This is a genomic window from Pseudobacter sp. (assembly GCF_051955275.1).
In the GTDB taxonomy this organism is placed as follows: domain Bacteria; phylum Bacteroidota; class Bacteroidia; order Chitinophagales; family Chitinophagaceae; genus Pseudobacter.
In genome coordinates this window covers 1-54,608 of record NZ_JBQCGW010000156.1, presented here as the reverse complement: position 1 = coordinate 54,608, position 54,608 = coordinate 1, and the positions used below count along the sequence as shown (strand labels likewise).

The 54,608-nt window shown below is 46.8% G+C and carries 42 protein-coding genes; 30 read left to right on the top strand and 12 right to left on the bottom strand.

All coding sequences use genetic code 11. The annotated features are described in order from the left end of the window. Positions 1–10: 10 nt before the first annotated feature. Complete coding sequence (locus ACTHMC_RS13360) at positions 11–160, top strand: response regulator transcription factor (RefSeq protein ID WP_440413686.1); 150 nt, start codon at positions 11–13, stop codon at positions 158–160. A gap of 1 nt (position 161) precedes the next feature. Here ACTHMC_RS13360 and ACTHMC_RS13355 read toward each other — a convergent pair whose 3' ends face one another. From ACTHMC_RS13355 to ACTHMC_RS13345, 3 genes are all read right to left on the bottom strand, one after another. Further along, on the bottom strand, positions 162–1,427 hold the full coding sequence (locus ACTHMC_RS13355; RefSeq protein ID WP_440413684.1) for a chromate transporter: 1,266 nt from the start codon (positions 1,425–1,427) through the stop codon (positions 162–164). Positions 1,428–1,572: 145 nt separating this feature from the next. Next, the gene (gene nadD / locus ACTHMC_RS13350; RefSeq protein ID WP_440413682.1) at positions 1,573–2,148 is read right to left on the bottom strand and encodes a nicotinate (nicotinamide) nucleotide adenylyltransferase; all 576 of its coding nucleotides are present in this window, start codon (positions 2,146–2,148) and stop codon (positions 1,573–1,575) included. Positions 2,149–2,165: 17 nt separating this feature from the next. Further along, a complete protein-coding gene (locus ACTHMC_RS13345; RefSeq protein WP_127132643.1) occupies positions 2,166–2,393 on the bottom strand; it encodes a FeoA family protein in 228 nt (75 codons plus the stop codon). Between the two features lie 158 nt (positions 2,394–2,551). On the opposite strand from ACTHMC_RS13345, the gene ybeY reads away from it, so the two are divergent. Next, positions 2,552–2,992 carry an rRNA maturation RNase YbeY gene (gene ybeY, locus ACTHMC_RS13340; protein ID WP_440413680.1) on the top strand — a complete coding sequence of 147 codons (441 nt, stop codon included), beginning with the start codon at positions 2,552–2,554 and terminating at the stop codon, positions 2,990–2,992. Positions 2,993–2,998: 6 nt separating this feature from the next. On the opposite strand, the gene ACTHMC_RS13335 is transcribed toward ybeY, so the two are convergent. Then, positions 2,999–3,703: a hypothetical protein gene (locus ACTHMC_RS13335; protein WP_440413679.1), complete on the bottom strand. Its 705-nt coding sequence runs from the start codon at positions 3,701–3,703 to the stop codon at positions 2,999–3,001. 1,224 nt (positions 3,704–4,927) lie between these two features. On the opposite strand from ACTHMC_RS13335, the gene mnmG reads away from it, so the two are divergent. Continuing rightward, positions 4,928–6,790, top strand: a complete 1,863-nt coding sequence (gene mnmG, locus ACTHMC_RS13330) for a tRNA uridine-5-carboxymethylaminomethyl(34) synthesis enzyme MnmG (protein ID WP_440413678.1) — start codon at positions 4,928–4,930, stop codon at positions 6,788–6,790. A 1-nt stretch (position 6,791) separates the two neighbouring features. On the opposite strand, the gene ACTHMC_RS13325 is transcribed toward mnmG, so the two are convergent. Together ACTHMC_RS13325 and nadA are read right to left on the bottom strand one after the other, a co-directional pair. After that, entirely contained in the window at positions 6,792–7,268 is a 477-nt protein-coding gene (locus tag ACTHMC_RS13325) for a GAF domain-containing protein (RefSeq protein WP_440413676.1), read from the bottom strand. 265 nt (positions 7,269–7,533) lie between these two features. Beyond that, positions 7,534–8,544, bottom strand: coding sequence for a quinolinate synthase NadA (nadA, locus tag ACTHMC_RS13320; protein WP_440413675.1), 1,011 nt, complete (start codon positions 8,542–8,544; stop codon positions 7,534–7,536). Between the two features lie 577 nt (positions 8,545–9,121). Here nadA and ACTHMC_RS13315 point away from each other — a divergent pair. The 5 genes from ACTHMC_RS13315 to ACTHMC_RS13295 all read left to right on the top strand — a co-directional run bounded on the left by ACTHMC_RS13315 (position 9,122) and on the right by ACTHMC_RS13295 (position 16,060). After that, positions 9,122–11,263, top strand: a complete 2,142-nt coding sequence (locus tag ACTHMC_RS13315; RefSeq protein WP_440413674.1) for a peptidylprolyl isomerase — start codon at positions 9,122–9,124, stop codon at positions 11,261–11,263. A gap of 134 nt (positions 11,264–11,397) precedes the next feature. Beyond that, the gene (locus ACTHMC_RS13310; RefSeq protein WP_440413673.1) at positions 11,398–11,904 is read left to right on the top strand and encodes a DUF2480 family protein; all 507 of its coding nucleotides are present in this window, start codon (positions 11,398–11,400) and stop codon (positions 11,902–11,904) included. 83 nt (positions 11,905–11,987) lie between these two features. Then, positions 11,988–13,382, top strand: a complete 1,395-nt coding sequence (locus ACTHMC_RS13305) for a cytochrome ubiquinol oxidase subunit I (protein WP_440413671.1) — start codon at positions 11,988–11,990, stop codon at positions 13,380–13,382. Between the two features lie 5 nt (positions 13,383–13,387). Next, positions 13,388–14,422: a cytochrome d ubiquinol oxidase subunit II gene (gene cydB, locus ACTHMC_RS13300; protein WP_440413669.1), complete on the top strand. Its 1,035-nt coding sequence runs from the start codon at positions 13,388–13,390 to the stop codon at positions 14,420–14,422. Positions 14,423–14,470: 48 nt separating this feature from the next. After that, positions 14,471–16,060 carry a hypothetical protein gene (locus tag ACTHMC_RS13295; protein ID WP_440413667.1) on the top strand — a complete coding sequence of 530 codons (1,590 nt, stop codon included), beginning with the start codon at positions 14,471–14,473 and terminating at the stop codon, positions 16,058–16,060. A 3-nt stretch (positions 16,061–16,063) separates the two neighbouring features. Here ACTHMC_RS13295 and corA read toward each other — a convergent pair whose 3' ends face one another. The 3 genes from corA to ACTHMC_RS13280 form a co-directional block, all read right to left on the bottom strand. Then, on the bottom strand, positions 16,064–17,167 hold the full coding sequence (corA, locus tag ACTHMC_RS13290; protein WP_440413666.1) for a magnesium/cobalt transporter CorA: 1,104 nt from the start codon (positions 17,165–17,167) through the stop codon (positions 16,064–16,066). 6 nt (positions 17,168–17,173) lie between these two features. Next, positions 17,174–18,268: an iron-containing alcohol dehydrogenase family protein gene (locus tag ACTHMC_RS13285; RefSeq protein WP_440413665.1), complete on the bottom strand. Its 1,095-nt coding sequence runs from the start codon at positions 18,266–18,268 to the stop codon at positions 17,174–17,176. Between the two features lie 739 nt (positions 18,269–19,007). Further along, the gene (locus ACTHMC_RS13280; protein WP_440413663.1) at positions 19,008–19,922 is read right to left on the bottom strand and encodes an ROK family protein; all 915 of its coding nucleotides are present in this window, start codon (positions 19,920–19,922) and stop codon (positions 19,008–19,010) included. Positions 19,923–20,018: 96 nt separating this feature from the next. Here ACTHMC_RS13280 and ACTHMC_RS13275 point away from each other — a divergent pair, with 96 nt between their 5' ends. Continuing rightward, on the top strand, positions 20,019–21,476 hold the full coding sequence (locus ACTHMC_RS13275) for a rhomboid family intramembrane serine protease (protein WP_440413661.1): 1,458 nt from the start codon (positions 20,019–20,021) through the stop codon (positions 21,474–21,476). 36 nt (positions 21,477–21,512) lie between these two features. Here the strand turns inward: ACTHMC_RS13275 and kdsB are convergent, their stop codons facing one another. The 3 genes from kdsB to dnaN all read right to left on the bottom strand — a co-directional run bounded on the left by kdsB (position 21,513) and on the right by dnaN (position 24,373). After that, positions 21,513–22,232, bottom strand: coding sequence for a 3-deoxy-manno-octulosonate cytidylyltransferase (kdsB, locus tag ACTHMC_RS13270; protein ID WP_440413660.1), 720 nt, complete (start codon positions 22,230–22,232; stop codon positions 21,513–21,515). Positions 22,233–22,325: 93 nt separating this feature from the next. Next, on the bottom strand, positions 22,326–23,144 hold the full coding sequence (locus ACTHMC_RS13265; RefSeq protein ID WP_440413659.1) for a sterol desaturase family protein: 819 nt from the start codon (positions 23,142–23,144) through the stop codon (positions 22,326–22,328). A gap of 113 nt (positions 23,145–23,257) precedes the next feature. Then, positions 23,258–24,373, bottom strand: coding sequence for a DNA polymerase III subunit beta (dnaN, locus tag ACTHMC_RS13260; protein ID WP_440413658.1), 1,116 nt, complete (start codon positions 24,371–24,373; stop codon positions 23,258–23,260). A 234-nt stretch (positions 24,374–24,607) separates the two neighbouring features. Between dnaN and ACTHMC_RS13255 the strand changes: the two genes are divergently transcribed. The 21 genes from ACTHMC_RS13255 to ACTHMC_RS13155 all read left to right on the top strand — a co-directional run. After that, complete coding sequence (locus tag ACTHMC_RS13255) at positions 24,608–25,921, top strand: hypothetical protein (RefSeq protein ID WP_440413657.1); 1,314 nt, start codon at positions 24,608–24,610, stop codon at positions 25,919–25,921. Between the two features lie 21 nt (positions 25,922–25,942). After that, positions 25,943–27,046, top strand: coding sequence for a trypsin-like peptidase domain-containing protein (locus tag ACTHMC_RS13250; RefSeq protein WP_440413656.1), 1,104 nt, complete (start codon positions 25,943–25,945; stop codon positions 27,044–27,046). Further along, a complete protein-coding gene (locus ACTHMC_RS13245) occupies positions 27,019–27,549 on the top strand; it encodes a regulatory protein RecX (RefSeq protein WP_440413654.1) in 531 nt (176 codons plus the stop codon). The genes ACTHMC_RS13250 and ACTHMC_RS13245 overlap by 28 nt, the downstream gene beginning before the upstream one ends. Before the next feature lie 435 nt (positions 27,550–27,984). Continuing rightward, complete coding sequence (locus tag ACTHMC_RS13240) at positions 27,985–28,410, top strand: helix-turn-helix domain-containing protein (protein WP_440413653.1); 426 nt, start codon at positions 27,985–27,987, stop codon at positions 28,408–28,410. Between the two features lie 17 nt (positions 28,411–28,427). Further along, complete coding sequence (locus ACTHMC_RS13235) at positions 28,428–28,904, top strand: hypothetical protein (RefSeq protein WP_440413651.1); 477 nt, start codon at positions 28,428–28,430, stop codon at positions 28,902–28,904. A gap of 288 nt (positions 28,905–29,192) precedes the next feature. After that, positions 29,193–29,801, top strand: coding sequence for a DUF4255 domain-containing protein (locus tag ACTHMC_RS13230; RefSeq protein ID WP_440413650.1), 609 nt, complete (start codon positions 29,193–29,195; stop codon positions 29,799–29,801). After that, the gene (locus ACTHMC_RS13225; RefSeq protein WP_440413649.1) at positions 29,798–31,099 is read left to right on the top strand and encodes a hypothetical protein; all 1,302 of its coding nucleotides are present in this window, start codon (positions 29,798–29,800) and stop codon (positions 31,097–31,099) included. Before ACTHMC_RS13230 ends, ACTHMC_RS13225 begins: the two co-directional genes overlap by 4 nt. Before the next feature lie 55 nt (positions 31,100–31,154). After that, positions 31,155–32,555 (top strand): phage tail sheath family protein, encoded by a 1,401-nt coding sequence (locus ACTHMC_RS13220; protein ID WP_440413648.1) that lies wholly within the window; start codon positions 31,155–31,157, stop codon positions 32,553–32,555. 37 nt (positions 32,556–32,592) lie between these two features. After that, a complete protein-coding gene (locus ACTHMC_RS13215; RefSeq protein WP_440413647.1) occupies positions 32,593–33,675 on the top strand; it encodes a hypothetical protein in 1,083 nt (360 codons plus the stop codon). Between the two features lie 37 nt (positions 33,676–33,712). Further along, a complete protein-coding gene (locus tag ACTHMC_RS13210; protein WP_440413645.1) occupies positions 33,713–34,822 on the top strand; it encodes a hypothetical protein in 1,110 nt (369 codons plus the stop codon). A 46-nt stretch (positions 34,823–34,868) separates the two neighbouring features. Then, a complete protein-coding gene (locus ACTHMC_RS13205) occupies positions 34,869–35,336 on the top strand; it encodes a phage tail protein (RefSeq protein ID WP_440413644.1) in 468 nt (155 codons plus the stop codon). 9 nt (positions 35,337–35,345) lie between these two features. Further along, a complete protein-coding gene (locus tag ACTHMC_RS13200) occupies positions 35,346–35,822 on the top strand; it encodes a phage tail protein (protein WP_440413642.1) in 477 nt (158 codons plus the stop codon). Positions 35,823–35,828: 6 nt separating this feature from the next. After that, a complete protein-coding gene (locus ACTHMC_RS13195) occupies positions 35,829–36,002 on the top strand; it encodes a DUF5908 family protein (protein WP_440413640.1) in 174 nt (57 codons plus the stop codon). After that, positions 35,992–36,696: a CIS tube protein gene (locus tag ACTHMC_RS13190; RefSeq protein ID WP_440413638.1), complete on the top strand. Its 705-nt coding sequence runs from the start codon at positions 35,992–35,994 to the stop codon at positions 36,694–36,696. The genes ACTHMC_RS13195 and ACTHMC_RS13190 overlap by 11 nt, the downstream gene beginning before the upstream one ends. Beyond that, a complete protein-coding gene (gene vgrG, locus ACTHMC_RS13185) occupies positions 36,696–38,468 on the top strand; it encodes a type VI secretion system tip protein VgrG (protein ID WP_440413636.1) in 1,773 nt (590 codons plus the stop codon). Before ACTHMC_RS13190 ends, vgrG begins: the two co-directional genes overlap by 1 nt. 41 nt (positions 38,469–38,509) lie before the next feature. Continuing rightward, complete coding sequence (locus ACTHMC_RS13180; RefSeq protein WP_440413635.1) at positions 38,510–38,803, top strand: PAAR domain-containing protein; 294 nt, start codon at positions 38,510–38,512, stop codon at positions 38,801–38,803. A 16-nt stretch (positions 38,804–38,819) separates the two neighbouring features. Beyond that, positions 38,820–39,245 (top strand): GPW/gp25 family protein, encoded by a 426-nt coding sequence (locus tag ACTHMC_RS13175; protein WP_440413634.1) that lies wholly within the window; start codon positions 38,820–38,822, stop codon positions 39,243–39,245. 37 nt (positions 39,246–39,282) lie between these two features. Further along, the gene (locus tag ACTHMC_RS13170) at positions 39,283–44,028 is read left to right on the top strand and encodes a hypothetical protein (RefSeq protein WP_440413633.1); all 4,746 of its coding nucleotides are present in this window, start codon (positions 39,283–39,285) and stop codon (positions 44,026–44,028) included. A 1-nt stretch (position 44,029) separates the two neighbouring features. Then, the gene (locus tag ACTHMC_RS13165; RefSeq protein WP_440413631.1) at positions 44,030–50,824 is read left to right on the top strand and encodes a hypothetical protein; all 6,795 of its coding nucleotides are present in this window, start codon (positions 44,030–44,032) and stop codon (positions 50,822–50,824) included. A 12-nt stretch (positions 50,825–50,836) separates the two neighbouring features. Continuing rightward, entirely contained in the window at positions 50,837–52,276 is a 1,440-nt protein-coding gene (locus ACTHMC_RS13160) for a contractile injection system tape measure protein (protein ID WP_440413629.1), read from the top strand. A 20-nt stretch (positions 52,277–52,296) separates the two neighbouring features. Then, a partial coding sequence (locus ACTHMC_RS13155; RefSeq protein ID WP_440413627.1) for a hypothetical protein occupies positions 52,297–54,608 on the top strand: 2,312 nt, incomplete at its 3' end.

Sequence of the window (54,608 nt, the reverse complement as noted above, 5' to 3'; positions counted from 1 at the left end):
GCAGTTGCTTGTGAATGGATACAGTTACAAGATGATTGCTGCAGAGATTTTCATTTCTATCGATACGGTTCGCAGCCATATCAAGAAGATCTATGAGAAATTACATGTGAATTCCAAGAGTGAAGCGGTAGCAAAAGCTTTTAAAGACAGGATCGTATAGATCAGATCCCCGTCAGCCAGCCAACCAGTAGACATACCAATACAATTACCGGCGATGGTAATTTTGTGAAAGTTAAAATGGCCCAGGTTCCCAATATCACCCCGATATTGATCAGGCTGACCGATTTGAATTCTGTGATGGAAATATCTTTCATCATATAGGCAGTGGACGCCACCATTATCCCCACCACTACGGCATTGATCCCTTCTATAGAGCGGAATACCACAGCATATCTTTGCAGGTTATGCCATATAGGAAAAAAGAATAATACGAGTAGGGCGCTGGGCAGAAAGATAGCGATGGAACCGATCACACAACCGAGGATCTGCCAGCCGGTACCCCTGTCTTTCATAGCCATCCCACCCATAAAGCTCGAGATGGAAAATACGGGTCCGGGCATGGCGCGGACCACACCTGCGCCTGTATAAAAATCATCTCTTTCTATGCTGATCACATTTCCTTTTTTCTCCTGGTTCTTACGGATCACCATTTCAGATTTAGGCCTTTCCACAAACTGTTCGTACATCATGGGGATCAGTACCTGGCCGCCGCCAAATACGAGGCTGCCGAAACGATAGGTGTTTTCAAAAAGGTTGAGTGGCCGGCGATTGGGCCAGTCGTTCTTCCGCGCCATTTCAGAAAGTATACCTGCTGAGAGAAAAAGAAAGGCGAACAGCCAGATATTTCCCCAGCGGATTTTCTTGGGCGGTTCTCCTTTCTGAGGAATACGTTTATCGCTCAGATTGGTGACCATTCCTCCGGCAATAATGAGAATGGGGAAAACCCAGGGGGTTTTAAACATAAAAAATGTGATCACCGTACTAACGGCAAGGATCACTCGAGTTATGGTATTATGGATGGCCAGCTTAAAACTCTTGGTGGCAGCGAATGCCAGGAAGCCAACAGCCATGGGTTGAATGAAACGGAAGATGGAGGCGCTTTCAGATTTTTTATCGAAATATTCCAGCAAAAATGAGAAAGACCCCATCAGGAAGCAAGCCGGGAATATCCAGATGAAAAGTGTGAGGATACCGAGCGGGATGCCACCTCGTTTATAACCGATAAGTGTCAGCACCTGGGTGGAAGAAGCACCGGGAAGCAGTTGGCAGAATGAGTTATAGTCCAGCACTTCTTTTTCCGTAACATCATGCCGCTGGTGCACGAAGGTTTTCATCACCATTCCGAAATGTCCCTGGGGACCGCCGAATGCGGATATGCTATGCAGAAATACAGCTCTGAGAAAAGGAATATGTCTGAGCATTATCATGCAGGCCTTGTTTCAGTTTTAGTGCAACCTGTACAATTATAGATGTGATTCACAAGACTTTGACGGCGGTTTTCCCTGGTAATTGTACGAGGTATAAGTTAGTTCAAATTTTCTAATGTTCCTGTAATACAGTCCGGGGGATGGGTCAGTTCCGGTAGTAATTGTTTCTTTCGATCTCATCCATCACATCATCAGGAACCAGGAAGCGTATTGATTTTCCTTCCCGTACGTTTTTTCGTATGTGCGTTGCCGATATCTCCAGCATGGGTGCTTTCATGATAGTGATATTGCCGGTATCAAAGGTATTGACCACTTCGTGACCAGGTCTTTTGTATACGAATATGGGGTAATGACGGAGGATATGTTCAAAGTTCTTCCATCTTTCAAGGTTCTGGAAACTGTCGCTTCCCATGATAATGGCGAACTCGTGCGTGGGGTATTTTTCCTGGAGGTAGGCCAGTGTGGTTACTGTGTATGAGGGTTTGGGCAAACGGAATTCAATATCGGATGCCTTGAGTTTAGGTTCTGCTTTGATAGCGGTTTGAACCAGGAAGAGGCGGTGATATTCGTTAAGTAATCCGTTGGAAGGCTTGAGTGGGTTCTGTGGCGAAACAACAAACCATACCTGATCAAGATCTGTTTCCTGCACCATGTAACTGGCGATGATCAGGTGGCCGTGATGAATAGGATTGAATGAACCGAAATATAAACCGATTTTCATGGAAGTGAGAAATATGATTAAGAAAGCTCTTCCACAAAGATATTCTCTGCTTCGTTCAAACGAAGGCTGAGACTATAACCAGCAACACTGATAGAGATGGGGTCACCAAGCGGGGCGATCTGATCGATCCTGACAAGTTCACCGGGCACACATCCCATTTCCATTAATTTCAGGAAAAGATCATTATTCTCGAAAGAAAGAATCCTTGCCTTGCGTCCTGAATCCAATTCTGAAAGTCGTTTCATCTCTTAGTATTTAGTCATGAATCATAACCAGTGCGAGGGCTCTCATGTTCACTGTTTTATCTATTCTACTCCTCTTTTAATCTGGCGACTGAAATAGCAACTGAATCAACAACAAATGTAGCTTTGTATTCTTTAATAAACTTTACGAATTTCGAAAAATGATGATAAAACAGCCGGCCAGCGTGAGTTTCCACTTTGCAGAAAAAGTGAATCTGAGTAACAGGACAGACCTGAAAGCATTCATCATTACCTTGTTTAAGAAGGAGAAGAAAAAGCTGGGTGAGCTCAGTTTTGTATTCTGTTCCGATGCCTACCTGCTGGAGATCAACAAGCAGTATCTCAAGCATAATTACTACACGGATATCATCACATTTGATCTGTCGGTTGTACCTGGTTTGATCTCCGGGGAGATCTATATCAGTATTGACCGGGTTAAGGACAATGCCCAGAATTTCAATGCTTCATTCAAAGAGGAGTTACACCGGGTGATCTTTCACGGAGCCTTACATCTTTGTGGTTACAGGGATAAAACTGAGGCCGAAGAAATGCTGATGAGGAAGATGGAAGACAGGTACCTGAAACTATACTTCAGAAAATAGGTCATGCTACTTTCTCTTCTTTATTTTATCAAAAACAGCTCCTGCCCACTGCAATGCTGTGTTCTCATACAGTTTAGCGAATGCTGGTGGCTTAGCTGAATAAATGCTCAGTCCTGGTTCCTTCAGTTCGGTCTTCAATGTAAATTCTTCCCCTGTTCGATGATCATAGAGCTGGGTTAGTATCTTAAATCCATAAATACCATCCATCCTGAACATAGCTGCCGCAGCTATCCCGACAACAAGGTGAACCTTCTTTTCTTCCGCTATTTGCTTTAATGTGAACGATCCTTCAGGAGTTTTCATTTCTTCTATTTCCAGCTTTCGGTTTTGAAGTCCATTAGCCATCTGTAGTAATTGTTTCTGGCAATAGCGGGTCAGGTATCCACCGGCCCCTTTTCCATAGAGGAACTGGTATTCCATTTCCTTGCAGGGAAAGGCAGTTATATGATAGCGCGCAGAAGTACTATCAGGTTTAGGAGAGGCACCCAACTTATGGTTAATGGTTACAAAACAGACAAGATCAGCAAACATAGTATCCCTAACCGCCTCTAGTTCTTTATAGATGAAGACCGTATCCGGCACGATAAACAGCAATTTGAGTGCAGAACCATCAGTAAGTACGGGTAGTTTAGGACCAGGACCTTCAGCTTGTCGCCTGGCAAAAACAAATATTGAAATCTGAAGAAAGAAAATGATAAGAATAGTCCGCATAAACTGTGGGTTAGGTATCCGTGAAATGGTTCCACGTGGAACGAAATCTATCCGGTTGATTTGGGCTGGGTGATCAGGTTTTGTTAAAGTACCAAATTACACCCAATTGGAAGTCAGAATGGATGTCAGGCTGATCATTTGCTTAGGAAATAAGTCGAGCCAAAGAACCGGTAAATCTCATAGTTTGCATTAATACTTGAAAGCTATTCCACCTCTGTACTCCTATTTGAATGCATTATCCAGTTACCCATCCCTCTCACGGTTTAATACTATCAAGGTAGGCTTATTCAAATAATAACCTAAGTTTTGAATACAGTTCAGCTTCACAAAAAAGTCATTTGGCTGAAATAAAAATAAGTTCAACCTTACCCAGGAATAAGATAAGGATCAATAATCTATGAAACCTATGTATAACTCAATACTTATGGATTTAGCTTATAAACCTTATCAACAAAATAGGGTATTAGATTCTAGCCAAGTCATCCACAAACGAAACTCACCTAATCATACCCACTTCATTCGAATGCTGAAAAGCCCTCTATCAAACAATCATACAGGTAATTATCCACCCCGGTTATAGATCTCTAACCAAGGTCAATATCTGGAATCATAAATACAGAACATGCCGTCCTGCACCATCCAACTCTACTAATCTGTCATCCATCCGGCCACCTTAAACCCTTATCCCCTTCCTTCCGAGGCCTATTTTCAAACCAACGATCAGTCTTATTTCACCATCTTTTAAACATAAATAACCTATTCCTCCTGGCTTTAAACCTATACTTCTAATTCATCCATTTCTCGTAATTAAACCCAGCTTACATGGATCCAATCTTCTTAAAACAGTTACCCTCCCTTAATAAGCAATCCCTGACCAGAAATTATACTAAATGCACTCAACATTAACCAGTATACAATCATGCTTTCTGGCAACCCTATTCCACACTTAAGCCTTCAGCCTTATCAATACATCCCAAAACCGTAAGTTTAAAACAACAGTACTAACCTAAGATAAACACAAGCTGGAAAAATCACTTTAAATCAAATTCCTATGATCAACCAGAACTCATCCCCTGCCTCCCGCAACCGTTCAAAACACGACTCCTTCCTTCAGTTCCGTGTTCCATTTTCAATACCTTCCTACCGTTTGCAAACGCTGCACTAAAATGTTTCCACGTGGAACACTCTGCTTCCACTTCCGTTCCATTCATTTAATTTTGCAACATGATATTCCCTAACTATGATGTTATTGTGGTAGGCGCAGGACATGCAGGTTGCGAAGCCGCTGCTGCTGCTGCCAACCTTGGTTCTAAGGTTTTACTGATTACCATGAATATGCAGGTGATTGCCCAGATGAGTTGTAACCCGGCAATGGGGGGCATCGCAAAAGGACAAATCGTTCGTGAAGTGGATGCCCTGGGTGGGTATTCCGGTATTGTAACTGATATCAGTATGATCCAGTTCAGGATGCTGAACAGGTCTAAAGGCCCCGCCATGTGGAGTCCAAGAACGCAGAACGACAGGATGCTTTTTGCTGCAACCTGGAGAGAGAAACTGGAACAAACGAAGAACGTAGATTTCTACCAGGACATGGTTAAATCCATCATCATCAGGGATGGTAGAGCTGCAGGAGTGGTAACCGGACTGGGACATTCCATCAACTCCAAAGCGGTAGTTGTTACCAGTGGAACCTTCCTCAATGGCATCATTCATATCGGAGAGAAACAGTTCGGCGGTGGCAGGGTTGCAGAAAAAGCAGCAACAGGTATAACCGAGCAACTCGTTAAACTGGGATTTGAAAGTGACCGATTGAAGACCGGAACTCCCCCACGTGTGGATGGCAGATCGCTTGACTATTCCAAAATGGAGGAACAAAAAGGGGACGATGAGATTTCCGGTTTCTCTTACACAAACACTCCTAAACCAACCAGACAGATCAGTTGCTGGATCACCTATACCAACCAAAAAGTGCATGATCTTCTGAAGACAGGGTTCGACAGAAGTCCGATGTATACCGGAAGGATCGAAGGAACTGGTCCAAGATATTGCCCAAGTATAGAAGACAAGATCAATCGCTTTGCAGAGAGAGACAGGCACCAGTTGTTTGTTGAACCTGAAGGATGGAACACAGTGGAAATCTATGTAAATGGATTCTCAACTTCCCTCCCCGAAGAAGTACAATACGAAGCATTGAAACAGGTTCCGGGATTTGAGAATGTAAGGATCTTCAGACCTGGATATGCCATCGAGTATGATTACTTCCCACCTACTCAATTGACCCATGCACTAGAAACCAAAATCATCAGCAATCTCTTCTTTGCCGGTCAGATCAATGGAACCACCGGTTATGAAGAAGCAGCTTGCCAGGGTTTGATGGCAGGTATCAATGCTCACCAGAAAGTCAGAGAACTTGAACCGTTGATCCTGAAGAGAAGTGATGCGTATATCGGGGTGCTCATCGATGACCTTATCAGCAAGGGAACGGAAGAACCTTACCGGATGTTCACTTCAAGAGCGGAGTTCAGAACACTGCTTCGCCAGGATAATGCGGATCTCCGGTTAACAGAGCTCAGTTACAGAATGGGACTTGCCTCTCAGGAAAGAATGGACGCTGTGATCCAGAAAAAGAATGGAACCGAAAAGATCAAACAGCTGATGAAAGAAATCTCTGTTGATCCAAATGAAGCTGATGCATTCCTGGCCAAATACAATTCTGCGCCAATGCCTCAGAAACAGAAATCCATTCAACTGCTCTTACGTCCTAACATCGGTTTAAAAGAAATGATCGGGGCACTTCCCTCTCTTGCTCCGCTTAAAGAATTCAGTGCGGAAAGTATTGAACAGGCAGAGATCCAGATCAAGTACGATGTGTACATAGAAAAAGAAAAGGAGATCGTTAAAAAAATGGGTCAGCTGGAAGACCTGATGATCCCGGACAATTTCGATTACGATCGTGTAGCTGCTTTATCCAATGAAGCACTGCAAAAATTCAAGAAGATCAAACCAAGAACATTAGGACAGGCAAGCAGAATCAGCGGAGTGAATCCGAGTGATGTGCAGATCCTGATGGTTTATATGGGAAGATAAATCATGGCCAGCTGATCAGTGCAATGATCGCTTCGAGATATCGCTGATCAATCGCATCAAATTCATTAAGGGCTGTACTGTCAACATCCAGTACAGCCTTTACTATTTTATCGCGGATAACCGGAACAACGATTTCTGATTTTGATAAACTGCTGCAGGCAATATGACCCGGAAACTGCTCCACATCAGGAACGATCAGTGTTGCAGCCTCCTTCCATGAAGTTCCACAAACCCCTTTTCCATAACGGATACGTGTACACGCAACTGGACCCTGAAATGGTCCGAGCACCAGCTCCTCTTCACGAACAATATAAAACCCAACCCATAACCAGCCGAACTGTTCTTTCAATGCACCGGCAATATTGGCCAGATTGGCAATCAGATCCGCCTCTCCCTCCAGCAATCCCCTGATCTGCGGAAGCAATGCCTGATACTGTTCTTCCTTCGTTCCAACACTTATGTGTAAATCTTCAGCCATAATCCTGCAATTTAATATCTTCAATCTGAATAGTCTACATAAATTATAGACTTATCCACACTCCTTCTGCTTAAATTCTTAAAAACGATTCCAACCACTCAAATTTCACCGATCCTCCTCCCGGTAATCCGGATACCCACAAACAAGTTTTAAAGAAGCGCAAGCCGCTTTAAAATTCCAACCAGCCATATTCACATTCCACCTGATGATCGCAAAAATTCAAAAAATCAAACCAGCTTATCCACAAACTTCGAACAAAAACTGCTTACAATCCGTATCTGGCGCTTATTTCAAGCATCCTGTCGATCGGTTTTCTCGCAGCCTGGCGAAGTATCTCATCCATTTTGATCTCCGGGAGCTCGTATTTCATACAGAGATATAATTTCTCTAATGTGTTCAACTTCATGTGCGGGCAATCGTTGCAGGCGCAACCATTGTCTGGCGGAGCTGGAATGAAAGTCTTGTCAGGAGAGGATTTCTGCATCTGGTGCAGGATCCCTGTTTCCGTAACCACGATGTACTCCTTACCCGGATCATCCTGTGTGAACTTCAGCAGACCGGTTGTGGATCCGATGTAATCCGCAACGCGCAGCACATGTTCCTCACACTCGGGGTGTGCAATGATCTTCGCTTCCGGATGACGGACTTTCAGCTTCATGATCTTTTCCAGGCTGAAGATCTCGTGCACCATGCAGGCGCCGTCCCACAGCACCATGTCTCGGCCGGTCTTCTTCACCAGATATGAGCCCAGGTTCTTATCCGGTGCGAAAATGATCTTCTGGTCAGGAGGCAGACTTTCCACGATCTGTTTAGCGTTACTGGAAGTACAGATGATATCGCTCAGTGCTTTGATATCCGCCGTGCAGTTGATGTAAGAGATCACCAGGTGGTCAGGGTGTTGCTCTTTGAACTTTTTGAATGCTGCAGGCGGTGCACTGTCGGCCAGGGAGCAACCTGCCTTCAGATCGGGTAGCAGCACCTTCTTGGTAGGGTTGAGGATCTTGGCAGTTTCAGCCATGAAATGCACTCCGGCAAAAACAATGATATCGGCATCGGTCTTTTCCGCTTTCTGGGCAAGACCCAGGCTATCACCGATGTAGTCGGCCACATCCTGGATATCGGGCTCCTGGTAATAGTGGGCGAGAACGATCGCGTTTTTTTGTTTTTTCATTTTTTCGATCTCCTGGAAAAGATCGATCTGCGGATCCACTTCGAGATCCAGAAAACCTTTTGCTTCAACATTCTCTTTTGCAAAACCGATGTTGATATCTCCCATAGTATTCTATATTAATTAATTATTTTTATAAAAACCCTATTACTATTACGGCTGTGGATTAGTGGATAAATCTGCAGCGTTAAATTTTGGTAAAGTTACAACAACCCCTTTATCCACAGTTATCCACAATTCATTAACAGTCAATAAGCTCCGTCTGTTCTGCATTTTTGATGTTTTTCCACTACGGTGGATTAAAAACACCCCCGGATAAAAAGTTCGTTTCAAACCACCTGTTTTTCTGTTAGTTCGTGTGGAATAACTCGGGGTTTATGCTCATTGTCCGGAGCCGGCTGGCCGACTTCGAAACTTTTGATCCAACTATCCACGGTTGGCGATGTGCAAAACTGCGGGTTATCCACAGGAAATAGTGGTTATTCACCAACCCCTGGGGGAACTGTTTTCACGCGCAGTTTCACGGATTGGTGAATATTAAAAATTTTCGCCGGCTTCGCCGGAATACAGCTTATGTCAAACCCGCTTGTCGTGCCGCTTTTACCCATTTTTCCACAGTTTGTTCATAAATGTATTTCCCTTATTTTTGCCATCCGTTTCAAAAACCGTACGGACTTATATCACTATGTCAGTCATTCAAACTATCCGCGACAAAGCCGCGTGGATCATCATCGCTGCGATTGCCTTGGCCCTTATCGCCTTTATTGTACAGGATGCCTTCCAGGGAAGAGGGGGCGGCATGTTCGGCAGCTCAAACGACGTAATAGGAAAAGTGGATGGTAAGAAAATAGACGCGTACGAGTTTGACACAAGGTACAAAGCTGCAGAGACAAATTACCAGCAACAAAACTATCCTGTTGACGAGCGCCTCCGTACCCAGATCCGCGAAAGCCTCTGGAATGAGTATGTAGAAGACGCTATCCTCGGAAAAGAATTCGCAAAGCTCGGATTTGCGCCTATCGGAAAAGATGAGCGCGGAGATATTCTCTACGGAGACAATCCACCACAGATACTGCGTCAGCAATTCACCGATCCCAAGACCGGTCAGTTCAACGCCGCAGCTGCACACCAGGCCATCAGCCAACTTAAAAAGAACAGTGCACAATATAACAGCTTCTACCAGGAATTTGTTCCTGCGCTGGACAAAGCAAGACTGAAAGAGAAATTCGTTGGTCTTATCAGCAACAGTGCCTACACTCCAAAATGGCTGGTAGAAAAAATGAATGTTGAAAACAGCCAGGTTTCCAATATCTCTTATGTCAATATACCTTATTCAACTGTTGGCGACTCTGCCGTCAGGGTAACTGATGAAGACATCAGGCAATATGTGAACGAGAACAAACAGGCTTATCAGCAGGAAGAAGGAAGAGGTATCGAATACGTAATGTTCGATGCAGCACCAACAAAAGGCGACAGCGCTGTATCTTATGAAGGAGTTGCCAATCTGAAAAACGAGTTCTCCACAATTCCTGAAAAAGATGTGGAAGCTTTCCTTTTGCGCAATAACAGCGAAACTCCTTTCTTCAATGGTTATGTACTCGGATCACAAATGAAAGTGGCCAATGCAGATACCATTAAAACATTGTCTGAAGGACAGGTGTACGGACCCTACCTCGATGGTGGTAACTATACCCTGGCTAAAATGATCGGCCGCAGGTCACTCCCCGATTCTGCAAAAGCAAGACATATCCTCATCAAGATCGCAGACGCACAGCAAGGACAGGTTAGAACTGACAGCGCTGCCAAAAAACTGATCGACAGCATCGTGGGCGCTATCAATAACGGCGCAAACTTCGACAGCATGGTGGTTAAGTTCAGCGACGATATGGGTAGCAAAGACAAAGGCGGTGTGTATGACTGGTCTTCCGTTCAATTCGGAAACCTCGCCAGACCTTATGCCGAGACTATCTTCTACGGAAATGTGGGCGACAAAAAAACAGTGAAAGCAGAAACTCAGGAATATACCGGATACCATTATATAGAAGTGATGAGCCATAAAAATGTAGGCACTGCTTATAAAGTTGCCTATGTTAGCAAGCCCATCATCGCCAGCTCTGAAACAGTGAATGGTGCTTCCAATGCTGCTGCCCAGTTTGCGATGGACAGCCGCGATAAAAAATCTTTCGACGAGAACGCAAAGAAAAAGAACCTGAATAAATATCCTGCAATGGATATCAAGCCGCTGGAATCAGGTATCCCCGGCCTCGGTGACAACCGTGAGCTGATCACCTGGATGTTCAGAACTGCAAAACCTGGTCAGGTTGCAGAGCGTTATTATCAGATCGGCGACAAGTTCATTGTTCCTGTACTGGTAGCTGCTTATGAAAAAGGAAATATGTCTGTTGAAAGAGCAAGACCACTGGTTGAATACAAGATCCGTAACAAGAAAAAAGCTGACGAGATCATCAGGAAAGTTGGTTCCGCCAATACACTCGATGCCATCAGCAAAGCAACTGGTCAGACTGTATTGAAAGCAGACAGCATCATGTTCAACAGTCCTTTTGTTCCTAACGTAGGTCAGGAGCCAAAACTGATCGGTGCTTCATTCTGCAAGGCTTTCCAGACTGCAGTTTCCGGCCCTGTTGTTGGAGAGATCGGTGTATTCTACATCAAGGTTGATAATATAGGTGCTCAGCCTAATCCTAATTTTGATGTGAAGCAAATGCAGATGATGATGAACCAGCAACAAAGAAGGTCTGGTATGCGCATCATCGATGCACTGAAGCAGGCTGCTGATATCAAGGATTACAGGATCAACTTCTTCTAAGTCAGATAAACGGTTTTTTACAATACAGAGCGGCTCCCGAAAGGAGCCGCTTTTTTAGTGAATTGATGGTTTCAATACGCCTTTTCGCAACCATTTCATCCTTACCTTTGTTAATACAAGTGAAATTACCCGGCATGAGTGAAGAGATCATCAATAAAGTAGCGCAAAGCGGCCTTATCACATTGGACCTGGAGGATTATTTTCCGAAAGAGCCCATCGTGGTGTTTGACCTGAAGGAACACCTGTTTATGGGGATGATCCTGAAGGAAAAGGATTTCAGGGCAGCGCTGCTGGAAACAGACTGGACTGTTTACCAGGACAAACTGGTGGCTGTAACCTGTTCCGCAGATGCGATCATTCCCATGTGGGCGTATATGTTGGTGGCCACTTATCTCACGCCCGTTGCGGCCGGCGTAGCTTTTGGAGACGCCTCTTCTGCCACCCAGCAATTCCTGGTACAAAGGATAGCAGCAATACCAGCTGCCGAATTCGCCGATAAAAGAATAGTAGTGAAAGGTTGTGGAGACAAAACCATCGGGGAGGCGGCTTATCTCACCATCACCACGATACTCAGGCCTGTGGCCAAGAGCATCATGTATGGGGAGCCTTGTAGTACTGTTCCTATCTTTAAAAATAAATAGTTGTAAAAGCCGGTGCCTTCAGCATCGGCTTTTTTTTGCTGTCCTGGCATCAACTTTCGTACACGGATAAAACTACTTTCTATATGGATGTGGAAATTTTAGCGCGCGTACAATTTGCTTTCACTATTGCCTTTCATTACATCTATCCTCCCCTCAGCATCGGGCTGGGCCTGCTTTTGGTAATTTACGAAGGGCTCTATCTAAAAACCGGCAACAAGAAATATGAACAGATCGCAAGGTTCTGGATAAAGATCTTTGCGCTCATCTTCGGTCTGGGTGTAGCTACCGGTATCATCATGGAATTTGAGTTTGGTACTAACTGGGCCACCTACTCGAAATATGTGGGAGATATTTTCGGCAGCGCCCTGGCGGCGGAAGGTATCTTTGCGTTTGCGCTGGAATCCGGTTTTCTTGGCATCCTCATCTTCGGCTGGAACCGCGTGGGGCCGAAAGTGCATTTTTTCTCTGCGCTGATGGTATTCCTCGGATCCATGTTCTCCGCAGTGTGGATAGTAGTGGCAAACTCCTGGCAGCAAACGCCGGCGGGTTACCAGATCGTGGGTGAAGGCCTGCAGGCGCGTGCTGAGATAACAGACTTCTGGGCCATGGTGTTCAACCCCAGCAGTGTGGAACGGCTGGTGCACGTCTGGATCGGATGTTTTCTGGCAGGAGCCTTCCTGGTGCTCAGTGTAAATGCCTGGTATATCTTAAAGAAACGATACCTCGATATCGCCATCCCCTCTTTTAAGATCGCATTGGTAGTGGCTACCCTCTCAGGCCTTGCCCAACTGGTGGCTGGTCATGCAAGCGCCGATGGTGTGGCCCGCAACCAACCCGCCAAGCTGGCGGCTCTTGAAGGGCATTATGATAGTTCGGCCAAAGCGGATATGTTCCTACTAGGACATGTGAATAATAAAACACAGGAAGTGACCGGCATCCGCATTCCCGGCGGGCTCAGCTTTCTGCTTCATGGAAATTTCTCGGAACCGGTAAAAGGACTGAATGCCTTTCCGGAAGATGAACGGCCTGCACAGGTGAACGCCATTTTCCAGTTCTATCATATAATGGTGGCCTGTGGAGTAGCGATGATCGGTCTCACTTTATTTGCCTGTTATTTATGGTGGAGGAAAAAACTCTTTGACTACAGATGGCTGCTATGGGCCTTCGTATGGGCTGTACTGTTACCCCAGATTGCCAACCAGGCCGGCTGGTTTGCCGCGGAAATGGGCCGCCAGCCCTGGGTGGTGTATGGATTGCTGCGCACATCCGATGCTTTGTCGAAAGCAGTAACCGCCAACCAGGTGCTGTTTTCGCTGATCCTCTTTTTGGGCGTGTACTTCATATTGTTCCTGCTTTTCATCTACCTGCTCAATAAAAAGATCAAGCACGGCCCTGTGGATTACGGAACCAAAGAGCCGATAGATGAAGGCAGCAAACGCGACAACCCGATTATGGATCACGATACTAATCACAACTAATTAATATGGACACATTTCTCGGCATCGATTATAATATCTGGTGGTTCCTTGTTTTTGGTGGTGTTATCAGTGGATATGCCATCCTGGATGGTTTTGACCTGGGAGCAGGGGCCCTGCATTTGTTTTTGAAAAAAGAACAGAGCCGGCGGATCGCGCTCAATGCTATCGGGCCGGTCTGGGATGGAAACGAGGTGTGGCTGGTAATTGGCGGCGGCGCACTGTTTGCGGGATTTCCCGTGGCCTATGCTGCTATCTTTTCTGCATTCTATGTGCCTTTCATGGTATTCCTGGTAGGGATCATCTGGCGGGCCGTTGCCATTGAGTTCAGAAGTAAGGAACCGATGGGCTGGTGGCGGAAAACCTGGGATATCGTGTATTCTTTTGCCAGCATTGTGATAGCGTTGTCGCTCGGGCTGATGCTGGGTAACGTGGCATTTGGCATTCCACTTAATGCAGAAAAAGAATTTGATGGGAACTGGCTGGCCTTCTTCAATCCTTTTTCCATACTGGTGGCCATCACTACCCTGGCGCTGTTCATGATGCATGGCGCCATTTATCTTACCATGAAAACGGAGAACCGCTTATTTGCGAAACTGCATATCCTCGCCAATAATTTTATCATCTTCTTTGTGCTGAGCTTTGTGATCACAACACTCTATACCTTATTATACATTCCACACCTGAGTGATTTCTTCAGGGAGAACCCGGTAGGTTTTATCATACCAATATTGATGGTGCTGTGCATTGCCAATATTCCGAGGCAGATCAAAAAAGGGAAATACATATATGCATTTATCTTTTCTTCCGCTACTATTGCGCTGCTGCTGATCATGGTAGCGCTGGAGGTATTTCCATTCCTCTTGTATTCCACTTCGGATCCGGCCAATAGTATCACTATAGAAAATGGCGCATCATCGGCAAAAACAATGAAGATCCTTTTGATCATTGCTTTGATAGGAACCCCGCTGGTGGCTATTTACACGAGTTTCGTGTTTTACACGTTTAAAGGAAAGGTAAAGTTGGATGAAATGAGCTATTGACAAAATCACGTTTATTTTACTTCTTTGAATATAATAACCCCAGACCACATGAAATATATCATTGGATTGACTTTGCTGCTTTTCACCAGCATGGCGGAAGCAAGGCAAAGCACCAGATCCGGCCTTATCCCCTACCTGAGATTTTCCACGGAAGAAGAAAAGAAATATTTTGAAGAATTGGCCCGGGGCAAAGAGCCCGACTATTTATCCTTCTTATTACAGATCAAACCACCGGGAGTTGCTACAGTAAGCCGTAACGAAGCTGTTGCAAAGATCAATGGCTTCTTTGAAAGTAATCCTGTAAAGGAACTGAATTCTGAAAAGAAGATAAAATCACTCCTGCGTAGCGTGCGCGATAAGTTCATGGGGGAGTTTGAATATTCTGCAACATTCGGAGAACTACTTACAACCGGAAAATTCAATGCAGCCACACTTACGGCTTTGTTCACAATATTGTTTGAGCCCTTCAAAACAGAATATTATATCAATGAAGAGAAAGGTATTGTATATCCTGTTGTAAAATTGGGAGAGGAAGCCATCAGTCTTTCGAATCATAAGCCAGGTACAGTGGAAGTTAATATGCCTGAAGAACAGGTTGGATTTTTCCTTGACTACCTGGTGGAGAACCAGGTGATCACAAAGGATCAGTTCAGCAATGGCAACTGGCAGGAGCTATTCAGTGAATATTATTATGTAAAAGAATCATTCGGCAAAATAGAACTTGCCGGTTTCCTCTATTATCAGACAGGAGTTTCGTTGCTGATAGAACAGAAAGAAGAGGAGGCATACTGGGCATTTGAAAAAGCATACTTTTTATGTCCGGTACTGAAAATGAAATTCATGTCGGGGATCAGTCTGTATAACCTGATGATTGCGGGAAAGCTTGGCCAGGATGATTCAAGGGCTGAATTTATTTCCAGGGTGAATGAGCTGGGCTATTCCGAATATGCGCGGTCTCAGGCAATGGAGTATTTTACTAAAACCTATGAGCAGCTGCTCCACAAAGAAATGGATCTGCCAAAATATATGGCTTTCTATAATTACCTGTCCAATGTAATTGGTAACAGTCATGACCGCGATGGCCTGAACGTTCTTCACTACACCGGGCTAGCTGGTTATTACATACTCAAAGGGGAAAAGAATGCAGGGATATATTACCTGGACTCGCTGATGAATAACAGTAAACCCGGAGAGTTTAAAAATGAGAATGCGATCCGCGTGGTTTCATTGATCATGACCAACACAGAAGAAAGGAACCGGATGGATACCATCACCTGGTTGAAGAACAGATACCCTGCACTGGCCAACCGGTGCGACTTTCAAAATTATGTAATGTTATCCTGCCTGGTGGATGCCTACTATCTGCGGGATGTAAAACTCGACCTGCCTGGCGCACTGGCTACAGCAAAGAAATTGCAATCAATTCTGAAAACTTATCCGGAATTGAAAAGATCAAACGAGTACATGATCAGGGACTGTTACTGGAGACTGGCCTTTTCCTTCAATAAGAAAAACGAATACAATACTGCTCTGGAGCTGTTGAATGCTGCGTTGGAATATTCGCCGGAAAATAAGAGGCTGAAAGAGGAAATAGCAGCTACAGAGGAAAAGATGAAACCGAAGGCTAAAACAAAATAGAGATCAGAACCAGCCCCTTCTTTTAAAAACGAATAACATCCATATGGGGATAACGAACATACAGACTACGGCAAAATAGAATCCCCATCTGTGATGTGCATACGGGATGATATCGAAGTTCATTCCGAAGATCCCGCCGATGACGGTGGCGGGGGCCAGTAAGCAGGTAACGATGGCCATCACCTTCATCACCTCGTTGAGTTTGAGGTTTACATTGTTGATGTAAAGGTCCTGCATGCTCAATACGATATCACGGTAGTTCTCGCCTAGATCGTAGGCCTGCACGATATGATCGTAAACATCTTTGAAGTATTTGGTGGTGCGGTCGTCGAGGAGATCGCTTTCGCTGCGGATGATACCGCTAACCAGGTCGCGAACCGGGGCGAGATTTCTTTTGAGTACGATCAGCTCCTTGCGGAGCTGGTTGATGCGGGCGAGTGACTTGGTATTGCTGCGCCTGATCACCTCTTCTTCCACCAGTTCGATCTGCTCACCCAGACGTTCCATTACAATAAAGTAATTGTCCACAATCAGATCCAGCATGGAGTACAGCAGGTAATCGGCTGTACGCTGGCGGATCTTGCTGTTAGACATGTTAAGCCTGGAGCGGAGCAGATCGAATACATCCCTGTGTGCATCTTCCTGGAAAGAGATGGCAAAATCCTTTCCCAGAACAATGCTGATCTGTTCTGTTTCCACGGTCTTCTTCTGATCGTTGTAGAAGAGCATGTTCAGCAGACAGAAGAGCACTCCCTCCACCTCGTCCATTTTAGGACGCTGGTTGATACTGAGAATGTCTTCGATCAACAGGGGGTGGACATTGTATGTGTTGCAGATGTTCTCAACATCTGTTTTTCTGATCCCTTCTATATTGATCCATGCGATCCTTCCATCATCTTTGAACCTGGTGCATGGCGCCACATTGTCAAAATGATGGACCTGGATATTCGCGGCATCATAATCGTACACGGTCACTTCTACTTCAGCGGCTTCCTCTCTGTGAGGAAGTACGGTGGGATTAACAGACAATATCTCCTTGGTCCGTTGGGTACCGAACAGGTTGTTCAGGTTCAAACCAAAATAGCGGAGATACTTCTGTGGACTCATAGTTACTTAGAGTTTTTCGTAGAGTGCCCTGAGTTTTTCGCGGGTCATGATCTTTTCCCAGTCTGCGCCCAGTGCGTTTTCCCAGAGGGGTTTCATGCCCAGGCTCACGTTGATCATGGTATCGAATTGTTCATCGCTCAGGCCTTTGCAGATACCCACAGGGATATCGATTTTATTCTTTTCCACCATCTGTTTGAATTCCACCACTGCTTCGGGATAGTAATCTTCCAGGTGGTTCATCACAATACAGTTACCGATACCGTGTTTGGTGCCGAGCAGGTAGCTGAGGCCATAACTGACGGCGTGGGCTACCCCTACCTGTGAGTAAGCAATACTCATACCGCCGGCGTACGAGGCCATCATGAGTTTATCATCGCATTCAGCATCCCAGCTGTTCTTCTTTACAAAAACTTCGCGGCAAAGCTCGAGCGCTTTTTCACCGTAGGATTTGCTGAACTCATTGAGGAAGGTTCCCTGCAGGCTTTCGATGCAGTGGATATAGCAATCCATTCCGGTATAGAATCGCTGGTTCACAGGCGCGTTGGCTGTGAGCTCAGGATCCAGAACGATCTGATCGAACGGAGTGAAATCCGAATTCATACCCAGTTTACGGGTAGGTCCGGTAAGAACGGTGGTCCTGGATACTTCAGCGCCGGTGCCGCTGAGTGTGGGAATACCGGCTTTGTAAACGCCGGCCACTTTTACGAGGTCCCATCCCTGGTAGTCGGCAGAGGAACCGGGATTGTTCATCATCAGGGAAACGGCTTTGGCCAGGTCCATTACGGAACCGCCACCGATGCCGATGATGCCGCTTACGGTACCGAATTCATCTTTGAGTTCTTTAGCGAGTTTATCCACCTGGGTGGTTTTGGGCTCGTAAGTAACGTCAGCAAAAATGATCTTGTCTTTTCCACGAAGGGGGATGCGTTCAACAAGGGGTTTACCGTTTCCTGTGCTTGCGCCATTCTGGAAATAATGATCCACCAAAAATATCATGGGAGCATCGCCTTTTCTTTGCGGGGCAAGGATTTCATCGAGTTGATCGAAGCTTCCTCTTCCATAAACCACATAGCTCACCATTCTGAAATTTCTGAACTTCATAGCTAATATTCAGTAGGTTAATAATCTGTTTTGAAAGTAGTGCGAAGGTAGATGATAAAACAAAAAAACGCAGCATGGAGCTGCGTTTTGTTATAAGAACCCTAACCAATCGCTGTATGTGGTGTACCAGCTATTTAGAAATCCCGGCTGCGGTGATGGAATCCACATAAATTCCATACCACTGAAATGGAGTATAAATCCACGTGCAGCCTGGATAAGAGAGCCTTAAAATTTGGATCAACGATAAGGATGTTGGAAAGAAAACCGGCCTGCGGGTGAGTATGCTCGTGACACAGATAAAGGGTTGAAAAAACGATTTAGCAAAAACTCAGAACAGAACATAAACAGTCACGCAAAGGCGCCTGATCTTTCATGGATAAAAAACTTTATATATCAAAAATTCACGTAAAGATTGGAGATTTTCGACCGAAGTAGGGTAAAGGTAATTTTTATATGTATACCAAGGGCCCGCGGATGAAAAAAATTTGCACAAACTGACAGATAATCGCAAGAATTTGCGCTGCGGTAACGTAACCAAAACATTTAAATCCGTGCAAACCTGCAAAAAGCCGGAAACATGCGGTAATCTTTCACATTAGATTTGATTATAATTTATATTAGAGGGCAGCACAAAGCCCTGTTATTTTCAAAGAGCCACCTGTAAACTCAATGGAAGGCATTTTTAGTATGCAGGTGTGTATAACTCCTTTTCAAGGGGATAGGTTTGTGGAGAACATGATCAACTGACCAGTGCGGCAGCTCCGAATACACCTGCACTATCACCCAGTGCCGGTTTGCATACCTCAACATCGAGCCTGTTATTAAATATGTGTTGCCGGAGGAATTCAACGCCCGACGTATATAAAACATCGATATTGCCAACACCCCCACCCACTACAATAATATCAGGATCCAGAAGATTGGTAATAACCGAAACTGCTTTTCCGAAGAATAAGGCTAATCTTTCTATGGTTTGTCTGGCAGCCTCATCTGGCTGCGGCGAGAGGTAATTATGCGTAATTTCTTTGAGTGTTGCTTTTTTACCGCTGATGCTATGATAGAATTTTTCAAGTGCGGGCCCGGAAAGAATGGTTTCCACGCACCCTGTTTTGCCGCAGTAACAAGGTCCTCCGCTCGGGTCAAGATAGTTGTGACCCCACTCACCGGCAATGCCGTGACGGCCACTCCACAGCTTCCCATTCATCACAATACCACCTCCTACTCCTGTTCCCATAATAATTCCGAAAACAATGGCGGCGTCATCAAACTTTTGCTTTACCACACCCCAGTGTGTTTCTGCGAGTGCGAAGCAATTAGCATCATTAGCCAGAACAACCGGAACGCCTAAAATGTTTTCAAGATCAGACTGAAGTGGCTCCCCATTTAATGACGTGCTGTTACAGTTCTTCATTGTCTTGAGCACGGGATCAAGCACCCCTGGTGTTCCAAAGCCGATCCTTTTGGGTTGTAATCCGCTCTGTTCCTGCATTTGTGTAATCAGCAACCTGATCCTTCCGAGGATATGCTCATACCCTTTTCCACTTTCAGAATCGATGCGGGTCCGTAAGATAGGAGTGGCATCATTCAGTGATGGAAGAATCACTCCTTCTATTTTAGTTCCACCAAGGTCAATACCCCAAATAGGATCGTTCATGCAGGTTTTGTATCATTAAATTTAAAAAAAATAGCTTCGCGAAACCATCTCAGGGAAAAATGAAACAATTTTGGTTTACCTGATAACAATTTTTATATGGCATCATGGAAAATTGAAGGAATCAATAAAGGGCTGGAAAAAAACGAATACCTGTTAGTTGCTGTTAAAACAATACAGTACCTGGGATGGGAGCTGCGATTCATCTCGGACCACGGATTGATAGCCGGTGTTCCGGGGAAACGCGATAAAAATATCATGGAAGAAGGGGTTACTATCTGGTTCAAGGGAGAGCAGGCGAATATTGAAAGCCGTAGCAATGGATTTGAAATTTCCAACAGGAAGAATAAATATAACGTTGAGCAATACCTGAGCCTGTTTGAAGAGATGCAGTACAGGATCAATGGGGAGGAACAGCTTGCCTTACGTCAATGGTTACTGGAAAATAAATCTTCCGGCAGGGAAGATGTACTTGATCCGGCATCTAAAGAATACAGGCAGCCGGGAAAAATGAGAGCCTGGTACCAGCCACCGAAGGAATCCCTGATGACCACAATTCTTATTGCAACCTGTGTAATGGTCTTCATCCTGATGGTGGCCATGGGTGCAGGATTCATGAGCCCCTCTGTTGAAAGTCTGATCAACTGGGGCGCCAATGTAAGGCAGCTTACGGCAGGCGAAGGGGAATGGTGGAGGCTGATCAGCTGTATATTTCTGCATGTGGGAGTCCTGCACCTGTTAATGAATATGGTGGGATTGTACATGATCGGCATCATCCTGGAACCTAAGCTAGGGAAATGGAGATTGCTGGCGGCCTTCCTGGTAACAGGTGCCGGGGGCAGCATTGCCAGTATCTTCTGGAATCCCGCAGTGGCGTCTGCCGGCGCATCAGGCGCCATCTTTGGCTTATTTGGTTTGCTGCTGGCGCTGCTCACTACTAACCTGATCCAGAAAAGTATCCGGAAGGCAATTTTACCCAATCTGCTTTCGGTGATCGGACTGAACCTTCTGATCGGATTTGCACCTGGCATTGATTATGCAGCGCATATCGGAGGATTGCTGACAGGTTTAGTACTTGGATATATTTATTTTCTTTTCTTCAGAAACAGGAATGGCGTGTGGCTGTCGATTCTTGCAGCTGTTCTGTTGGGCGGAGGCATTGCCGCAGTTGGCTTGAAGTATATGCAGGATGATGGTTCAGCATTCAGAAAGATAATGGGCAATGCGCTTGTGTATGAAGAAGAGGCTGTCAGGGTATCTAACATCTCAGACAGCAGCAAAAGTATCGATCATATTGCTTACGTTCAGAACAAGATCCTGCCGGCCTGGAAAAAGTTTCAGGATGAAATAGTGAAGCTTGATCAGCTGAAACTGTCTCCGGACCTGCAAAGTAAGAGAGAACTGCTGAAAAAATATGCTATGCTGCGGACCAGATACTTTGAAACAATGATTCAGAATGAAAAAATAAACGCGGATCCTGAGAGAACGGAAGCAGAACGGCTAAACATTCTTTCCGGGATCGATTCTGTGTTGAATGAGTTGAATGGGCCCAATTGAAAAAGGCTCCGTAAAGAGCCTTTTCATTGTGTGCTTTTAGAATAATTTCGATGCTTTTTCAAGATCTGCCGGTGTATCTATTTCGATACCCATATAATCCACAACGATCATTCGTAACGGTATACCATACTCGAGGTAGCGGAGGCATTCTACTTTTTCAGCAGCTTCCAGGGGCGTCATCGGCCAGTTGGTGAAATCTATCAGGGCCTGCTTTCGGAATGCATACACGCCGATATGTTCATAATAAGTGATCGGCGCAGTGGTATCGCGGGGATAAGGCAGTACGCTCCGGCTGAACATGAGCGAGTTCATATTCCTGTCCACGGCCACTTTCACGAAATTCGGATCTTCAATTTCTTCTTTTTTGTGGAGCACCTGCATCATGGATGCCACCTGAACGGTGGGGTCATTGAAGCAGGCAAGGAGTTTTTCCAGGGGTTGTTTCTGAACGAAAGGAGTATCGCCCTGTACGTTCAGCACGATGTCCACATCCATATCTGCAACAGCCTCTGCAATGCGATCGCTGCCGCTCTGGTGTTCGCGGACGCTCATTTTAGCCTTGCCGCCGTTGGAAACAATTTCGTTGAAGATGATATCACTGTCGGTAACCACCACCACTTCATCAAAGAGACCTGTTGCTACTGTGTTATCGTAAGTATGCTGTATCACGGTCTTATTGCCCAGCTGCTGCATCAGTTTTGCGGGGAAACGGGTAGCGGCGTAACGGGCCGGTATCATTGCGATCATTCTTGCCATAGATAAACTTCTTTTAGGAGAAGCCGTACAAAGGTAAAGCCTTGACTAAATATTTGGTCAGCGCTCTGCGAATATTCAGGGTGTAGCTTTTAATCAGTAATCTGTTTTTATGTTCTTGTTGAAGGGAAGCTTCAGCTGGTAACGCAGGTTTTCGTCGGTGGTATCTTCCAGCACATCCAGCCCATACCTTAGATTACGCGGATCTTCATAAGCAAAAGTGCCGAAAAGCCTGTCCCAGAGGGAGAATATATTGGCGTAGTTGGTATCTGTGTAAGGTCTTTTATAATGATGATGAAACTTATGCATATTGGGAGAAACGAAGATCCAGCTGATGGGCCTGTCGAGCCATTGGGGTACCCGGATATTCGCGTGATTGAAATGAGTAAAGATAGCGGAGATACTGCGGTACAGAAAATATAACCAGATGGGCAGGCCAAGCAGAAAGGCACCGATGATGGTAGTTCCTTCGCGGAACACCCATTCCCCGGGATGGTGGCGGGTTCCGGTAGTTACATCCACCTTGGTATCGCTGTGATGGATCATATGGAATTTCCACATCCATTTGACTTTATGCATGGCATAATGAGGGAGGTACTGTGAAAAGAAATCCATCATGAATACACCTAAAAGAATGGTAGCCCATACGGGCCAGTTCAGCCAGTTGAGCAATCCGAAATTATGGCTGGTTGTCCAGGCGCACACGGCGATGGTGATCACACCCAGCAGGATATTCAGCAATACTGTTGTGCCGAGGAAAACCAGGTTCACGCCTGCATGTTTATATCTTTTGAAAGAGAATTTAAAGAGCGGGTAAGCACCTTCAATTACCCAGAAGAGGATCATGCCACCCATGAGAATGGCCATGCGTTGCCAGGGTGCGATGTTTTCCCAGAAGTTCACGAAGGATTCCATACGGCTATAGCTTATATGGTAATTTACGATTAAATGGGGAGATGGAAAAACACAGTGGGCGCTGCATGAAAAAAGGCGCCACCGGGGCGCCTTTAAAATATATTCGGAAGTTATTAGCTGTTCAGCATCAGTGGCATAACCAGCATCAGCATCTCTTCATTCTCGTCCTGCTCCGTAGGTTTGATGATACCCGCTTTTGTAGGTGTGCTCAGTTCAATCACCACATCATCACTTTCAGCAGCATTCAGCATTTCAATGAGGAACTTACCGTTGAAGGCGATCTGAAGATCTTCACCATTGTACTGGCACTTCATACGCTCTGTTCCTTCAAAGGAAAAGTCAACGTCCTGAGCAGCCAGTTGCAGTTCGCTTCCGCTGATATTCAGTACCACCTGGTTGGTGCTCTTGTTACTGAAGATGCTTACGCGGCGGAGAGCACCCTGGAAGTCGGCTTTATTGATAGTGAGTTTATACGGGTTGTCTGCAGGGATCACCACCCGGTAGTCAGGGAAACGGGCGTCGATCAGGCGACAGCTCATTTGTGTGGTACCATGCTTTACAAAAAGGTGGTTGCTGTTATAGTTGATCACCAGCTCGTCATCGTTATCAGGCATAGCTGATTTCAGGAGGTTGAGCGGTTTTTTGGGAACGATCAGGGAGTCTGTTTTGGGACAGCTCACATCTGTTCTCTTGTAGCGGACCAGGCGGTGTGCATCGGTAGCTACGAACTGGAGGCCTTTCTTGTCCATTTCAAAATAAACACCGGTCATGGCAGGACGAAGATCATCGTTGCTCACGGCAAACAGTGTTTTATTGATGGCGGTCACCAGGGCGGAGGATGTCATGGTGAAAGAGGTGGTATCATCGGCTACCGGCTCTTTCGGGAAATTGTCGGGGTTCTCACCCATCACTTTATACTTACCATTGTCGCTGGTGAGCTCAACAGCGAAGTTCTTATCGATATTGAAAGTGAGCGGCTGGTCCGGGATGTTTTTCAGGGAATCCATCAGGATTTTGGCGGGGATACAAACGCGACCTGCATCCTTCGCTTCTACGTCCATCTGGATCTTCATAACGGTCTCCAGGTCAGTAGCCACTACGGTCAGCTTGTTCTTATCCACCTCAAACAGGAAATCTTCCAGGATTGGCAAAACGGTATTTGCGTTGATCACACCACTGATCTGTTGCAGTTGTTTCAGCAAAGCGGAAGATGAAACGATAAACTTCATATAATAGTTTAAGATTTGAGCAAATATAGAATTCTGAATGATACATCGGATAGCTTATTTTTAAACAGGGCCGGGCGGCCCCTGTCAGCAACCCCGCTGGCGGTTAGCCGCCGGGGGCCTTGGTTTGCGACAAGTGCCTGAAGGAGGTTGCAAAAGTCGTTAAATTGAATAACTTCATGCCCTTATTCCGGCTCCCGCTGCAGGGCATTTAGAAAAAACATTATATAATTACGTATGGTATTTGATAAACTATTTGGATGGGGCAAAAAGAAGAAAGAAGACCCGGCGATCCCTTTCGGACGGTATTCAGACAATAATAAGTCTGTTACCAAAGTCAATCGCTGGACGGAAGCGGATAATCTTTTCAAGAACCAGGATTACCACCAGTGCATCGAAGCCTTCTTCGATTACCTGCGCGATGATCAGGAACAGAATGTAGTGCTGGAGCGCAACGGTCAGGAAGGCCGCTTCCAGGTATTCCAGGGATCCAAGGTGGTGCGGGGTGAATTCAATAACGACCGCCTCCATGCCGAGATCACCCTGGCTAAAATGCCACAGGCCAGCGTGCCCGTGATGCGCCGCCTGCTGGAAATGAACTTCAACCTCTATTACAGCCGCTATGCGCTTGACCAGGAAAGGCTTTGCATGCGCTTCGACAGCGATATCAAAACCGCCAATCCCAACAAACTGTATTACGGACTGAAGGAACTGGCTACCAAGGCCGATAAACAGGACGATCTCCTGGTTCAGGAATTCGCTTCCCTCCAGACCATCGATACAGACCACGTGATAGAGATTCCCCTGACTGAAAAAGAAGTGAAATACACTTACTTCCAGAAATGGATCAGCGAAACCCTGGATTATATAAAAACGCTGGACGCTGATAAGTTTTCAGGTGGTATCGCCTACCTCCTGCTTACCCTCGCCTTCAGGATAGACTACCTGGTTTCTCCCGAAGGGCAACTGCAGAATGAACTGGAAAAGCTGGTGGATATCTACTACAGGAAAGATGAAAGGCAAACCATCGAAAAGAACCAGCTCATGCGCGAAGCGTACGAGAAATTGCTGGCCAAACCCAAAGAGGCAGTATTCCCCTACCTCTTCCGCAGCCGCCACACTTTTTCCATTGTAAGCCCTCAGAAATATGACGTTGTTACAGATGCTATCAACGCTGCCGCACAGAACATGCCTTTCTATAACGAGAATGGCCATGCATTCATCGCCAATAAGGTGATGGAATATCCCCTCGCCTTCTCTCAATATTCTTACAGCCTGCCAAAACCCTGGACAGCCCTGTTCAGAATGTTCATGCAGGTGAACTACGCGGATTATATGACAGCGCTTGGCTTCAACACTAAATATTTTGATGCGGCCAACCATTCTTTTGATGTGGACGCCATCCAGGAGACCATCGAAAAGATAATGGAAGAATGGAAACCAAAATATCCGCACCTCACTTTCAGGCTTCAGAACCTGAAGTATGAAAACCTGGTGAACTTCAATCAGAGTTTCAGCACAGAAGTAGCAGCATTGAATTTTGAAGCTTAGACCCAATCAACCATCAACACTATGCCAACACAACAGGTAATAGAAAAATTTCAACCTTCCATTATACAGATCGCCACGCAAAACGGCACTGGCACAGGGTTCTACCTGAAAGAGTTTGACCTGATCATCACCAATGACCACGTTATTGACAATAACCCGGAAGTGACCATCGCCGGTAAGACCTTCGACAAAGCCATGAGCCGTGTTTGGTACACTGATCGTAAGCATGACCTGGCTTTTCTGCAGGCGCCGCAGGGCGTTGAGCTTCCTGAACTTCCCCTGGGCCGTTACGAGAGCCTGAAAGATGGCGACAATGTAATTGCCATCGGTCACCCATACGGACTGAACTACACAGCTACGCAAGGCGTGATCTCCAAAGTGGACCGGATCCGCGATGGCCTCAAGTTCATCCAGATCGATGCAGCCATCAACCCCGGGAACAGCGGCGGCCCACTGGTAAATGAAGAAGGGGAAGTGATTGGCGTGAACTCCTTTATCATCAGGGGTGGCGACAATCTCGGTTTTGCATTACCGGTAAACTATCTGCGCACGGCGCTGCAATTATATGCACCCCATAAAGGAACGCCATCAACCCGCTGCCCGAGCTGCGAGTTCCTGGTGCTCCCCGATAATATCGAAGCTACCAAGTACTGTCCTTCCTGCGGAACGGAAGTGAAACTTCCCGAACTGCCGGAAAAAGAAATAGAAGTGGTAGGTGTGGCCAAGACCATCGAAGACATTCTCCGCGAACTCGGAAAGGATATCAAACTTTCCCGCGCCGGTGTAAACCGATGGGAAGTGAAGGAAGGAAGCGCCAGGATCAAGATCACGTACAACCCGGAGAATTACTTCATCACGGGCGATGCTTATCTGTGCCAGCTTCCACCCGATGCAACAAAGATCAAACCCCTCTACCAATACCTTCTACAGGCCAATTACAATATGAACGGGCTCGTGCTAAGCTGCCTGAGCCAGAATATTATCCTGAGCTGCGTGATCTACGACCTTGATATCACCAGGGAAACAGGATCACAAACATTCAATACACTGTTCAAAAACGCAGATCATTATGATGACCTGCTGAAATCAGAGTATGGATGCGTAGACAGGTTGGAGGAAGTCTGATCATGGCATTTCAAAAACAACAACTAAGCAAAGAACAGGCATTACAGAAGGCGCGCCACTATTGTGGGTACCAGGAACGCTCCCATACGGAAGTGAAGGAGAAACTCTATGGATATGGCCTTCGCAAAACAGATGTGGAAGAACTGCTGAGCACTTTGATTGAAGAGAACTATCTCAATGAAGAGCGCTATGCGGCTCAGTTTGCGGGAGGAAAGTTCCGCATGAAGCAATGGGGAAGAGTGAAGATAAAATACGAGCTGAAGCAGAAACGCGTAAGTGAGTATTGCATCAAAAAAGCGATGAAGGAGATAGATGAGGAAGATTATCAGAAGACCTTGCAGAAATTGGCGCAAGTGAAATGGGATAGTGTGAAGGGAGAAGGGGTGAATCATTTTGTGAAGATGAGCAAGACCACAGATTACCTGGTGCAGAAAGGGTATGAGATGGATTTGGTGAGGGCGGTGGTGCAGGGATTGAGGGATTCACATAAAAAACAATCCTGATATTTTATTTCACAGTATAACAAAGTCAAATATATTTGCACAAAATTAACCTATAGCTTAATTTTGTGTTGAGAGATTGCATACTATATAAAAGTTCGGAATGTTTTCCCCGTCATGTATACCTGGATGCTGAGAATGCAACTGAGTTTTTAGATTATTTTGAAGACGCGAAAAAGCGAGGAAAATTTGATTATATAATAAACAGGATTCTGACGCAACAGAATATTTATTACGAAGGCTATCAAAAAATTATAAACTATGAAAGCCTTTCAGAAATGAGGCTATTTCCTAATGGGTTGAATGCCAGAATCTATTGCAAGGAAATAAGTACAGAGCGTGGGCATTTCTATGTAGTGGTCATAAAATTGCTTGAAAAAAAGAAATCACAGAAAATAGATAAAAAAATTACTCACTCTTTAAAAGCTATCGAAGATTATGAGTACAAATTCTGATCAATATAATAAATTGAAAGATAGGCTCAGATCTTTTGAGGAATCAAAAACAGAAGAACACAAGCTTGAGGAAGATGCTTTAATGTTAATGGCTAATTACTTAACAGAAATCGAAAGATTTCAGAAAGCAAATAATGTGAGCAGGAAAGATCTTGCAAAAATGATCGGAACATCGCCAAGTTATTTGACGCAGGTGTTTCGTGGAGATAAGCCATTAAATTTTATAACGCTGGCTAAGATCAGGAAGGCTTTAGATCTTGCGTTTGTAGTAAAAGCTTATTCAAAGGAGTCTTTTAAAAACTTGAACTTCCTAATGGCTCAGGATCGATTCAAAAAACAACAGGGATCCGGGTTTTCACCAATAAATTACGAGTACACAGGTTTGACCCCGGTGAAGAAAGCTTCTTGAGTATTATATAGTTTAAAATGGCAACAGAAAAATTTGGATTCAGAATTGTAAACGTTGACATTGTTTACAAAGCTATGGCCCCAAGGCCGGCAGAAATAAACGGGGAATTGTATGCGTTTGAAGTCTTTGCAGAAACAAGTGTTCACAAAGACCAGCAATTGGTTTTTACTTTTGTAAAAACAAATATCAGGGAAGAGAATGGAACAGACGTTCTTGCTGCATTCACTGTTGTTTGTGTTTTTAGCATAGCTGACTTTGAGCATAAAGTTATACTGAATAAAGATGGTCTATATGAAATAGATCAATCACTTGAAAATGCGTTAAAAAACTTCTCCATAGGAACAACCAGAGGAGTATTGTGGTCTGAATTAAAAGGAAGTTATTTGCACAATGTGCTTCTCCCGGTAATAGACATCAGCACTCTATCTGTTAAAACCGACCGTCAGATCTTCGACGATGATGGTAAATTTAAAGTTGGAAAAATATCTACCTGATTATTTCAATATTTAAAATTCACACTCAAACCCATACCAATTTTACCACTTAGTGGTATTGTTAAAAATCAAAATTCATTCTACCTTACACTTCCATTTCCCCCACCACATTTTCGCCTCTGACCCGTTACCGTTATGTACTCGTTGTAATTTGTAATTACAACACATCCCCTGATTAGTAATTATTCCGGTACACCCGAAAATTGCTCTGTGCCTGAATTGCATGTACAGCTTAATCCCTGTATGTAATTCCCATTTTTATCAACTTTAATCCTTCAATCAACCAACATGATTGATAGCGCACTTTCATTGCTCCGCAATGAACTGGACGACTATATCAGTAAGTCAATCGGCAGTGCCGATATTGTTGTGGACAATATCGGATTGCTGGAGACCACCAGTGGCGATACGCTCACCAAACGTATTGTTATCACCCTGGTGAATGTGGAAGAAGAAAGTACGCTCAAGAATACATCTCCCATCAAAAAAGGCGGATTCGGAAATGCGGTGTATGAAAATCCTCCGGTATTTCTGAATCTCTATGTACTCATCACCTGTAACTATTCAGGCAATGATTATATACACGCACTCGAAAGGCTATCTGCCGTGATACGTTTTTTCCAAAGCAGGAATTCTTTTTCCGCCAGCATTGCTACAGGCGGTATTCCTCCGCTCGATCCGGCTACTATGGAAATGAAGTTTACCATGGAGCTCTACACGCTCACCTTCGAACAGATCAATCACCTCTGGGGATCACTGGGAGGAAGACAGACTCCCTTTGTGATGTACAAGCTCAGGCTGGTAGCCCTTACAGAAAGAGCAATTGTCCGTGAAGTGCCGCTCATCGAAGAGATCGAAACCAGTTTACACAAAATTTCTGATCGTCCAAAACCATGATCTATAAAACCCTTTTTCATGTAAAACTCCTCCACGAGTACTTCCTTTCCGAACAGAAAGGAGAAACCATCTTTGCCATTCCCGCACAGGCAGACAGGATGGATTTTCTCATGAACAAGATGGCGCTGGACCAGCCTTCCGTCAGTAATTTCCTTCAGTTTGAATTCCCGGAAGAACAGGCTGCTCTTTACAGAGACCAGCATATCCGTGTAATGCCTACCTATTCAGGATTCAAGGTAGCTGTGGAAGTGAATGCAACCAGGCTGCCCGACAATACCATCGTGTACACACCAAAGATCCCGCTGAAGGATGACCTGAACATCAGCATCCTGGCACGGCTTGCCAACCCGGGCTTCAATGCATTCACCAATACACGCATCGGCCGCTCAACGCCGGCCATCTATTATTTTTCCAATGAGAACATCTCTGCGGCTAAAACATTTCCGCAATGCTGCAACCCCGTTGCAGCATTCGACGCAGGTAAATTATATGAACAGGGTGAACTGGCTTCTTTCGGAGCCAATGATATCCGCGCATTTTATTCAGACGGCGGTGGACCGCAGTGGAGGGCCATTAGCGGAGCAGGCTTTGTGAACGAAGCCGACAGGCTACTGGTGTCTCCGCGGTTCTGGTATAATTTTCCGCCCGATGCCAATATCACGGAAGCGGAATTTGAACTGGTGGATTTCAACGCCGTTTCTTTAAAGACCGTCATCGTTCAGAACACAAATCCCTTCTACAGATCCTTCCTGGATTTCAGCGGGCTTGACCTTGAAACCATTTTTAAAAATGAAACACCGGTTTATACGCTTAATATCAATGCATCCGGCGGATATTCAAAGAGTTTAAATCTGGTTTTTGTACCTGAGACCATGGATCTTTCAAATCAATGGGCACTCATGCAGTTCAAAGCCTCCGTTGCCAATCCGGCTTTTGACCTGCTCGATGCATCCGGGAGACTGATCCGAAGAAGAAACCCTGATGGCAGCTGGGTGGAAGCACCCATCTTTGAACTGCCCATCACAAGCCGCCTTACCTGGTGGCGCTATATCAACGACAGAAAACAAAAATTCAATAACGCGGACTTCCCCAGCGATTTCCTTGATTTCTCAGACAGGGCGCTGGTGAGCAAAGAACCGCGGCCCTCCACTTACCCGGCTACCCTTTTCAAAAAAGCTGACAATACCTGGCATTATCTCCCCAACCCATTACCCGATGAACTGGTGCGGATAGAGAACCAGCAGCTATTCACGGATATCATCGTTCCAAAATCAAAACTGTTTCCGGTAGTACCATAATATAACCATTATCAACAACCGACAAAATAATAACTCACAAAAAAAAACAAACAATATGGCTGAATACAAAACCCCGGGAGTGTATATCGAAGAGATACCGAAACTCCCTCCTTCTATTGCTTCCGTTGAAACCGCCATTCCGGCCTTCATCGGATACACAGAAAAGGCACAGTTGAAAGAGCCCGGTGACCTGCTCAGTAAACCCCGGCGCATCAGTTCCATGCTGGAGTATGAGCAGTATTTCGGCGGGCCGCAGTCGGAAACGAGTATCCAGGTCACCATCGATGTGACCCAACCGGGTAAGGTGGATGTGCAGGGTAAAGTACTGACGCCGTCCAAATACCTGATGTATTATTCGCTCCAGTTGTTCTTCATCAACGGGGGCGGTGATTGTTATATCGTATCGGTTGGTGATTATTCCACCAATGTGATCGATATGGCCACCCTTCAGGGAGGCCTCACAGAAGTGGCCAAAGTAAATGAAGTAACGCTTATACTTTTCCCGGACGGCCTCAACATGAGTTCAGCCGGTAATTACTATGCGTTGCATAAAGAAGCGATGGATCAGGCTGCTGACCTGAAGGACCGCTTTGTGGTGATGGACGTTTGGGTGAACCCCGGCGATATTGCCTTTGATCCCATCGCAGAGTTCAGGAATGCAGATTTCGGGGACATCGATGTGAAAAAATATGCGGCCATTTATTATCCCAGGTTGTACACCAGGCTGGATTACCAGTATGATCAGACCGGCACCACTGTTACCATTGTTGGTAAGGGAGATGGAACCCTCAATGGCACACTTGCCGAGCTCAAATCAAAGAACAATGCGCTCTTCTTTGCTGCAAAGGGAGCCATTACAGATATCGAACTGCTGCTGCCTGCCTCTTCTGCCGTGGTAGGAAAGTATGCGGAAGTGGACGGAGCCCGGGGCGTATGGAAAGCCCCTGCCAATGTAGGCATCGATTATGCTATCCGCCCGGAGATCATCATCTCCAACAGACAACAGGAAAACCTCAATGTGGACGTGCAGGACGGAAAATCCGTGAATGTGATCCGCTCATTCCCTGGTCGCGGTCCTGCTATCATCTGGGGGGCGCGTACACTGGCCGGTAACGATAATGAATGGCGCTATGTACCCGTTCGCCGCTTCTTCAATATGGTAGAAGAGTCTGTGAAGAACGCCACCGAACAATTTGTGTTTGAGCCCAACGACCGCAATACCTGGCTACGCGTGAAAAGCATGATCGAAAACTATCTCACACAACAATGGAAAGCCGGCGCTCTCATGGGAACCACTACCCGCGAAGCCTTCTTTGTGAAAGTGGGCCTCAATGAAACCATGACCGAACTGGATATCTGGGAAGGCCGTATGATTGTGGAGATAGGCATGGCCGTGGTTCGCCCGGCGGAATTCATTATCCTCCGTTTCATGCACAAAATGCTCTCTGAAAGCTGATCAATAAAATCATTCATTCAACCTTAAAATAACTGGTATGGATCAAAAGAATTATTCGAGGAATCCCAATCAAAAGGATGACTCGGATTGCAACTGCAAGGAGAAAGACAATCCCACGCAGCTGACCATCAACCGCGAGCGGCTCAAGATCTGCTCTACCCTCTACGAAACTTCCGGCAAAGTGAGTATGCTGGAAAAAAAATTCAAAGGGGAGAAAAGATTGTACAACGATAAGACCTGTCTCTTTAACCATACAGAAGAGAACTACCGCCTCTTCCGCAATCTGGAAATCACCGTAGGCACAGAGCTGCTGACCACCAATGAAGCAGTGAAGGCCAATGTGAAATCCTATAACGACTGGAACACAGCGCTCAACAAAGTGCTGAAAGAAGGCATTGCCAAAGCAGTGAAAGATGTAAAAGCAAAGATCGCAGAGCTTGACTCCGCCGCTTTCAAGCTAGACAGCTGCCGCAATGAAAAATGCAATCAGAGCCAGGTGGCAGCCCTCACCGGCGAAAGACCCGAAGGTTGCAAGGATGATCCCAAAGAACCACCCAAAGACTGCAGCGATGCAAGCGATATCCTGGACGAACTGATCTGCATCCCATCCGCACTGGTGGCCGATATCGATTCCATCTTCCAGTCCTCTTCAGATGTTGTGGGCATCCAGGTGTTCTCCAATATTGACACCCTCACGCCTCTCCAGACCAAACTGGAGGAGCAAAGCAAACAGTTTGAAGCGCATGTGAATACCGTAATGAAACTGCGCGGCGAAGACATGAAGAAGTTACAGGAAGATATGGTGAAATCAGTTCAGAGCATTACCAGGGCAGCTATGGACAGGAACAGCACCCGCAGCGAGTTTGAAGGGTATAAAGATGCCGTGAATTTCATTTGCTGCCCCAAATGCAAATGCCTGGAAGATTGTGATTGTAACGATGAAGAAGAGAACAACCAACGGAAAGACAACCGCCGTGACTGCGATGAGCTCAGCGAACCAAGGCTCGGCGATTGTGAAGAAGAGATCTGCAAGATCTGTGAAGAAGTGAAAAAGACTTTCTGTTGCGATGAAGACGGCCCCGGCGAAGATCCTGATAAAGGCGATTGCGGCTGCAGCTGATCACCATCACCATTCTTCAATTCTAAAAAAACAATCTATGCTTACAAAACATAAATACCAAAACCTCCCTCTCAACTGGGACGAAGGCCGGGTCAGCGACTGCTGTACGTCGGACTCTCCCGATGACCCTTCCTGCGGCGATTGCTGCTACGATACCTGGCAGGAAGAACTCAAACAGGTCACCAAAAAATATGACCAGATCAACGAAGACTCGCAGCAGCTCTCTTCCCGTCTCGGCTTCCTGATCGACCGCCGCGGCCGTTACAAATCCTGGAAAGAGGAACTGGACAAAGGCGAAGAGCTCGCACGCGCCATCTGCTACCAGCTGGAGATCATCGCCGGCCAGTCGCAAAAGATCTGGTATAACAGCTGCAAAGCAGCTGAGGCCATCCGCATCCTCTTCTGCATGATCCGCGATTTCTACTTCCAGGTAGACTTCCTCAAAAAACGTTTCGATGAACTGCAGAACTGCATCACACATAATCATGATTCATCCCTTGTGAAAGGAAAGGGCATTCTCAAATGTCTTGACGAATACGGGGTGAAGCTGGATGCGGTGATCAAAACAAGGGATATCCTTGTTGCTGCTGTACTTGATGCCATCAGGTTGTCAGAGCTTATCCGCAATGGCATGTCCACAACCTCCTGTCCCTGCGGCGACGATTTCGATCCCTGCAATCCGGGCGCACCCTGCGAATGCAAAGGATGTGATGACGAAAGCAAACCCGTTTATGGTTTCCGCACCATCATCTGCGAATGGTACTGCGCCTTCGGGTGCAATGTGGAATGCGAGCCCTGCAATGACAATTGCAATGAAGAAGAGCCACAGGAGCCATCCCAGCAATACCGCCAGTCCGGACAGCAACAGCAAAAAGGATACGGCGATAAAAAGAAGCAGGACAATTTCAGCGCCGATGATCCCTGCAAATGCGAGAAATGCGAACTGGAACCACAGTTCTCCTTCCCCATCTGCAACGATAATTACAAGTGCCTGGTGGACCAGTGGTTTGCTGATGACGACAGCTGCGTGAAAAAACTGGAGGCAGAGCTTCGCGACAAGACTAAGGAGAAAGAAGCATTGCTCGCCTGCAAAACCAGCCTGCAGAAAGCCATCACCGAAGTGGACCCCAAAGCAAGATGCAGCTAAGCGCTCCGCATAACCAACATCAACAATAACTTTTAAACTATTCAATATGGCAGCCAAAGGCGAATACCCGATTCCCAAATTCCACTTCCGCGTGGAATGGGGCAATGATTTCAGGATTGGTTTCACCGAAGTAAGCGGTCTCGACTTCGAAACGGAAGTGATCGAGTACCGGGAAGGTTCCAACAAAAAGTACGTGAAGAGCAAACAACCCGGTATGCAGAAGTTCAGCAATATCACGCTCAAGCGCGGCACTTTCGAGGGTGATTACGATTACTACAAGGAATGGCGTAAGACCGTGCTCTTCCAGGAAGGCAATAAAACAGGATCGCAGTTCAGGAGAACGGTCACCATCAAGTTGCTCAATGAGCAGCATGACCCTATCATCACCTGGAAGCTGCTCAATGCCTGGCCCTCCAAGATCCAGAGTACAGACCTGAAAGCGGATGCCAATGAAGTGGCCATCGAAACCATGGAACTGGTGCATGAAGGTCTCGAGATCATGAACGTAGACTAATCTCATTGTATGGCAGTAGAGAAAAGGAATCCCGATAATTTCTACCAGACCGTGAATTTCCACTTCAGCGTGGAGTTCAGTCTCGGCACCAAGGAATTCGATATCCGCTTCCAGTCGGTAGCGGGCCTTGATTCCACCCTGGAAACGGAAACCTTCAAGGAGGGTGGCGAGAACAGGTTCGAGCATGTAGTGCCGGTGCGCCGAAAGTACGGTCCGCTCACACTCAAGCGAGGACTGCTGAGCCCGGAGGAATCGAAACTCACGGAGTGGCTGAAAGATGCTTTCGATCATGAGATCGTAAAGCCGCTGGACACGCTGAACATTTCATTGCTGAATGAGGAACATGATATCCTGATGATGTGGACTGTGAACAATGTATGGCCACGCAGCTGGAAGATCGGGGAGCTCAATGCCGAAAGAGGTGAAGTACTGATCGAAACACTGGAACTGAATTATAACCGCCTTCTTTTCAAAGGACCTAAATAGTTGGGTATGCCACTCGAAGTAAGGGAACTGATCATCAAAGCCACTGTAACCCAGGAGGGAAGCGGCGCAGCAACTGCTGCTCCAACCGGTGGCAACAACGGCAACTCATCCAATGAGGAACAGCTCAAACAGGCGCTTGAAAAGATCCTTGACACATTAAAAGACAAAAATGAGCGATAATAACAGACATCTCCAGAAACTGGTAGTCCGCTCTTTTGCCAACAAGGATTTCACCGGTGAAGACACGGAACGGATGTTCACTACTCCGATCAACCCGGATACCTTCACAAAGAATTTCAAGGTAGAGCTGGACTCCCGCCGTGGGCATGGTAACAACGGTACAGACGTGCGTTTCAAATCCACCGTTCCGGAGGAAATGAAACTGGAATTTGTACTGGATGGTACCGGCACCATGGAAGGATATGTGGACGCCTACAAGAAAATGACGGTGCATGACCAGTTACAGAAATTCCTGGACTGTGCCTACGATTTCGATGGAGATATCCACCGGCCGCGTTTCCTCATTGTGTTCTGGGGCTCCGAGATCAATTTCCGCTGCGTGCTGAGCAATCTCGATATCAATTACACCCTTTTTAATCCCAATGGCACACCGCTTCGTGTAAAGATCACCGCCACTTTCCTCAATTACAAAGCCAGGGAAGAAAGGCTGGCAGAAGAAAGAAGAAGCTCTCCGGATCTTACACATTATCGCAAAGTGAAGCAGGGCGACCGGCTTGACCTTCTCACCTTCAGTATTTACAATGATCCCAAATACCTGATGCAGGTGGCAAAGGCCAATCAACTCAGCTCCATCCGCAAAGTGAAACCCGGTACCGAGCTTTATTTCCCGCCATTCGATAAAAATGAAAGCTGATGGAAGAGATCCTCATACCCAATGATTCGCGGCATGATGTGGCCAGCTTTGATATCCAGATCGAAGGCAATGCCATCAACCCCTCTTACCAGGTGATGAGCATCAGCGTTACAAAGGAGATCAACCGGATCCCATTTGCAAAGATCATCCTGCGAGATGGAGAAGCGCCCGACCGCACCTTCGCCATCAGCGATGCCGAAGACCTGGCGCCGGGCAAGAATATAGCCATTCGTGTAGGTCGAGACGGCAGCAATAGCCAGGTGTTCAAAGGCATTATCACCAAACATTCCATCAAGGTGGGAGAGAACGGCAATGGTGAACTGCATATTGAATGCCGCGATGCCGCCATGCGCATGACCATCGGGCGCCGCAGCCGCTACTTCGAAAACATGAAGGACAGCCAGCTGTTCGATGATCTCATCGGCCGCTACGCCGGCCTTACCAGCGACCCGCAGGCTACCAGCCTTACACATAAAGAACTGGTGCAACACCATATCACAGACTGGGATTACATGCTGCTTCGCGCCGAAGCCAATGGCATGCTGGTGAATGTGAATGACGGCACTATCAAAATAGCAAAACCTGATACCAGCCCCGAGCCTGTTTTACAGGTAACCTACGGGTCTTCCGTGCTGGAGTTTGAAGCGAGTATTGATGCCCGTTACCAATGGAAGAATGTGGAAGCCAGCAGCTGGGACTATAGCAATCAGCAACTCTTCAAAGCCGATACCAGCACAGTGCCATTCACCGAAAATGGAAACCTCTCCGGGGAAGACCTGGCAGAAACTGTGAACCTGGATAAATACCAGGTACATCATAGTGGCCATTTACTGGAGCAGGAACTGCAGGACTGGACCGATGGCATTATGATGCGCAGCCGCCTGAGTAAGCTCAAAGGCCGCGCAAAATTTTCCGGCTTCGCCGGAGTTAAGCCCGGTGATATGGTAAAACTCGAAGGAGTGGGCGAAAGGTTCAAAGGAAAAGTTTTTGTGACCGCCATCAGGCAGGACATGGGCAGCGGTATGTGGGACACGCATATTCAGTTTGGCCTCGATTCGGAACTGTATGCTTACTCTCATGAGGATATTGAAGACGCGCCTTCCGCAGGTCTGATGGGCGCTATCCGCGGCCTTCAGATCGGTAAAGTGGTGCAGCTTGAAAACGATCCCGATGGTCAGGACCGCATACTGGTGCGGGTTCCCGTGATAGATCCACAGGCACAGGGAATCTGGATGCGGGTGGCCAGCCTGGATGCAGGAGCAGACCGAGGCGCTTTTTTCAGACCTGAACTGGATGATGAAGTGATAGTAGGTTTCATCAACGATGATCCGCGTCATGCAGTGGTGCTCGGCATGCTGAACAGCAGCGCCAAGCCCGCTCCCATCACGGCCAAAGATGTGAACCATGAGAAAGGCTTCACTACACGCAGCAAAATGCACCTCTATTTCAACGACGATACAAAGACCATCAGAATAGATACGCCCGCCGGTAACAGTATTATCCTGGATGAACAGGGCGGAAAAATCGAGATCAAGGATCAGAACAATAATACCGTTACGATGGAATCAGGTGGGATCAAAATGGAAAGCCCCACCAGCATTGAGATCAAAGCAGGGGCAAATCTCACGCTCACCGCCGGGGCCACGCTGACGATCGGCGGAGCCAATGTATCCGTGAAAGCCGATGGCAGCGCCAGCCTGGAAGGGGCCAGCACCAAAATATCAGGGTCAGGCACCACAGAAGTGAGCGGAGCATTGGTGAAGATCAATTAACAAGCAAACACCGGAAATTCAGAACCATTAAAACATCCATTATGCCAGCAGCAGCAAGGATCTCGGATAACCATACCTGTCCGATGGTGAACCCCGGAGGATCCCCTCATGTGGGTGGCCCGGTTTCAGGTCCTTGTGTAAGTACGGTGCTGATCGGAGGCATGCCTGCCGCGGTGATGGGTGATATGCTGGTTTGCGCCGGACCTCCGGATACCATCGTTACCGGTTCCGGTACTGTGCTCATCGGCGGAAGACCAGCAGCCCGCGTGGGCGATATGACGGCCCATGGCGGAGTGATAGTGGTAGGATCCCCCACCGTGCAGATCGGTGGATAACGTAAAACTAACCAAGATGAACAACTCATTCAATTCATTCCTCGGAACTGGCTGGAGCTTTCCGCCGAAGTTCGAAAAGGAGACCGGCACCGTTGCCATGGTCACCAATGAAGCGGATATCCGGGAAAGCCTGAATATACTGCTGAGCACCAGTCTCGGCGAACGCGTGATGCAACCCAAATACGGCTGTGATCTCAACGATTACATTTTTGAAGGGCTCAGCAGTTCCGTGATCGGGTATATCAAAGACCGCGTAAAGAACAGCATCCTGCTTTATGAGCCCAGGATCATTGCCGAAAAGATAGATGTTACTTCCGATGGCTCCTTTGACCTGATTGAAGGAAGGTTCATCATTGAAGTGGAATATACCATACCCGGCACCAACAGCCGCTTCAACTACGTGTACAATTATTACCAGAACGAAGCGCTGAAACCCATCTAGCAAAGCCACTGCCCTGCAGTAAGATTAAAATGAACGTATGAGCGATTGTCAAAACCTGGTACATCCATTTCAGACCGAACCCGGAGTGATCCGGTCGCAACGGGTTATCGATGACCTGCTTTCCGGCAGCGCCAGCATCGATGGCCGTACCATGGCAGACCTGCTCACCTTCTTTGTGGAATTGAGCAAGCATGTGAACTATTACGATGAAAAACTGCAGGTGAGCGACTGGCAGCCTTTCTTTCAGAAGAGCATGCCCTTTGCCATTGCAGGCATCATCAATTTCAACAGGAGCAAAACCCGCAACAAGTTTGAGAACTACCAATCTCTTTTTAACAGGAAACCAACGCGGCAGCGCCTTCAGCTGATCCGCATGTTCGTATACGATAATACTATTCAGCGTATTAACCAATGGCATCAGCAGGTGAAAGATAGTAGTCTTCCTATTGAGCAGACACTCGTGACGTTGATGCGCGATAAACTATTGCAACACCTCAAAGATTTTATCGGCTACAACAATACCATTACAGCCAGGTATGGATTGAAGAAGATCGACTTCACGCCGTTGCTGGCAAACCCCATCTGGAACCTGCAGATGGATGATCTCTATGTGTACAAGCAGCCTACACTGCCACCGGGCCCTGTTACCAACCGGAAAAAACTCACAGCCTTCCGCGATGCCATCATTCCCGCTTTCACACTCTTCCTGGATCTGGCCGATGTTGCGGCGCTCTCCGCCACACAAAGTATGAATGCCAGCATCGAGCCACTGAAAGAGGAGCTCAGACAAAATCACCCGCCGCATCTCGGCCTGCTCTTTGCATTCCTGAAACTGTTCACACACCTGCAGCAGGACCTGAATGGCTTTACAAGAAAACATCTTGATTACTTCTACAGGGATGTTTTGAAATTAAAACCCCGGAAAGCCACAGCAGACAAAGCACATATCGTTTTCGAAATTCAAAAGCAGCTGGATAAATACCTGCTGAAAAAAGGATTGCTGCTGAAAGACGGAAAAGATGTGAATAAGCAGGAAATATTGTTTGCGCTGGATGATGAGATTGTAGTTAACAAAGCACAGGTAGCCGATGTGCGCACATTGCACCTCAACCATAAGATTTTCAATCAGCATTATTATGCTGAAGGGATCTACATGGCACCGAAAGCCAATTCTGCAGATGGCATTGCCATCGACTTCAAGGACAGTGATCCTAAGAACTGGTTCACCCTCGGCAATAAATTCAGCAAATACACAGACCCGGATACAAAATATATTCGTCCATATCCGCATGCGCGAATCGGCTTCATGCTCTCCTCCCCTGTGCTCTTATTGCAGGAAGGGAAACGGAGCATCGATATCAAACTCGCTTGCTCGCTTGATGCAGATTATTGTAAATCTTTGGTGGATCAGTCAGGTAAGATCAGCAACCGCTGCTGCGATGATCCTGTATCGGGCGGCCCGACTGTGGCTGCCGTTAATGAAGGCAATGAATGCAGAAGCACCAACCTGGAGCCGGTGTCAGCCTGCTCCCTGTACAGTGATATCAGGGACCTGCTCTCGCAAAAATTCTACTATATCACAGAATCACTGATCCAGGAGGCAATCAAAAAGGGAATTGGTAAGGATACAATAAACAAACTCAGGATACAACTGAATAAAACAGAAGAAACCAGGCTCTGCTATTGTCCTGTGCAGGAAAAAGAATACGAGAAGCTGGTGCCGAAAGCTGATTTCGAGTTGGTATTTGATAAAGAAGAGCTGAAGGCGCTTCTCCCCTGGTTTGTACCACAAGGTGTTTTCACCATCCGTTTCACAGGAGAGAAGGAATGGATCGAAGCCAGCAGCATCGAGCAGATCAGCATGGAGCCTGATACGGTGGACTGTTCCGATCCGGCATCATCCAATAATTTTATGCTCCGGATCAAAGCCACCCTGGAAGCTGAAAAACCTGCCATTACCTTCTTCAATAAAGAGGATCTTAAGGAAGATTATGGCATCACGCTGCCAACCGTACGCATCGAACTTAATGAAAGGATTAAACTGGAGCTTAAAGATTCAGAACTGATTCAGAAATGGGGCGGCACTCCTTCCACGGCCAATTGCTGTCTCGATAAAAAGAATACAGGCAACCTGCATTTTTTATCGCTCTATTATTTCTTCCGTAACGTGAAGCTCAAGGAAGCCGGAACCAACAAAACACTGATTGAAGTAAAGGTTTGTGGTGTGAAGAATGTAGTGGTACAAAACGACGAAAACCTGTTGGATGTAAATGCTCCGCTGGTGGCGCTGGGCGTAAGACCGAAACTGGGATCCAGCTTCTTTATCGGCAGCAAGGAAATATTCGGAAAGAACTGGCAGGAGTTCTGGGTGAACGTTGAATGGAAAGACAGGCCTGTAAAAACTTTCAACGAGCACTATAAACATTATGACTATGAAGGATTTGAAGATGGCTCCAATGCCATCACGGAAAACAGTTTCAAACTGAATGGCTCCATGCTGGAACAGCGAGCGTGGAAGGGCGATATCCAGAAGTCCATGTTTGTACATGCTGATAGCCGGACTACCAATTGCGACTATGTACCGCCCACCTTCACACAAAATGTATTTCAATATGCGCGGGCAGATTTCGGACTGACAACGCCTTACATACCCAGGCCATTGTCGCCGGAACCATTAGCGCCCTTCAACATAAAATCATCCGATTATTTTTTCAGGATGAGCCTGGGAGGTGTAAGCTTTCAGCATGACCGCTACGCATTTGTACTGGCCCGGCATATGATGGCGCTCGCCAAACTGGTAGACCCGATCTCCATCGCAGGCGCCATCGTGCATGTGAATGATGCCAGTGATCTGGCGAACGCACTGCATTCCCGGATCCTAGACATGCAGCCCAGGGTGAATTCGCTCAAAACCATCATCAGCCGGATGATCGACCGGCTGACTACCGATTCACCGGGACCCAATCCCAACCTGGCTTTGGATGGCATCCGTGTGCTGGTGGATGCGCTGGATACAAAACTGGCGCAGGCCCTCGCTGAACTGGGTGTTCCTGATGTTGCCGCAGCCACAGGTCATGTGAATGCAGCTATCAACCTGGCAAATGCCATCAGCGCCCGTACCGGTAACCTGGGCATCAATGGGTCGCTGGTGAAAGATTCTTCCGATGCCCAGGCCCTGATACTGCAGGTAGAAGAACTGGGCTTCAGGGATGATGATAATGATTTAGACACGGCAGATATCGCCAACGGCGGCATCCATGAACTGATCCATGTGATCCAGGATCATTTTGTGAAGATCAAGGAACTGTTGAGTGTGGATGTTGATCTGAAAAGTGGATTACCGAAAGAACCATACACTCCAACCATCAAAGGGCTCTGGCTGGATTATACGGCCAAAGCTGAAGCGAATGATATTGCGCTCACACATCTCTATCCCTTTGATGGTACTTATAAACCGGAAACTATTTTAAAAGAGCCAACCCTCTTCCCCAGCTTCTGCGATGAGGGCTCTCTGTACATCGGCCTGAACAACCTGGTGCCTGGCAGTAATCTCACCATGTTATTCCAGCTGGCCGAAGCCACGGCGGATTCTGAATCCGAAAGAGAAAATGTAAAGTGGTATGCGTTGAGCAATAACCAGTGGAGGCTGCTTCGGAAAGGCTTCGAAGTACTGGATGATGGCACGGACGGCCTCACCACCTCCGGAGTGATAAAGTTTGCCATACCCGAAACGATCAATACAGGAAATACCATTCTGCCCGGAAACCTGCACTGGATCAAGGCTGCGATCCCGATGAAGAGTGCCTCGGTGAGCGAAGTGACCGGCATTCATACGCAAGCGGTGAGTGTAACCTTCACCAATGAAACTGCTAACGACAAGCAGCGGCTGTCGGAATCTCTGAAATCAGGATCCATCGCCAAACTGAAAGATGCGGATGCCTCTGTAAAGAAAGTATCGCAACCTTATGATGCATTTGGTGGGCAGGTTCCTGAAGAACAGGGTCAGTTCTATGTTCGTGTCAGCGAACTGCTACGTCATAAAGACAGGGCCATTCAGAAATGGGATTACGAACGCCTGGCGCTGGAAGCCTTTCCTCAGCTGCATTGCGTAAAATGTATCAATCATACTTATGGTCTGGATGCTAATCTGTATTCAAGGGATTTCACCATCGCTCCCGGTTATGTGTTGATGGGCGTGATCCCCGATATCAATAAACTGCAGGCCGGAGGCAGCTTTGAGCCCCGCGTGCCAGTAAGCCTGCTGGAACAGATCACTGATTTCATAAAGAAGAGGACATCGCCTTTTGTACGGCTGAAAGTGATGAACCCAAGATATGAGCGGGTGAATATCTGCATGAAAGTGAAGTTCTACCTGGGCAAGGATGAGAATTATTACAAAGAGAAATTACAGCAGGACCTTCGTGCATTTATTGCACCCTGGAGCCAGGGCAACCGGGAGAGCCTGCGCTTTGCGCAATGCCTGCATCGCTCCGATTTTATCCGCTTCCTGGAAACCCGCGATTATGTGGATTATATCACAGACCTGAAGATGATCCATGAAGAAGACGGTTCGGGCCTGCCCGTGGAAGAACTGCAGGAGGTTTGTCCAAAAACTCCCCGGTCCATCCTCATTGCCGGAAGAATGGATATCTGCATCCAGCAGGATGATTGCGAAAAATGGGATCCCTGCGACAATGCGCCGGACGGCGACCAGCGCAGGTGCTGTGAACAGCCGCCCTACCCCGTAAATGATTATTGCAAACCGGTAGACCCAATTCATTAATATGGCCGATCTTATTAACGATAACAAGACCATCAGCAGGAACAACGCAGGATTTCCAGACTACCTGGATTTCGATGCGCTGCGTAGCGAGGCCATTCAACACCTCGGAAACCTTTCAGGAAAGATCTGGACTGACCACAATGTGCATGACCCAGGTATCACCATCCTGGAAGCGCTCATCTATGCATTGCTCGATCTCGGCTATCGCAGCAACCTTCCTGCAACAGATATCTTTGCACGTAACCCTTCAGAAACAGGTCCCGATAATAATTTCCTCACCCCCGGGCAGATCCTCGGCAACAACCCGCTTAGCATTACCGATTTCAGAAAGCTGCTGGCCGATCTTCCCTTTGTCCGCAATGCCTGGCTGGAACCTGCCGATGACGTGGACCGTAGCGACTTCTGCTATGATAAACGCGATCAGGAAAATGATCCCTGCTGCGAGATGTTCATCAATGGCCTCTACCATGTGTATGTTGAACTGGAGCGCTTCATCAACGATGAAGCCCAGCGTCAGCAGGCGCTCCAGCAGATCAAAGATGCCTTGATGCAACATCGAAATCTCTGCGAGGATTTTATCGATATCAAAATACTGTGCAGAAAGAAATTGGGCATCTGTGCCGAACTGGAACTGGAAAACGGAACCGATGTGGAGAAACTGTATTTCGAAATGATCAATGCGCTTCAGCAATTCCTCAGTCCTGCTCCTAAATTTTATACCCTGCAACAGCTCTTGGATAAGGACAGAACGATCAGTGAGATCTATGCAGGCAGGCCAATTGATGTAAGGGACAGTCATGGTTTCCTGGACACGGAAGAATTTGAAAACATACAACTGAAGAAATCCATTCATCTTTCAGACGTCTATGGAGTGTTATTGCAGATAAAAGGGGTACGCAAAGTGAAGAGCCTCGACCTCAGAACCTGCGACGGAGTAAAACTCAATTATAAAAACGGCAGCTACCTGCTGCCTGAATTTCATATTCCTGAACTGGACCTGAACTGCTCCGGATTCCGGTTCTACCGGGGTGGCGTGCAGCTCAGTTTCGATTCCTCCCAGATCAATAAACTGCTGGAACTGGGCACCAATGCAAAACTGGTGTACAAAGCAGGTTCTGCTAACCTGGATGCTGCATTGCCCGAAGGCATGTATCGTGAAGACCTGGATGAGTACTATTCCATACAGAATGAATTCCCCCGTGTTTACGGCATCGGTGAGGGCGACCTGGCTGATAATGTGCCTGATGGTCGCAAGGCAAAAGCCCTTCAGCTGAAAGGCTTCCTCCTGTTCTTTGACCAGATGCTGGCGAATTATTTATCGCAGCTCAAAAATATCCGGTCGCTATTTGCGCTTTCAGTGCCCACTGATGCCGAACAGCAGCATACCTACTTTGTGAACAAGCTCAGTTCTGTTCCGGATCTGAAGAAACTGCTTCGCTTCCCCATTGAAAATGAACCCGTGGACGGACTGGGCGATGCTGGCAGTATCCTGGCATTTCCGTTCAGCAAATCACAATGGGTGCAATGGGAGGAGAACGATGAACTGAAAAAGAAAAATATCGAAAAGCTGGAACCCTTCGCGTACCCGGGTATCGATGATCGTAAGACAGGTGTGCAAACCTGGATCAATGATGTTTACAGGGACAGCATCGAAACAACAATAATAGTGAAGGACAATGACTGTGTGTTCTTCTACCTCAGCAGCCCTTCCAACGATTTTGTATTTATCAGCAAACGTTACTATAAGAACGAGCAGGAGGCCAGGAATGCAGCTGCTACCATCCTGTATCTGGCCGGAATAGAAAGCAACTACCGTTCTTACTTTATTCCTGATCACCAGACCTACACTTTCAACCTTGAGTTGAACCTGGCAAACTACGGTACTTATTTACAGGATATCGCAGAAACAGCAGAACAGTATGCAGGTCGCAGAAGAGTATTTCTTCGGCACTTACTGGCCAGGTTTTCAGAGCAGTTCACCGATTATGCGCTGTTGAGTTATGGATTCCTGAATGCTGAAGCGCTTGAAAAAAAGAATGCGGCTTTTGGAGAAAGACTGCTCAGCAATTATGGAGATATCAGCAGCAACCGCGGCCGTGCTTATGATTATGTAGCCGATGGCTGGAACAATAACAATATCTCCGGGTTTGAAAAAAGGTTCAAACACCTAAGCGGTATTGAAGACCTCAGCAAACACAGCCTCTGCAATTTTGAAGTAACTGAACTGGATGCGAAATATATCTATGGACTGCAGCTGGGCCGGAGAGAATTCTATGCAGGGCAGACTGAATACCATACAAGGGAACTGGCAGCGAAAGCGGCACAGGAGTTTTTCAATAGCCTGGGAGATGCTCAGAACTATAGCACCGACTATTTGGAGCATGATAAAGTATATGCTGTTCAGGTGAAGACTCCATCGGGAGAGCTCATGCTGCTCAAAGACAAATTTGAAACAAAGGAAGAAGCGGTCAAAGCAGCGGCGCAGTTGCCGGAGATCTTCGGCGAGAAAGCAACTGAAAAGGATGTATTCATTGCAAGTTATCAGTATCATCCCAAACTTCGCAATAACAATAAAGAAACGGTGAGGGCATTTGCCAGTGTCAGTGAAAATGAAGAGGAGATCAGGATTGCAGCCGGCAAAGCCATCCGTAAGATAAGTGATCCGGCCAGCTGGCATGAAGGAGAGATCAGCGGGCTGAAAATCGGCAAGCTCCTGCATAATGCAAAAGATGCATCCATCTTTCTTGACCTGGGAGATTTTAAGATTGATGTCAATAATACCATCGAGGGTAAGCCTGAACTTTTTTCTTATGAACTGCTCGACAGAAAGCATCAGTTCAAGTTCCGGGCAATAAATGAATTCGAGAACGATAAGGCAGCACTGGAAGACAGTAGTCTTTTAATGCAGTTGTTGCTTGACAACAGGAACCTGGACGTAGTACAGGACCCGGACACCCTGAAATGGCAGGTGCAGGTGAATGACGTGAAAGTGCCTGTGGCGGTTACTTCCAGGCAGTATGCAACGAAACCTGACGCTGAAAAAGCAAAAGAAACCATTCAGCAAATAGTAGATGGCTACCGTTACCACCTGACGATCGATAAGGAACCTTATACGTATAAGTTCATTTACCAGCTGGGTTATGGCAACCAAGGGAATTTCCGATTCAATAGTGTACAACGCTATTTCAGCGAAGCAGATGCCCTCAAAGCCACACAGGATTTCATTGATTCAGTGAATGAACTACAGGTTCAGTTTTCAGGGAAGAGTGTAATGCTGAGTGCTGCTAAAAACAGAGAGCAGTCAACAGTACTGGTTGATAAGGTTGTTGCTGATGAAGCTGCCTTCAAAAAAATACATCCCCTGATCGATCAGGAGCTGGTGATTCAAAAGGAGATCCATCAGTTACGCATGGCAAATGATCCGAAGTCATTCATGCGCTATACGGAAAAGGATTCATTGAGCAGGCTGGGCCAGTTTGTATACAGGCTGGTGGATAAAGACGGGAAAAAGGCTGTATATATTCCACCATTCAAAAAAGGAGATGACCTGCGCGACTGGCAGAAACAGGTTGTAATAAAGAGTACGGCGGGTTATCAGTTTTTACAGATTTGTTTGCGCGGAGATAATGTTGTGCAGCGTACAGACAATAAAACCAAAGAAACAGGCTGGTTTTATCAGCTGAAAGCCAGCGGCCTTTACTACACCAATGGTGATCTGACCGGACAGGAAATAATTCTCTTCGAAAGCATCAATGGGTATGAAAGTGCTGATGAGGCAGCAAAAGCCTTCGATGCAAATTATCTTGCTGTACTGCAACAAGCCTCCGATAAAGCACAGTATGGAAAGGGTATGTCGATCAGTCTCGACCCATCTTTACAACATATGGGTGGCAGGGCATTGCAGCACGAGCCAATAGTATTTGTGCCAAAGGCTACTCTGGAAGAGCTGGGAGCAGATGAAAATGCCAGCATTGATGTACTGGTTGACCTGGCTTTAAGCTATCCTATCCGCAGGATCCTGTATGATCCTGCACCAGGTTCAGCATGGAATAAGGCCTTCGCCTGCAATCCGCAACCGGAATTGCCGCCGGCAACTACAAGTTGCGAAGCCAATGCGGAACACTGGTTCTATTATTTCGCGCTCACAGCAAAGGATGCGGCTGGAGTACGTAAGGAAGAGTGGAGAAGCACACAGTATTATTCAGACCTCGCTTTAGCCAGTAAAGACCTTGAGTTTGTGTTGCTGCTGCTGAAGTATGATGGCAATTACACAACAGATTGTTCCTGCGATGGAACAACCCATATCTACCTGCGTGAGGTGCTGGCCCAGAGCATCGATCGATTCCCGGACCGCAAAACAGCCTGGGGGCCGGAAGGGGTGGAAAAATTCATCTGCGTTTCTCAGAAAAAGGGAAGTTTCCACAATTTTCAGGAACAACGCCGCTGCTGTTACTCTTTCTATGTAGCCTGCGAGAACAGTCGTGTAAAATTTGGCTGCAGCTATGATACTGCCCGTCAGCGCGATGAAGCCATAGCTAAACTTTATGGAAAATACAGCAAGCTGGATGAGCAACAACCATTCAGTATAGAATATGTGAACGAGCGGTATGCTTTGAAAGATGAGAATGGCAAAGTGATTGCCAGATTAAGCATCGAACCGGCTGGGCAGGAGCAGCAGCCGGGTACGCATGAAGAGGCTCAGAATATTTTAAAATTTTGCCGCTGGAGCGACCTGATAGTTGCCATCGATAACGATCATAATTACTATGAGGTCAAGGAAGGTTCAGCATACTTCCTGGCCGATGAGATGGGACGGACGCTGGCAGGTCCGGTAGACCAGGCCATGACGCTGACACAATGGAAAGCTGCATTACGCAAGGTTTCGGCATGGTACAGGTCTATGATCAATGTGGAGGTGGATGTCAACGGACAACCGATACGTTACTGCATTCAGCTGGATAAACCAGCAGACCAACCGAAAGCAACCTACCAGGTTCCGGCCGCTCTTCAAAAAATGCAGTATGAATGCAGCGATGAAGATGATACCTGCAACCTGCTGCAGTTTGGCTGTTGCTTTATTGTAGAGAAGAACGAAAAGGGCTTGGAGAAGGTTCCCGGCAAAGCGGCTAAAGATGCCATGGAATACCTGCTTCAAATCCTGGGCATGTTGAAAAACCACCTGTTCTATCAGCGTGTTTTCGATTGTGTCTGCGAAGGATACAGGATTCAACTGCATGGCCGGCATATGCTGATGCCGCAACCAGTCTGCCTGGAAGGTAACCGGCCATATACCGGTATTCCGGATGAGAACAGGATCATTGCGTATAATCCTAACTGTTATCCACATCCTGAACAGGCCTGCGACAGCGTGGTCCGGGCAAAAAATCTGATCAACAGTGAAGGCCTGCATCTGGTGGAGCATATCCTGCTTCGCCCACGTTGCCTGCCCGGCAACCAGCAACAGGATTGCGGCTGCGAACTGAAACCCAATACCACCGGCTGGAATGATTGTGAGTTCCCTTACTGGAAACGAAACAATGACGAAGACCCCTGCGATACTAAACTCCCGGTTTGTTTTGTACCGGGAAGTGATCCATATTCCTTCATCGCCACAGTGATCATGCCTGCCTGGCCTGAACGGTTCCGGAAAAAAGAGAACCGGGCCATGCTGGAAATGATGCTGCATCGCGAAGCCCCTGCACATGTACTGCTCAGGGTGCTCTGGCTTGCACCTCATGATTTCTGTTGTATTGAACAGGCATACAAATCATGGAACCACTGGCTGGCAAAGGATGATTTCTGTTATGATGACAATGCAGCTTGTAAGCTCATTGATCTGCTTTTCAATAAACCGGTTGCCTGTCTGGATGATTGTAATGTCTGTGAGCCTTGCGTTTCCGGAACCAATCCGGCAAATGGTTGTGAACAGGAAGATGGAAAAGTGACTACCCGTCCGAAACAACACCGGCCATTGGGAACAGCCATAAATAAACTGTTCGATTGGAAAACGGATTGCAAGCCAGGTTATTCTTTTGAAGACTGCGATAAAAAAGAAGATTGGCCACAACCTGCGCCAGGCGGAGTGATCAACACGGAGGTGATAGAAGACGTATCTCATGTAGAGGAAGCAAAAGCAGCAACTTCAAAGGGAGTAAAGAAGTCTGCCGATCATATCCGTCCGGAAAGCAAAAAGGCAAAGGCTTTGAAAGAAGAGGAAGAAGCAAAGCTGAAGGCTGCAGCAAAATTAACGGCAACAGGGAAAGTTGCTGAAGCTGAGAAGCCAGCAAAGCCATCGCCTAAATTTGAAAAGACCCGTGCAGATGAAAAGGCTTCGGCTGAAAAAACAACTTCCAAATCAGAGGAGATTGCAAGGGCCAGGAAAATAAATGCCCGTCACAATGAATACAAGAAAGTGCTCTCTGGTCTGGCCGGTAGCACCAACAATAATCCGGTGGTAAGGAAAGCGCTTCGCTTCCTGGATAAGACCAATCCTACTGCCGCTGAGTACAATGCGTTGCTGGCAGAAGTGTTCACCAAAACCCCATCAAAATCCGGGAAGAAAAAAGCGGAAGCCAAATGGGCGGATGACGCAGCCGCGCAGGTTACCCTGCATTTCCTGGATACACTGGCATTTGAACAGAAAGACCTGTCGGGATTTGCGGAAGCCAAACCATCCATAGCCCTCATGAAAAAAGCTGAAATGGAGCTGGGCAAGCTTTTCAAAAATTGGGAATCCGGTGTGCGGGAGTTGGAACCTGCCATGAAAACAACCATCGTAAAAAAGCTAATGCAGTAATAGATGGGCCACGTGATCAGGAAACAGGTATTGGATGTAAGCATCCATCGCTCGCTGGACGCGTTCCAGGCGCAGCATGCCCTTTCTGACTGGTACTGGAAACAGCTGCTTCCTTTGATGGAAAAGGCTTTTGATGAACTGGTACCTGAGGGGGAAACTGTTCGCATCGATTCTTTACAGATTGATCTTGGCCACCTGAGCCCGAAGCTTTTTAAGGACCAGCATTGGTTGACGGGTTTTCAGCAGGCACTGACACAGCAATTGCGCAAAGCCATCAATGAGCAGTTGTCGGTCAAAACTAACGCACAAAAATACAGTCCGGTATTGCAGGCCGCCAGGCAATGGCTGTATTATATGGAAAATGGAGTGCTACCCTGGAATATCAATACTATTCCGGAAGGTTGGCTGGATACGGTATTGCAGGCACTGGCAACAGATATCACCAGCATCGATCAATTAAGGAGCCTAATCAAAAATCAGCAACCTGTGTTGTTACGGATCATCCGGCAGCATGATCATGAGTTCATTACTGCCCTGATCAAAGTGCTCACAGCGAAGCATCAGGAAAACTTATCTTCCTTGATAAAAGAGTTGGAAATATTGCATTCCGGCATAAGTAATAAGCCGGAATCAATTTCCATCACTGTGTTCAGGGAAAGATGCATTGCACTTATTCTTACGGAAGCCACCAATGCACAACACAGGTTTGATCTGGAGAAAGTATTGCAACAGATCATTGCAGTGCTGAATCCCGGACAGTTTATTACAAAAAACTCAACACCAATAGGTGAAAAACTTACAATACTGAAACCAGTCTGGAACAATTATATCGAAGAGAAAACAAAAAAAGCCTCATCAGACCCCGTCACAAAAAAAGAAGAGGAGGACAACCTGTTTACTATATCAAACGAACCGGCATTGCAAAACACAGGCGAATCAATCATCGACAACGAAGGGCTTTATGTGGATATGGCTGGCCTGGTATTACTGCATCCTTTCCTGGCGATGCTGTTCAGTCAATTAGACTGGACCACTCAAAATCAGTTCAAAAACAAAGACTGCCAGCAGCGCGCCATAGGCATGCTTCATTACCTGGTCACCGGAAAAACCATTGCCCCGGAATATGAACTGGGTATGGCAAAGCTCATCTGTGGCTACCCTTTACAAGAGCCGGTACCGGCTGAATTCGATTTTACAAAAGAAGAACTGGAAGAGGCCGACCACCTCCTGACAGTAGTGATCAGCCGCTGGGAAGTGCTCAAACGCACTTCCATCGAGGGATTGCGCGAGGCCTTCCTGCAAAGGAAAGGCAAGCTCACGCAGGAGGAATCCGGCATATTGCTGCAGGTGGAGCAAGGCTCCATCGATATGCTGCTGGACCAACTGCCCTGGACAATCAGTATGATCAAACTACCCTGGATGCAAAACCTGCTCCGGGTTGACTGGCGATAAAAAAATGAGAACAAATCAACATGAGGTTCTCTTCATTCTATACTTCGGCAAACACGGCCAATACGCTCTCTCCCTTTGCGAAAGAAGGAAGTGATCATTTCTTTGACCAACCGGAGTATGATTCCAATCAGCAGGTTGCGGAAGAAGAAAGGCCTTTTGCAGAGCAAAGCCTTTTGCCTGGTTCAGAAGAAGAACAGGGATCGCCGGCTTCAGCATTACAACATCAGCAATACGACACCAGTAATTATACAGCTCCAGCCTTTACAGAAACAGGGCCAGTTTCTGAGGAAGAGCAACCTGCTGCTGAAGAAACCGGGGTTAATGAACAAGCTCCGGCTATTGAAAAAGCTCCGGTCACTGAACAAGAAACAAAAAATACTTTTGCTGAAACATTTAGCTCAGGTCCAGCCGGAGAAAATTTAAATGCAGCCATTGCTCCTGATGCAAATGGACCAATGCCATTTGCAGAAAATTTCAATATACCGGATGGCGGACTACCTTCTGCAGAAAGTAACGTAGCTGCTGGTAATACAGCATCGCTTACGAAAGATCAGGTTCCGGCCGGGATGAATAGTAAAGGGGTGGAAGAACTGGCGCAGGGTGAAGGGGAGCTGTCAGGTCTTTTGCCTGCGGGTGCACCACAGGAAGCACTAAGTGGTGAATCTTCTGCCATGCAGGAAGATGCTAATTCGGAGAACGCACCAGGAGAAACCGCCGAGGCCAGCGCGCAGGAGCCTTCAACAACAACAGCAGCAACTCAATCTACAATAGGGCAACCTGCTGATGAACCAGAAAGTTCCGATCAACCCGTGGCAGCAGGTACTTCCAGCGCGCCCACAGATGCTCCCGCAGCAACCACTGACAGTGATGCCATGAACCGGATCAACTCCGGAAGGGACGTGGATTTCAAGCCACGCATCCAGGCGCAGGCAGGAATGATCAATGCAGACAGTGATCTTACGGAACTGAGCATCATGCAGCAGGCCAGTGAACGAAGAGCCCGCGTAACCGGGTTGTTTACAAACTCCCGCCAGACAATCACAGACGCCATAGAAGGGAATGCACTTGCCGTGCAGTCTACCATACTCAGCCAGCAGGCCAATATCCTCACAATGGCCGCAAATGCGATTACCAGCGTGCAGGCGCTCATCAGCATGGCAACAGCCAGTGCACAGGCGCTGGTACTGAACTATCAGCAGGCCATCAACGCCATCATTACTAATGCTACGCAAACGGTGCAGGATGGAGTCAACGGTGTGGCCACAGAAATTTCAGGTCTTATTAATTCTATCAATCTGCCCGATCTGCCAGGCGTTGAGCTGGCGCGTTCCTTCATTACAGGAATGATCACCACCGGAGCAGGGCTGGTGAACAATGCTTTGGCAGGTGTAATTGGCTTGATCCGCTCTGTGTTCAATATGGGCGTTGCCATGATGACCGCATTCATCGGCATATTTGGTCAGATGCTGAGCCAGGCTTTCAGCTTTGTAAGCAATGCCCTGATGAATATGTTGCAGCTGGTACTGTCTATGTTGAACAGTATCATGAACCTGGTGGTGAACACGCTGCTCAACCTTCTGCACGGAACATTACTTCCCATCACAGGTAGAATAGAAAGCGCCGTGTTGAAACATATCGATGAATCTGAACAGGAACACCTGAAGCAGGTCCGCAATAACCGGGATCAGCATCTGGAAATACTGGCCAATGTACTGGATCCTGAAGCCGCAGGTTCCGGTGGAAGCGGTGGCGGAGCAGGAGCAACAGGTAGTGGCGCATCGCCTGATCCGGGCTGGACCATCGAAAAAGTAGGACTGTCAGCTATCGATAATAACAAGAAACTTCTTGAGAATTTCCTGAAAGTGCTGGATAGCATTTTCGGGAATATCCTAGTTGATATCACTACAGCTGTAATGCGGATTGTTGCTGAAGTAAGCGGCCGCGTGAATCAGTTTATCAATTCACTCATCAACGTAATGATGAGGCTGGTGGAACTGATCTTTGCGCTGGTGAATGCCGTAGTGGAATTTGTTGCGATGCTCTTGTCAGAACTGATCCGTGTATTGAGCGGCCTGCTTGATTTTATAGTGAATGCCATCAGTAGCCCGGTTACCACTACAATAAACGCGGCACGAAATATTTTGAACAGGGTCAGGAGCGCCATCGCCAGTATCATCAATAATTTCCTCAACCAGATTGGATTGGGATCAGGTCCTTCTCTCAGTCCTCCTGTGCTGAGCCCATCGCCAGGCGGCGTTTCGCCTGCATTTGCCGGAGGGCCGATATTGATCATCGGAGGAAAGATCATCATTATCATCGGCACCGGCTTCAT

Bases quoted from the DNA above. Each gene is read 5' to 3' on its own strand.
- vgrG (WP_440413636.1), top strand. From the start codon at position 36,696: ATGGAAGAGATCCTCATACCCAATGATTCGCGGCATGATGTGGCCAGC.
- ACTHMC_RS13325 (WP_440413676.1), bottom strand. From the start codon at position 7,268: ATGGCTGAAGATTTACACATAAGTGTTGGAACGAAGGAAGAACAGTAT.
- ACTHMC_RS13235 (WP_440413651.1), top strand. From the start codon at position 28,428: ATGGCAACAGAAAAATTTGGATTCAGAATTGTAAACGTTGACATTGTT.
- ACTHMC_RS13255 (WP_440413657.1), top strand. From the start codon at position 24,608: ATGGTATTTGATAAACTATTTGGATGGGGCAAAAAGAAGAAAGAAGAC.
- ACTHMC_RS13170 (WP_440413633.1), top strand. From the start codon at position 39,283: ATGAGCGATTGTCAAAACCTGGTACATCCATTTCAGACCGAACCCGGA.
- ACTHMC_RS13335 (WP_440413679.1), bottom strand. From the start codon at position 3,703: ATGCGGACTATTCTTATCATTTTCTTTCTTCAGATTTCAATATTTGTT.
- dnaN (WP_440413658.1), bottom strand. From the start codon at position 24,373: ATGAAGTTTATCGTTTCATCTTCCGCTTTGCTGAAACAACTGCAACAG.
- ACTHMC_RS13250 (WP_440413656.1), top strand. From the start codon at position 25,943: ATGCCAACACAACAGGTAATAGAAAAATTTCAACCTTCCATTATACAG.
- ACTHMC_RS13285 (WP_440413665.1), bottom strand. From the start codon at position 18,268: ATGAAGTTCAGAAATTTCAGAATGGTGAGCTATGTGGTTTATGGAAGA.
- ACTHMC_RS13230 (WP_440413650.1), top strand. From the start codon at position 29,193: ATGATTGATAGCGCACTTTCATTGCTCCGCAATGAACTGGACGACTAT.
- ACTHMC_RS13195 (WP_440413640.1), top strand. From the start codon at position 35,829: ATGCCACTCGAAGTAAGGGAACTGATCATCAAAGCCACTGTAACCCAG.
- nadD (WP_440413682.1), bottom strand. From the start codon at position 2,148: ATGAAAATCGGTTTATATTTCGGTTCATTCAATCCTATTCATCACGGC.
- ACTHMC_RS13295 (WP_440413667.1), top strand. From the start codon at position 14,471: ATGAAATATATCATTGGATTGACTTTGCTGCTTTTCACCAGCATGGCG.
- ACTHMC_RS13210 (WP_440413645.1), top strand. From the start codon at position 33,713: ATGCTTACAAAACATAAATACCAAAACCTCCCTCTCAACTGGGACGAA.
- ACTHMC_RS13355 (WP_440413684.1), bottom strand. From the start codon at position 1,427: ATGATAATGCTCAGACATATTCCTTTTCTCAGAGCTGTATTTCTGCAT.
- ACTHMC_RS13345 (WP_127132643.1), bottom strand. From the start codon at position 2,393: ATGAAACGACTTTCAGAATTGGATTCAGGACGCAAGGCAAGGATTCTT.
- ACTHMC_RS13305 (WP_440413671.1), top strand. From the start codon at position 11,988: ATGGATGTGGAAATTTTAGCGCGCGTACAATTTGCTTTCACTATTGCC.
- ACTHMC_RS13240 (WP_440413653.1), top strand. From the start codon at position 27,985: ATGAGTACAAATTCTGATCAATATAATAAATTGAAAGATAGGCTCAGA.
- ACTHMC_RS13175 (WP_440413634.1), top strand. From the start codon at position 38,820: ATGAACAACTCATTCAATTCATTCCTCGGAACTGGCTGGAGCTTTCCG.
- ACTHMC_RS13280 (WP_440413663.1), bottom strand. From the start codon at position 19,922: ATGAACGATCCTATTTGGGGTATTGACCTTGGTGGAACTAAAATAGAA.
- ACTHMC_RS13315 (WP_440413674.1), top strand. From the start codon at position 9,122: ATGTCAGTCATTCAAACTATCCGCGACAAAGCCGCGTGGATCATCATC.
- ACTHMC_RS13165 (WP_440413631.1), top strand. From the start codon at position 44,030: ATGGCCGATCTTATTAACGATAACAAGACCATCAGCAGGAACAACGCA.
- ACTHMC_RS13265 (WP_440413659.1), bottom strand. From the start codon at position 23,144: ATGGAATCCTTCGTGAACTTCTGGGAAAACATCGCACCCTGGCAACGC.
- ACTHMC_RS13190 (WP_440413638.1), top strand. From the start codon at position 35,992: ATGAGCGATAATAACAGACATCTCCAGAAACTGGTAGTCCGCTCTTTT.
- corA (WP_440413666.1), bottom strand. From the start codon at position 17,167: ATGAGTCCACAGAAGTATCTCCGCTATTTTGGTTTGAACCTGAACAAC.
- ACTHMC_RS13205 (WP_440413644.1), top strand. From the start codon at position 34,869: ATGGCAGCCAAAGGCGAATACCCGATTCCCAAATTCCACTTCCGCGTG.
- ACTHMC_RS13275 (WP_440413661.1), top strand. From the start codon at position 20,019: ATGGCATCATGGAAAATTGAAGGAATCAATAAAGGGCTGGAAAAAAAC.
- kdsB (WP_440413660.1), bottom strand. From the start codon at position 22,232: ATGGCAAGAATGATCGCAATGATACCGGCCCGTTACGCCGCTACCCGT.
- ACTHMC_RS13180 (WP_440413635.1), top strand. From the start codon at position 38,510: ATGCCAGCAGCAGCAAGGATCTCGGATAACCATACCTGTCCGATGGTG.
- ACTHMC_RS13215 (WP_440413647.1), top strand. From the start codon at position 32,593: ATGGATCAAAAGAATTATTCGAGGAATCCCAATCAAAAGGATGACTCG.
- mnmG (WP_440413678.1), top strand. From the start codon at position 4,928: ATGATATTCCCTAACTATGATGTTATTGTGGTAGGCGCAGGACATGCA.
- ACTHMC_RS13200 (WP_440413642.1), top strand. From the start codon at position 35,346: ATGGCAGTAGAGAAAAGGAATCCCGATAATTTCTACCAGACCGTGAAT.
- cydB (WP_440413669.1), top strand. From the start codon at position 13,388: ATGGACACATTTCTCGGCATCGATTATAATATCTGGTGGTTCCTTGTT.
- ACTHMC_RS13310 (WP_440413673.1), top strand. From the start codon at position 11,398: ATGAGTGAAGAGATCATCAATAAAGTAGCGCAAAGCGGCCTTATCACA.
- ybeY (WP_440413680.1), top strand. From the start codon at position 2,552: ATGATGATAAAACAGCCGGCCAGCGTGAGTTTCCACTTTGCAGAAAAA.
- ACTHMC_RS13220 (WP_440413648.1), top strand. From the start codon at position 31,155: ATGGCTGAATACAAAACCCCGGGAGTGTATATCGAAGAGATACCGAAA.
- ACTHMC_RS13225 (WP_440413649.1), top strand. From the start codon at position 29,798: ATGATCTATAAAACCCTTTTTCATGTAAAACTCCTCCACGAGTACTTC.
- nadA (WP_440413675.1), bottom strand. From the start codon at position 8,544: ATGGGAGATATCAACATCGGTTTTGCAAAAGAGAATGTTGAAGCAAAA.
- ACTHMC_RS13245 (WP_440413654.1), top strand. From the start codon at position 27,019: ATGCGTAGACAGGTTGGAGGAAGTCTGATCATGGCATTTCAAAAACAA.